This window comes from Brasilonema sp. UFV-L1 (assembly GCF_012912105.1).
Classification (GTDB): Bacteria; Cyanobacteriota; Cyanobacteriia; order Cyanobacteriales; family Nostocaceae; genus Brasilonema.
In genome coordinates this window covers 1-57,671 of sequence record NZ_QMEA01000003.1, presented here as the reverse complement: position 1 = coordinate 57,671, position 57,671 = coordinate 1, and the positions used below count along the sequence as shown (strand labels likewise).

The window sequence follows — 57,671 nt, the reverse complement described above, 5'->3', positions numbered from 1 at the left end:
ACGCATCATTTAGAACTCCTCCACCAAAATACGGTTATTTGATTTAAAAATCGTATTTTCTTGATTAATACAATTCCATAGATGAATGAAAAAATCAAGTCTCTGTGCTACTTCATATTCATCTGATCAACTGATTTGTTCAGATTAAGTGTGGTAAAGCCATTACTGTCATCAGATGTTCTGACTTGAGACAGTTAGGAACATCCCCAAGCTTCTACAAAATTGAAGAGCGAATTTTTGTAGAATGAAACATTAGTACCAGATCAATTGAGCAATTCTGGATTATCTTGAACCCAGCCATTAGTCTAAAATTCAGAGTTTCAACATCCATGTGCCAACTGCTGGGAATGAATTGCAATGTACCAACTGATATTTGCTTTTCCTTTGAAGGCTTTTCAACGCGGGGAGGCAAAACTGATGACCATTGTGATGGTTGGGGGATTGCTTTTTTTGAGGGAAGAGGATGCAGATTTTTTTTAGATGCCAAACCCTCTGTTTTCTCTCCCGTCGCTGAGTTTGTGCGAAACTATCCTATCCACTCCACTCATGTGATTGCTCATATCCGCAAAGCCACTCAAGGCAAAATAGCTTTAGAAAACTGCCATCCCTTTCGACGTGAATTGTGGGGAAGGTACTGGGTTTTTGCTCACAATGGAGATTTGAAAGATTTTCATCCCAAGGACTTTAGTTTTTATCAACCTGTAGGCAACACGGATAGTGAAAAAGCTTTTTGTCTCATACTAGATAGATTGCGAGAATATTTCCCTCAAAGCAAGCCTCCTTTGGAGAAACTTTACTCAGTACTTGCGGAAATCACTCAAACACTAGCTGAGCATGGTACTTTTAACTACTTGCTTTCGGATGGAGAACACTTCTTTGCTCACTGCTCAACAAACCTTTGCTACATCGTACGTCAAGCACCTTTCGCAGCGGCTCATTTAATTGACCAAGACTTAACTGTTGATTTTAGTGAATTGACGACTCCGAGCGATCGCGTTGCTGTCATCGCCACCACTCCTCTAACTGACAACGAAGTTTGGACGCAAATCCAACCTGGAGAACTGCTAATCTTTCAAGATGGCTTACCTCATAGGTTTATATAACTAGTTCCTCAAACAACTCCTACAACAACAATAGCATCCAAAATCGGATTCAAAAATCTTCACTTTTTCTCTCAAGAAAGTGATGAATTTCTCTTGCATTTTCGGCGAAATCTATGTATTATCTCTCACAATGAGATAGAAATACGGTTTACTTACCAATATGCCGTAAAATGTTAGGGAAAGATAACATGAGTTTTTGGCAGCTTATCTTGGAATCAGGGCAAATATTTATAAGAATTGCTAAGAAATTTAGGTTGAATTCTGTCAAAAGCTTTCTATCACTCTTTTTGGTGGGAGTGAGTTTGAGTCTGGCGATCGCAGCTTGTTCTGGTGGTGCAGGTGATACCTCTGGTAGCACTGATGCAGGTGGTTCTGCTGCAAGCCCTGTGGCTGCGAATAAGCAGGATGTTAAACTAACTCTTGTTTCTTTTGCTGTCACAAAAGTAGCTCACGACGCGATTATTCCAAAATTTGTGGAACAGTGGAAGAAAGAGCGTAACCAGAATGTGACCGTTGAGCAAAGCTATGGAGGATCTGGTTCTCAAACTCGTGCTGTCATCGATGGTTTGGAAGCAGATATTGTTCACTTAGCACTTGGCTTAGATGTAGGCAATATTCAGAAGGCTGGCTTAATTGAATCAGGATGGGAGAAGGAATTCCCCAACAATAGCATTGTCTCAAAATCTGTTGCTGCATTAATCACTCGTCCAGGTAATCCAAAAGGACTCAAAACTTGGGCAGATTTGGGAAAAGACGGTGTACAACTGATTACCGCTGACCCCAAAACTTCTGGAATCGCTCGTTGGAATTTCCTAGCGCTTTGGAATTCCGTGATTAAAACTGGTGGAGGAGAAGACAAAGCGCTGGACTTTGTAACCAAAGTTTACAGAAATGTCCCTGTCTTGACAAAAGATGCTCGTGAAGCAACTGATATCTTCGCCAAGCGAAATCAAGGAGATGCACTAATCAACTACGAGAACGAGGTTGTTCTAGCACAACAGAAAGGCGAAAAATTAGATTACGTTATTCCTGATATAAACATCTCCATCGACAACCCAATCGCAATTGTAGATAAGAACGTCGATAAACACGGTACTCGAGAAGTTGCTGAAGCTTTTGTCAAGTTCCTCTACACACCAGAAGCACAGCAGGAGTTTGCCAAAGTCGGATTCCGACCAGTAGAGGAAACTCCACGGACCAAGGAACTTGCAAGCAAATATCCCAAGGTCAAAAATCTAGGTACAGTTCAAGATTACGGTGGCTGGGATTCTGTTCAGAAGAAATTTTTTGAGGATGGGGCTATTTTTGACAAAATTCAAACAAAAAGATAAATCTTCTTGACTCACTCGTACAACAAGTCAAAAGTCAAAAGTGAGCCAGTGTTCGACTAGGTTACCTTTCTCAAGAACTGCTCCCCTTTCTCCCTCTGCTCGTTTTCACCCCGCAATTTTGGGTTGGTCGAGTACTAGTTATCTTACTTCCTCACTAACTGCTTATGACTATATCTTCACCTCGATCATCTTCTCAAAGAGAACTCGCTCGTCGAGAACCTCCGGCTTGGAAGACGTACCTACTTCGTTTGTCTAAGGTTCCCTGGACATGGCGCATCATGTTCGCATACCTAACCGTGATGTTGTTTGTCCCAATACTTGCTATGTTCCTGAAAGCAAGTACTGAACCTCCTGCTCGGTTTTGGGAAATCGCGACTAGTTCAATCGCACTAGCTACTTACGAAGTGACTTTTGTGACAGCACTGGTGGCTTCCCTGATCAACGGTGTCTTTGGAACTCTGATTGCTTGGGTTTTTGTCCGCTATGAATTTCCCTTTAAAAAGGTGCTTGATGCCACGATAGATCTACCATTTTCGTTACCAACAGCGGTAGCAGGATTAACCCTCGCAACAGTTTACAGCGATAACGGTTGGATTGGCTCACTATTAGCACCATTTGGCATTAAGATATCTTTCACCCGCTTGGGCGTAGGGGTGGCGATGATATTCATCTCATTATCTTTCGTCGTGCGGACGGTGCAACCAGTTCTTCTGGAAATGGAAAAGGAAACAGAAGAGGCTGCTTGGAGTTTAGGTGCATCTCAATGGCAAACCTTCACGAAAGTCATTTTACCGCCTTTGTTTCCCTCTATTTTGACTGGTGTTGCCTTAGGTTTTGCACGTGCAGTTGGCGAGTATGGCTCAACTGTAATTATCGCTTCCAATACTCCTTTCAATGATTTGATCGCACCTGTGCTCATCTTTCAAAGATTGGAACAGTATGACTATTCCGGTGCTACCGTCATTGGCATAGTGCTACTGATAATTTCTCTGGTGATACTGCTGGGAATCAATCTGTTACAAGCTTGGGGAAGAAGATATGACGCGAAGTGACGATTTTCCACAACCACATTTTCATTCAACGACAGCACAGCAAGGCAATCAAAAGCCAGTTAAGCCTAAGAGTTGGGTTCCCACTCTTCTCATTGGGATAGCAGTGTTGTATCTCACTTTAGTGCTGTACCTTCCCACGCTTAATGTCTTTGTCCAAGCTTTCAGTAAAGGATTTGGTGTGTTTTTCTCTAATCTGACACGCCCAGAATTTACTCATGCCGCTTGGTTAACACTGATACTAGCTATTATTACCGTACCAATAAATATGGTATTTGGCTTATGTGCAGCTTTGGCGATCGCCCGCAATAACTTCCCTGGGCGCGCTTTATTGCTAAGTATTATTGACCTACCGTTTTCAATATCGCCCGTGGTTGCGGGGTTAATGATTGTCCTACTCTACGGACGCAATGGGTGGTTTGGTGGTTTGTTACAGGCGCTTGATATCAAAGTCGTCTTCGCTTTTCCCGGTATGGTACTGGCTACAGCATTCGTCAGTATGCCATTTATTGCCCGCGAAGTGATTCCCGTTCTTGAGGAATTAGGCGCTGATCAAGAAGAAGCTGCGAAAACACTGGGCGCGAATCAACGACAGATATTCTGGCGCGTGACTTTACCCAGTATTCGTTGGGGGTTACTCTACGGTTTAATTTTGACCAATGCGAGATCTATGGGTGAATTTGGTGCGATCGCAGTCGTCTCTGGAAACATTGCCCGAAAAACTCAAAGCTTACCACTATACGTGGAAGACGCTTACAAACAGTATGAAACTGAAGCCGCCTTCTCAGTTGCTGTTCTATTAACCTTGCTTGCAGTGGTAACTTTGGTGCTGAAGGAGATTTTGGAACAAAAAACAGGTACAAAAACAAAGATGAAACATTAAATCAGTAAACAGTAAACAGTACACAGTAAAGGAGTCAGGAGTCAGGAGTCGCAATTCTTTATTTATTTCTTCTGAATCAAGAATTGCACCAATTGCTGAATTCTTCTTCAAACTGATAATTGATAACTGTTAAAGCAGATGGTTAGTCAAAGGGTAAATTCAGCTATGGTTTCAGACAATCAGCTCACCCACAAACGAATTCGGCTTAGGATTCCAAAAGACTATCACCAAGAACCTGTCATTTCTCGCTTGGTGTCAGACTACGGTCTCACTGTGAATATCACCGCTGCGATATTGGGTTCCAATGGTATTGGAGATGGTTGGTTTGACCTAGATTTACAAGGAACTTCTGCACAAATTGATAGTGCTTTAACTTATATCAATGACTTGAATCTAGAAATTTGGCATGACATTGACACAGGAAGTTGGTGATAATTCTTTCGTAATTTGTCGTCATGAAGACGTCAAAAACGAACTAAAAATTATCAATTACGAATCATTACTAACTATGATTGCACCAACCTTTAGAAGTAGTAATACCACACAAATTCGTCTACGCCTACATATTTCCAATCACTACAGCACCGAACCTGTGATTTCTCGACTTATGGCAATTCATGGCTTAGTCATTAATATTACGGGGGCAATGCTAGGAAAACATACTGGTGGAGAGGGACGTTTTGATTTAGAAATTTGTGGTACTGTTCCAGAAATTAGGCGTGGTTTGGCTTACTTGGAATCTTTAAATTTAAAAATTGTAGGTAAGCCAAACACTGACGGTGATAGCTGGTATTGCTGACACATCTACAGCTAGATTTCATAGTGCCAAACTTCTTCTTCTTTCAAGACAATTCGATGCAGGGGGAGACGATGAATCAACCCCTGTTCCTCTAATTGAGTCAAGACGCGAGTGATTGTCACCCGAGTTGAATTAAGCATATCAGCAATGTCTTGATGAGTGAGGCGTAAGTCAATGAGATGTCCCGTTTTTACCTCTCGACCAAATTTTTTGACTAACCAACCTAAGAGTTTGATGAGCATGATTTCCACTGTTTTATAGCTACGAATAACCATCAATTCTTCTGCCTGTTGAATGTGGGCAAGCATAACATCTGTTAATGGAAACCACCCTTCTAAAGGTAAGATTGTTACCTCTACTTTAGTAAGACACTCAATTTGATATGGTTCAATCTTAGAAAATGCTTGACCAACAATATCTCCAGGTCCCCAGATTCCCAAAGTCACAAGTGTACCATCTTCGTGCCAAGTCACAACCCGCACAACTCCTGTTTCAATTTTCCACAAACTATTGTGCTTCAGCGGCAAGAATGAGCGGGCCTTAAAGCTATGTTTGGTGTTTTGCTCAGGAGGATTTTGAAAACGTGATGAAATAGACATTGTTCTTCAAAATACTATTGTCTGATGGACAAGCCGTACTTTTTTACAATATCAGTTTCTTGAAGGATATTACTATGGGCATAGTCGTTGAGAATGTAACTAAGCAGTATGGTTCTTTTCTTGCTGTTGATAACGTCAATTTAGAAGTTCCAACAGGTTCTCTTGTGGCATTGTTAGGACCGTCTGGATCTGGAAAATCAACTTTGTTACGAATGATTGCGGGGTTAGATATGCCTAATTCTGGTCATATCTGGCTAATTGGTGAAGATGCGACATACAAGTCGGTGCAAGAACGTCAAATAGGTTTTGTGTTTCAGCATTACGCCTTATTTAAGCACTTGACCGTGCGGCAGAATATAGCTTTTCCACTAGAAATCCGCAAGTTTCCCAAAAGTAGGGTTAAGCCGCGAGTTGAAGAACTACTGGAGTTAGTTAGGTTGCAGGGATTTGGCGATCGCTATCCCTCCCAACTTTCTGGAGGTCAACGCCAACGGGTAGCGCTAGCAAGGGCATTAGCGGTTCAGCCGAGAATATTGCTGTTGGATGAACCCTTTGGAGCGTTAGATGCTAAAGTCCGGAAGGAATTAAGAGCAGGATTACGAAAACTGCATGAAGAAGTTCATGTCACAACCGTACTAGTCACTCACGACCAAGAAGAAGCAATGGAAGTTGCAGACCAGATTGTGGTAATGAATAATGGTCGGGTGGAACAAGTTGGTACTTCTGCTGAGATTTATGACCACCCCGCAACACCTTTTGTCATGAGCTTTATTGGTCCAGTGAATGTTCTTCCACCTACTTCTGGTGTTTTACCAGATAGGGATTTGAATGGTCAAACAAATGAGCAAGTCTTTTTGCGCCCTCATGACGTTTTGATTCAAACCAATCCTACTGAGGATGCTACACCAGCCAAAGTCTTGCGCATTCTTAACTTAGGATGGGAAATTCGGGTTGAGTTGCTTCTCAAGTCTGGAGAAACAGTAAACGCTTTCCTCACTCGTGAGCAGTTTACTCAGATCAACATTCAGGAAGAGCAACGTGTCTATGTGACATCGAGGCAGGCAAAAGTTTTTCCTGCTCCTGCTTATGCAGTAAGATGAGAAGATGAACTACCCCGCCGCATGGGCGGACGGGGTATAAGGCGAGGGCGGCTTGGTCAGTGAATACGGTTCGGATAAGTACTTGGACAGAAACCATTTCCCAGAAGTTACCAGGTTTGTGTGAGCAACAATTACGTTAACCGAACCGTATTAAATAAGTCTCTATTTAAGCCGCACTGTACTAGCAACTTGGGTTAGTGTCAGTTTAACTTCTATCCTCATAAACTATTCCTATGGAAATCGACAAATCAACTAGTGATAGCGAGTATAAATATTTTAATAATAGACTTCTTGACACTATCGACAAAAATTACAACAGTGAGTTCAATTATTTTTCTCCTGTATGGAATGAAGTTTTAAAAACTATTAAGATTCATAATTTATTAGATGTTGGTTGTGGTACAGGTAAATTTTCTGGGAATTTAAAATCTAAAATCTCTGGTAAGTTAATTGGTGTTGATGGCAGCAGTTATGCTTTAGAAAAAGCAAAAGAGAAAGGATTTGATGATGTTTATAAACTGGAAGACTTATGCACTCAGCCGCTTCCTTTAGAAAACGAGAGTGTAGATTTTGCGTTCTGTAAAGATGTTTTTGAGCATCTTTTAGATCCTCTTTATTTATTATTAGAAATTCAACGGGTTTTAGTACCAGGAGGATATCTGTTAACACTTGTCCCTAATCATTTTCCCCTTGCTGGTCGTCTGAAATTTTTGTTTACTAACAACTTAGACACTTTTAATTATTTTCCCGGCTCAAAAGCTTGGAATTTTCCTCACATAAGATTTTTTAATTATGAAAATTTTGTAGATTTTTTGGGACAAGCTAACTTAGTGGTTGTTGAAAATTATAGTGGATTTTTGCCAAAGCTTCCTATATTCGATAGAGCATTGCGCATTCTAGCAAAATCTTTAGTAAGAAAGTTGGCAACTAGTAATCCGACCCAGTTTGCTGAAGGCTTAACGATACTTGTGAGAAAAGAGTGAGTCACAGACATTATTCAAAAGTAATTAGAAGGCTAAAGAGAAACCGCAGAAATGAATCACGTTAATTTAGTATTAGTTGACACTAGATGCATGAAAACAAAAATAGGGATGGTGTAAACCATCTCTATTTAGTAAAGTTAGTAAAGTTAGTAAAGTAGGGCTATGCCCTACCAAAATTAAGATTAAAGACTGGGCATGTACTGCGGCTTTTCAGGTACGCTAGTATACTCAGCCACAATTTGACGGAATTCTTCACCGTCAATAGTTTCTTTCTCAATCAGCAAGTCCACTAACCGATCCATAACGGTGCGATTTTCCAGTATAAACCGCTTTGCTGTTTGGTAACATTCTTCAACAATGGCACGGACTTGTGCATCAACACGAGATGCGATCGCTTCTGAATATTCCGAACGGGTCATCCAGTCACGACCCAAGAACACTTCTCCCTGCTGGCTTTCCAAGGATATTGGTCCTAAATCAGACATTCCAAACCTTGTCACCATTTGTCGTGCCATACCACTGACTTGCTGTAAGTCACCTCCAGCACCAGTAGTGACTTCCGCAGAACCAAAAATCACCTCTTCTGCTGCACGACCACCTAAAGCACCAGTAATTCTGGCTTTAAGTTGAGCGCGAGTGATTAATCCTTGCTCCTCATTAGGAGTAAACCAAGTTAACCCCTGTGCCTGTCCCCGTGGAATCAAGGTGACTTTTTGCACTGGATCATGGTCTTTAAGTAATGTACCTGCTATGGCGTGTCCAATTTCGTGGTAAGCAATCAAACGCTTGCTCTTGCTATCAACCAGAGGCGTGCCTTCCATACCAGCAACAACCCGATCCACAGCATCATCAATTTCTATATTGGTGATGGCTTCTTTACGCCGTCTAGCTGTAAGAATGGCAGCTTCATTGAGCAAGTTTGCTAAGTCTGCTCCTGTAAAACCAGGGGTGCGGCGAGCAATAACTTCCAAAGAAACACCAGCGTCTAGTTTCTTGTTACGAGCGTGGACTTTTAAAACTTCCAAACGTCCTTTAACGTCGGGTGCATCGACGATGATTTGTCGGTCAAAACGTCCAGGACGCAACAGTGCTGCATCCAAAACGTCAGGACGGTTGGTAGCAGCTATGATAATAATACCAGTGTTACCTTCAAAACCGTCCATTTCGGTGAGTAGTTGGTTGAGGGTTTGTTCGCGCTCATCGTTTCCACCACCGATACCTGCACCTCTTTGTCGTCCTACGGCGTCGATTTCATCAATAAAGATGATACAGGGGGCGTTATCTTTTGCTTTCTTAAAGAGGTCGCGGACGCGGGATGCACCCACACCTACGAACATTTCTACAAATTCTGAACCAGAAATGCTGAAGAATGGTACGCCTGCTTCACCGGCGATCGCCTTTGCAAGAAGTGTTTTACCTGTTCCAGGAGGTCCAACTAAGAGCACTCCTTTAGGAATACGTGCGCCTACAGCAGTGAATTTTTCTGGTTGTTTGAGGAAGGTCACAACTTCTTGCAGTTCTTCTTTCGCTTCTTCAATACCTGCAACGTCGTCAAATTTCACTCCGGTTTTTGCTTCCATCTGAAAGCGAGCTTTTGATTTCCCGAAGTTCATGGCTTGACCTGGACCACCAGGCAAATTGCTAGAACGACGGAACAAGAAAAACAGTCCGGTAATCAATAAAATAGGAAAAATAAGATTACCCAGCAGTCCCCAAATGGCTCCATCATTCCGCATAGGATGGGCGTCAAAACTGACTCCTTTTTCCTTTAGCTTACTAATCAGTTCAGGAGCATTAGTAGGTAAGTCTACCCGTACTCGTTGTACACGGTTGTCCAGATCTGGATCGACAGCTTCCACAATCGCCGTTCTGCCGCCTTCATACAAATCAACATTGGTTACTCGATTAGCGTCCAAGTATTCTAGAAAGCGACCATAGGTCATGCGGGTAGTGGCTGTATTCTTACTCATGTCTGTCGGAGCACCAGAAAATGCTCCTTGCCAAAAGAAAAAGCCAATCACCAATGCAGGCAATGTCCAGAGTACTAGGACTCTCCAGGAGAATTTCATCTTAATTTTTCCTCTAGATTCATGTAAAAATTTCCGAGAGTGTGGAAACCTTGTGTCTTTAGACCAAGGAGGAAACACGATTCGGCTAATAAATTAGCCGTCAAATACCTTTAGATACCATTACCGCCTTGGGGTTACTCAATACCGTGTACTCTTGCGTTGTACTTTCATTCGGGCAATTACGAACTGATATTTTTCGTCCTGTACGCATAATGGTTTTGCTCCGTAGAGCCTCCCTTTCGGGGTTAAGTTAGCTTCGACGATGTTAACGGTCGGTACTTTCCAAAAGACACTGACTTAACCCTATAAATCTGTTTAATCTTTTGGTTCTAGAGCAAGGAACTAGCTACGCATTCCTTGGTAGGAACTTCAACGCTTGCCGTTAACGTAGTACAAGGGAGTACTTAGTCTGGTCAACTAATCCTAAAAGTTCGAGGCTAGAAGCCCCGAGCCGCAAGAAAGGGGTGTTGACATACTACAAATCAGCAGCCCACAGATAGAGCTTTTCAAACCGATGTCTATAACTGCGTTTTTTATCCAATGTTATGACACATGATGAGTTCGTCGTTAGCTTTTAGAGCTTACGTAACGAGGACATCATTAAGAATCTTAATTAAATTTAACTTAATTTTCTTTCATTTTACAATCTTGGGAGCAGAAAGACCAATGCCTACGGCACGCGCAGGTAACGGCGCGTCTTTCCGTGGGACGGGCAGTCACTACAAGTTGGCAAAGGACATCGCTCATCTTACACGCAGTTAGGGGAGTAGTTCAGCAACGCCGCTTTCTAAACTTGAGTCACGCTCAATCAATTAGTCGTTCGTCACAAGACGTGCTGCATGCATAACTACAGCAGAACTCACAACGGGCTGCGCCCCACTACGCGCTCTAGAACACAGAACTCAGGAGTAAAATAGCCTTCATACCTGGCGCGTGAAGTTTAGTACACAGGGCGCGTAAATAAACCAACCATTCCAAATCAACGAAAAGCTTACATCATAAGCTTTTTGAATTTTGACTTACTCAGCAGCGGTACTAGGTTCTGTACCTCACTTACTTGCAAACTGCTGTATGTACTGATTTAATCTTTCGCGTGTCTCCATGTTTTCTTTATTTGTCTTTTCATACAAAGACTTTAAAATATCAAACAAACTTGATGTTTATGAAAGACAAAAAGGAAAAAAGCTGACGAAAGATTAAAATTTCCAGGAAGACAGTAAAAGAAATTTGCCTAATAAGAAAAAATTTTTTCACTTTTTTGTTAAAAATCGTAAAATTGAGGCATGAAGGACTAGAAACATGATAATAACCTAGCTAAACTAACAGAAAGAGCATTTGTACTGTTATTTCTTAAAAAAAAGTGTGGTGCTTAATCTTCAATGATTCCAATCCAACTCACCCTCAAAAACTTCCTCAGTTACTGTGACACAACTTTAGATTTTCGTGGCTTACATACGGCTTGTATTTGTGGTTCTAATGGTGCTGGAAAATCTTCTCTACTCGAAGCTATAACCTGGGCAATTTGGGGTGAAAGCAGAGCCTCTTCGGAAGATGATGTTATTCATACAGGTGCAAAAGAAGTTAGAGTTGATTTCATCTTTGAAGCAAACCAGCAAACATATAAAGTGATTCGCACCCGAGTGCGAGGTGGGAGTGGTGCTTTGGAATTTCAAATACAAACACCCACTGGGTTTCGCCCACTGACTGGCAAAGGGATAAGAGCAACGCAAGATTTGATTTTAGAACACATTAAGCTGGATTACGAAACTTTTATTAATTCAGCATACCTGCGTCAAGGTCGTGCTGATGAGTTCATGCTGAAGCGACCAAGTGAGCGTAAGGAAATATTAGCAGAGTTATTAAAGCTGAATCAGTATGATCAGTTAGAAGAACGGGCAAAAGAACTCTCACGTCAGTTTAAAGCAAGAGCAGAAGAATTAGAGCGCTTTTTGGATTCCTTGAAATCTCAGCTGCAACAGCGTGAAGCAACTGCTCAAAAACAAGCTGACTTGGAAACCGAAATCAATCAACTTCAACAAGTACAAGCTTTTGAGACTATTCAATTACAAAGTTTGCAAGTTGTCCAGCACCAGCGACAAAACTGGGAGCAACAGCACAATTTTGTTAGACAGCAGTATCAAAATCTTAGCCAAGATTGCGATCGCCTGCAACAAGAGCGTTCAGCAATTGATAGCCAGCTATCAGATTTAGAAAAACTTTTAAGTCAAGAAGCTGAAATTAAAGCTGGGTACAACCAGTACCAAATTCTCCAATCTCAAGAAGAAGCGATGGGCGCTCAATTTGAAGAATACACTCGCGCTCAACAAATACGGCAACAAAAGCAACAGCAGCTGAGTAAACAAATTAACGAAATTGAACGGCAATTACAACACGCTGAAGCACAACTTTTGGCTGTACAGCAACAAGAGCAAGAACTTCAGCAAACTCTGAGTAAGTCAGATGAAGTCGAAGCTGCTTTAGCACAACTCGCAGCTGCACGTAACCGTCTTGCTCAATTGGATCAGCTGCAACTACAGGTTGCTCCTCTTTTGCAACAACGAGTCACATTGCAAAGTCAACTGGATCGTAGCCATGCTAGTTTAATAGCTCGATTTGAACAACTCCAAGCAACAGAGAACCAACTGCAACGTCAGCACAGACGCCAGCCGCAACTGCAACAAGCTGTCATGGAAGTGGCGATACAGATTGAGGAACTGGAAAAAAAGCGAGTTTATCTACAACGAGTTCAAGAAAAAGGACAGGAAAGGCGTCACCTGATCGAACGTTTGCAGGCTCATCAACGGGACTTTGAAAAACTGCTAGCAGAATTACAGCAAAAGCTACAAATGCTCCAGAACCCTAATGCAATTTGTCCTTTATGCGAACGTCCTCTAGACGAACATCACTGGAATCGTGTAGTAGACAAAACTAAACTAGAGTACAAAGATGCAGAAGATGAGTTGTGGATAGTCCGAGAACGCATGGCTGTTTCAGACAGAGAAATTCAGGTTCTGAGGCAAGAGTATAGAGAGATATCCCAACAATTATCTCCTTATGATACCTTACGTGAACAAAGAGGGCAATTGGCAGCACAGTTAGAAGTGACAAGTGATGTTGAGCAACAGCTACAACAAATTACCATTCAAAAGCAGCACTTGGAGCGATCGCTACAAATAGGTGACTACGCCCATGACGCACAAGCCGAGCTCCAGCAACTCGAACAATATCTGCAACAACTCAATTACAATGAACAAGACCACGCTCTCGCTCGTAACGAAGTCGAGCGTTGGCGATGGGCAGAGATTAGACTTAGCCAGATGAAAGACGCAGCTAAGCGTCAAGCGCAATTAGAAGCACGAAAACCAGAGATTGAAGCACAAATTGCTCAATTACAAACCAGAATTCAGCAAGAAGCCACAGAATCTGAATGTGCTAAACAAATTGCTGCTCTTGAGCGCCACATTGCTGATATGGGTTATGTATCAGAACAGCATAACAATCTCCGCATGGATGTACGCAAAGCTCAAGCTTGGCAATTACGCTATCAACAGCTTGTCGGGACGCAGCAACAGTATCCCCAACTCAAAACAAGATTGCAAGAGTTAGAGGTTTCTTTGCAGGCAAGATTGACAGAACGGCAAAAATTTGCTGCGCAAATTGAAAGCATCGTTCAACAGCTAGAAGAATCAGCAAACCCCTCTGCTCAAATTCAAGCATTAGAGCAGCAGATAACATCACGCAGACGACAACTCGATGAACAAATTGCCCAGTTAGGACGTTTCCAGGAACAATCTCACCAACTGGAAACACTGCAAATTCAGTACGAGCAACAGCAGCAGCTACTTCAAGAAGCAAAACAACAACACCGTATTTATCAGGAATTATCACAAGCTTTTGGTAAAAATGGTATCCAAGCATTGATGATTGAGAATGTCTTGCCTCAATTGGAAGCAGAGACAAATCAACTACTTTCACGGTTGAGTGCCAATCAGTTACACGTTCAATTTGTGACACAAAGAGCAGGAAAGAGTGGTAAGGCAAGCAAGAAAAATACCAAGCTGATAGATACGTTGGATATTTTGATTGCAGATGCTAGGGGGACGCGGGCTTATGAGACTTACTCTGGTGGGGAAGCGTTTAGAATTAACTTTGCAATTCGTTTAGCCTTAGCGAAATTATTAGCGCAGCGGGCGGGGGCGGCGTTGCAATTGTTGATTGTGGATGAAGGATTTGGGACACAAGATGCAGAAGGATGCGATCGCCTGATTGCAGCGATTAATGCGATCGCATCTGATTTCGCCTGCATCCTCACCGTAACTCATATGCCTCACCTTAAAGAAGCCTTTCAAGCCCGAATTGAAGTGAATAAAACACAGAGTGGTTCGCAGGTGCGATTGTTGATTTAATCAACAATTACTATGCATCTGGTAGTACTTGCTGAGTACCGTTTTCCATCTCAACGAAAAAGCTTTTGGGTACGATAGCATTAAATTAAGTGCAAATTCAGTGCATAATCAACCCAATGATAAACATCAGCCGAGATATACATTCACTCTCCAGCTTTAAACGCAATACGCTGGAATTCCTAGAACAGATGAAGCAGACGGGAAAACCTGTAGTGCTGACAGTTAATGGTAAAGCCGAACTTGTCGTCCAAGATGCTGAATCTTACCAGAAGCTGCTTGATGCTTTGGAGAAGTTGGAAGCTATTGCTGGAATCAAAAAGGGATTGGAAGATGTCGAAGCAGGTAGAACCACTACTTTGAGCGAATTTGAACAAGAAATGCAACAAAAGTATGGCATTTCTAGTTAGAACGACTCGAACGGCAAATGCAGAAATTGAGGCTGCTTATTTTTGGTTGAGAGAGCGAAATCCTGTTTATGCCGATAAGTGGTTTCGGGAATTAATGGATACTATAGCAATCCTATTTGATTTGTGAAAAAGATTTTGATTTAATGAACCGCAGAGACGCAGCGGAAAGTCTGAGCGGAGGTTTCCTCCGATCAGAGCTTTCCAAGACAGAGGGCGCAGAGGAGAATAAAAGAGAGTTTCACGAATGATTTAGGACTGCTATATATTTGATGATATAAGGTACTAGACAGCAAAAAAAATTACTTAATCGGAAGGTAAGAATCAATTACCTGTTTTAATCTATTAATATTTTTATCACTAATGTGGAAGGTATTTAGATTTTCTCTGAAAGATAACCAATAAGGCTGTACACTATTCTTATTAAGAACTATAGATTGATTGAAGAGAGATTCAAAAATTCCAGGACAACGAGATGAACCGTATATCTGATTATTTTCGCAGAACGCTTTTAGAATAGATTCCCATTGTGCAGGATTTAAAGAATCGGCTATCTCAAGTAATATATTAGCATTGAAAGCGGCATCATAATCTGAGTATGATAATCTAAAATTACTTACTATTTTAGGAAGATTTTCTATCAAGATAGGTTTTAATAAGTCATCGAGGAATTCGTTACTATAATTTGATTTCATGAGTATTAATTTATCAAATACTACTTGTTGAGAAAGTTTTATAATTGAAGTCTTCAGTAATTCAATCGCACTTTCTAGATTGCTGCCAGATAATTCATAGACATAATATTTACTCACTTCAAGTAACTCTTCTAGACAAGCATTCTCTAGTAAATAGAGCAGCCGTTGTTCAGTTATTTTTAGTAACTTTTCTTCTTGTGTGATTTCTGATAAGTTGCGTAAAATTCCTTTGAGAGAGGCTTCTTTAATTTTTTCCATTAAATACAAATAAATTTTCTCATTCCAAGAATTATTGTCCTTTGATATCATTGAAACTAATTCATGAAAACTAGCTTGGGGAATAGCTTTTTCTAGTAGAGATTCCATAACTTCTTCATTGATTGAGCTATTTTGTAGTTTTTCTTGGCAAAATTCCTTGAGAGAGAGTAGTTGTTTCAGAGTAAGCAGTTGAAGCTTAACGTATATAGCTTCTTTTAAAAAACTTATTTGAGCAGCTTTAAAGAATATATAAACATTTTGCTCGCATAGATAATTATATCTTGATGTGTCAAACATGTTAAGCCTTTCGATAAAGGCTAGCGCTTTTAATTGGCATGGCTCAGTAAGAGTGTCCCAATTTTTAACATCTGCTAAGTAGATAATTACTTTATCCCAATTGGTATCAACGACTTTGTTGAGAATAATATCAGACAATTTCTCATTCAAGATTTCTCTTGTTTGTTCAAGAAACATACTTGAGACTGCATGTATTGCAGAAAATTGACGTTCTCTTTCGTCTTCCGGAAGATTTTCTGTTAACAAGCTTATTGTTAATCCAAGAACAACATCTTTAATAAGAGCCAAGCGAGCGCGAGCTAACGGACTTTTTTGAAAATACTTTATTGCCAGTTCTGGATTTGTTGGGAAATACTCAGACTTAATATCTTGGAAAATTCTTTCACGGGCTGCACGACCTTGAACTGGTGGTCTTTCTAAAAGGTGTGTAATAGCACTTCTTAAGTGATAGCGTGCTAATTCCGCTGTCGCCTCAAATGGTTCCTCCAGAGATGTCATTGAGGGATGAGCGCATCGGCTTCTATCTTCAAATAATCTTTCAATATCTGACATCTCAACAATCGAGATTAATTCAAATGGGTTAAGCGCTTTTTTGGGAATATCTGACTCAAACTGCCAAAGCTCTTTGAACTTTTTTTCGGAACTCAGCTTTTCAAATTCTTCCAATAGCTTTAATGCTTCTTTATCTCCTAAAAGCTCTAATTCTCTCAGTTTATGAAGAAAATCAAATACTACTGCATTCCATATTGCCACAATACAAGAACGGTATGCTCCTGCTCTATAACAAGCTACTGCTTCTTTGATAAACTTCCTTGCTTGCTTATCTCTACAACGTACTATTAATTCATCTAAATCAATGAAAGCTTCGTACATAATCTAAGAACGACTAATTTTTTACCATTTGTCAGTATGGTAACCTAGGTGTACGCTCACCTGCGGAAGTTCCTAGCGATCTGCCGTTAGCGTAGCGTGCGCTTTGCGCGTAAGGCAAGCGAAGCGATCGCCACAGCTTTAACAATATCTTGCGATCTCCGGGATGCAGGCTTATGAAACTTATTCTGGTGGAGAAGCATATTGTGCATGGGTTAGAATATTCAAATATAGTCTTTTTAGGTTCGTAGTAATGCTATGACGCTACAAAAGTTGGAACCAGAACTACTTGCCTTAACACCAAATGAAAAAGCACAGGCGATTCAGATATTAGCCCAAAGTTTAGGAAATCCTTGGCGTGGAATCGAGAAAACCCCAGGTGTATGTGGTGGAGATGCTTGTATTAGTGGAACCCGCATTCCTGTTTGGATGTTAGTTAATGCTCGTAATTTAGGTATTAGCGAAGCTCAACTTTTGAAAGACTATCCAACTTTATCTGCGACAGATTTAGCCAACGCTTGGGTTTATGCCACAGTATATCCAGAGGAAATAACAACAGCCATTCGCGAGAATGAAGAATAATGGCTCGTTTATATGCAGATGAACAGTTTCCCTATGAAGTTGTGGAGCATTTACGCGATTTGGGGCATGATGTTGTTACCGTCCAAGAAGCAGGAAAGGCTAATTTAAAAATACCTGATGATGAAGTTCTCGCATTTGCAAGTAGTAACGAGCGTGTTATTTTAACTCTAAACCGCAGAGACTTCAAACGTTTGCATCGCTATGTACCTAGTCATGCTGGTATTATTATTTGTACGGATGATGGAGATAGAAGTGGATTAGCAAAACGAATTAATGCAGCTATTTTGGCAGGGGAACCTCTGGCTGGTAAGTTGGTTAGTGTGGTGCGTCCTGCGAGATGAACAAGATTGTGTGTAGACGATGCGCTTGCTTGTCATAAACATCAAAATTGCTTATTTTTCCAAATGCATTGCGGCGAAGTGACTGAAGAGCGATATCAAAGGCTAACTATTAAACATAACCATACAAGCTTGGTATCAAATGTTGATAAGGGGAACCAAAGACCAAAAATGGTAACCTAACTGTATACCTATCTGCGGAAGTTAAGAGCGATCTGCCGAAGGCAGCAGCGAAGCTATCGCCACGGTTTTAACAATGTCTTGCTATCTCCGGGACGCAGGCTTATGAGACTTATTCTGGTGGGGAAGCGTTTAGAATAAACTTTGCCATTCGTTTAGCTTTGGCGAAATTATTAGCACAGCGGGCGGGGGCGGCGTTGCAATTGTTGATTGTGGATGAAGGATTTGGGACACAAGATACAGAAGGATGCGATCGCCTGATTGCAGCGATTAATGCGATTGCGCAAAGCAAGAGACGCCCTTGGCGTATCGCATCTGATTTTGCCTGCATCTTAACTGTAACTCATATGCCTCACCTCAAAGAAGCATTAATAGGAATTTCAGAATTTTGGCGTTTTAATGGAAGTATGCTGAGAGTTTATATACTTTTGGGTGGTCAATATTCAGAAGTTCAAGCTAGTCCTATCTTTGCCTGTGTACCAGTCAGAGAGATTCCCCGGTTTATTCAAGAAAGCCGAAAAATTGGACAAATAGCCGCAACTCGTATTTTCCGTGCTTGGGTTAGGCAGTATATTTCTCACTCAGGGGAGTAGAAGATAAATATTTACACAAATTTCTTAACAAAGAAACCATGTCTTTAGGAGCACAGGATTGCTGCGCTCCTTGACAATTCATCAACCCAAACTATAAACGAGAGTAAAATTATTGGCTGGCATATCAATAATTTCCTTTAGCTTTAGCCCATATTTTTGAGCAGTATTTGTGATATCTGCAATATCTTTTAAACCCCATTCTGGTACTTTATAAGATAGAAGAGTTCTATCAAATTCTTCATTCGAAGGTGTTGTATACTTGCCATCCACTTTAAATGGACCATAGATGAATAAAGAACCGTTAGCACTGAGATAGTTGACTGTACAATTCATCATGCCATCCGCAACAGAGATTGGTGCAACTTGAAAAATATTAATACAGAAAATGGCATCAAATTTTTTTCCAGTTAAAACTGACCAAGTTTGTGGTTGAGTTAAGTCCAGTTTGATTGGTGGTTGGACGTTTTGGGCTTGAGTCTGTTGAGTTAATTGCCTAATATTTTCAAACACTTCTTCATTCATGTCTGAGGGTTGAAAACTTAGATGCTGGAAATGGGAAGCGAAGTAGTTGATGTGCATACCACTACCAGAGGCAAACTCAAGAATTTGACCTTCGCTGTTGGGTAGCCTTTGTTTGAATACTTCTAGAATAGCATCACGGTTGCGATCGCCTGCCCAAGCAACATAAGAACTAAGTGGATGCGGATCCAGTGCAGGTTTTTCTAATGCTGACATTTATCGCTTCTGTATTTTGTTGGGTTGTATTATTTGGAGTCTATCGAATAAAAGGGAGAATTCATACCAATGCTGGCTTCTTGAGTGATCTCACCATCAAAAAGTTTCACAGTCAGATTTCCATTCACCTGTTTTGCAAATGGAATTAGCAAGCTATCAATATATTTTTGTGCGTTCTCTAACGAATCAAATTCATAAAAACCACCAACAGTATTGGTGTTGATACCACTTAGCCAGGTTTTAGATTGCAGTCCTGAGAATTTTTTCATTTCTACATTGATGGAAACCCAATCAATTTGAGTGAAAGGTATAGATACTTGATACTCGGCGTAGAGAAATAGTTTACTCATGGGTATTTGTGACTTGATGCTGAGTTCTGCTTCTATTATTTTCTTCTATTAAATTAAAATTAGCTCAATTAAACGGAGATGTCTTCTAGCTCATGGTGACTGGCGACACAATTAAACCATCCTTAACATGAATAGTTCTCTGGGTTTGAGCAGCAATCTCAGCTTCATGAGTAACAATAACAATCGTAATACCTTGACTATTCAAATCAGTCAGCAAATCCATCACTTCCTGGGAAGTCTGACTATCCAATGCACCTGTTGGTTCATCCGCCAACACTAAAGCAGGGCGATTGACTAAAGCGCGAGCAATTGCAACCCGTTGCTGTTGTCCACCAGAAAGTTGATTGGGACGGTTGTACAGTCGTTCTGCTAGTCCGACTCGCGTCAGGGCTTCAATTGCTCGTTGGCGTCGCCGATGTCTGGGAATACCAGCATAAACCATCGGTAGCATAACGTTTTCAACAGCAGTAGCGCGAGGCAATAAATTGAATTGCTGAAAGACAAAGCCAATACGCTGATTGCGAATGTATGCTAGTGCATCATCATTCAAAGTCGTGAGGTTTCGCCCCTCCAAAACATAATGTCCACTAGTTGGACGATCCAGACAGCCGATGATATTCATGAGGGTAGACTTACCAGAACCAGACACTCCCATAATGGCAACATACTCACCCTCCTCAATCGTCAGGTTAATACCTTTAAGAATCGGTACCTCTGTATTCCCCAAGCGGTAGGTTTTGGTAATGCCTTCCATCCAAATCATGGTAACCATCTTACTCCCTTCCTCTTCCTCTGCGTCCTCTGTGTTGAAAAGATCTGAGCCTCGCTCCTTTGAGGAGCTTACGCGCTTCGGAGGAAACCTTCGCTCAGACTTTTCGCTGCGTCCTCTGCGGTTCGTTAATAGGTATTTTTTGAGCGGGACAAATCAATTCAAAATGTACTGCGTTCTTGCACTCTACGAAAATTCGGCGTTGCATAAAATAGGGATGAATTATTGAACCACAAAGACGCGAAGTGCGCGAAGAAGTTAGGTTTTTTAGTTTACAAAAGTTCAAAAACATCCCGCAATTATGCAACACCGAAAATTCAAAGTTCAAAATTAGAAGTTACTCCCAGCCTACGGCTCGCTACGCTAACACTCAGTCACTCCGTAAAGCAGCGATTGGATCAAGTCGGGCGGCGTTGCGGGCTGGAATCACCCCTGCGACTAACCCGGTTACTAACGAAAATCCAAATCCAGCAAGAATTGACCACAAAGAAACTACAAACGGAAATTTAAACACGTTAGCTGCTACAAGGGCAAGGCTAATACCAAATCCAATACCAATCGCTCCCCCTACAATCGCAACCGCGACTGCTTCAGTTAAAAACTGGCTCAAAATCGCGCTGTAGGTAGCTCCTACGGCTTTACGAATGCCAATTTCTCGGGTTCTCTCTACAACGGAAACCAACATAATGTTTGCAATACCAATACCCCCAACAATTAGGGAAATTCCTGCGATCGCCCCTACTAAAATAGTAAACAATCCCACAACATTGCTAAAAGTATTAATAATATCAACTTGATTAATAATGCGAAAGTCGTCTGCTTGAGGCGGGTATATATTATGCTTAATACGAAGCAAGTTTGTCACCTGAAACTGAGCCGCATCAAGCTGCGCCTCGTCTTCAGCCTTTAACCACAAACCATTAATAGCAGTACCGTTAAGAGCATTATTGCCCACAATTCGGGCAGACATATTTGTTAGGGGAATATACATTTGGTCATCGACATTCTGTGCGCCTGATGCTCCTTTCGACTCCATTACCCCAATCACCTTATAGCGTCCGCCTTGAATGCGGATATCATAACCAATGGCAGATGAGCCAGTACCAAATAAATCATCGCGCACTTTACTACCCAGAACAGCAACAGGATGAGCGCTATCTAAGTCTTCCTGAGTAAAGTACTGCCCTTGTTGGGGATGAATGTTTTTCACTTCTGGGTAATTCAAATCTGTTCCAATCACCGTTGTGGAAATATTTTGTCCCGCATAAACCACCTGTACTGTGCGCTGTAGAAAGGCGGTGACAGATTGGGCGGCTGGAACCTGTTGGGCGATCGCCTGTGCATCTTCCCATGTTAAAGTTGATGCAGAACCAACACCTTGGCTAATTCCTCCAGAGCGTGCTGCTCCCGCAAGCACCAGCATGACATTCGAGCCTAAAGCTTGAATCTGCTGTTCGGTTGCTTTCTGAATTCCTTGACCTACCGAAGTCACAGCAATCACAGAAGATATCCCAATAATCACTCCTAACATTGTCAGCCCTGTGCGGAGACGATGACTCCACATGGCTTCTAATGCCATTGATAAAATTTCAAGTAGCGAGACTTTAATTGGACGAATAGACTTAACCACTTAAAGCACCCTTCTAACGATAACGCCTTGGAGGTCCCCCGAAGGGCATCATTGGAGATGAATTAAATTGAGGACGCGCCCCTGGTGGGAAACTAAGCATCACTTGCTCTCCCTCACGCAGTCCAGAACGAACCACTGTTTTTTGACCGACACTGACTCCAGTTGCGATCGCTCGAAATTCAGGTCGTTTCCTCTTTCCATTCTCGGTGAAGACCATGACTCCACTGGTGTTGTCTTGACGTACAATAGCAACTGTGGGAATTACCAGGGCGTTGTCTAATTTCCCAACGTTAAAGTCCACATTCACATTCATCCCCGCTCGCAGAAGATTTTCTGGATCAAAAAGAGACATTTTGACTTCAAAATTTGTAACATTTTGCTCTACAGTGGATTGAGCAGCAACTTGGGTAACTTTTCCTGGAAATTTTTTATCTGGATAAGCATCTGCCTGGATAGTCACGGTCTGTCCCACTTTAATTTGCGAGATATTGGTTTCAGCCACTTTTGCCGTCACTAGATTTTTAGATCCCAATGCCAGGATAGAAGAAGAGGTTGCTGAAGAAACAGAGCTACCTGCTGTAGTAGGAGTTACAAATGCACCGGGGTCAGCAAACTTACGCGTGACAACGCCAGTGAAGGGAGCACGAATAATTGTATCATTGATTTGCGTCTGAATTGTCTGTAAACTCCCCTGAGATGTCATCACTTTAGCGCGTGCTTGGTCAATTTCTTCTGGTCGGGAGCCATTTTTGAGCTTGGCAAGTGCTTGTTGTGCTGCGATCAGACTAGCTTTTACCTGTTCAAGATTATCTTTGGCGTTGCGCTGTTCGGTTAAAGCTTCGTCTAGAGTATCGCGAGAAACTGCACCTTCCTCTGTAGCAGTACGTAGCCGCCTGACGCGTAAGTTTGATAAATCTAGCCGAGATAGGGCTTGGACAATCTGTGCTTGATTACTTTTGACATCGGCTTGTCCTTTAGCAATGTCTTCTATACGACTACCCGCTAGTACTAAGCGTAGATTGGCTTGGGCATTTTCCAATTCTCCTTTTGCTTGAGTGAGTTGTCCTCGCAAGTTCAAGTCATCCATATATGCTAGGATTTGTCCTTCTTGAACGCGATCGCCTTCTTTCACCAGCAATTTTTTCAACACACCAGACGTTTTCGGACTGACGTTAGTTGAACGTTCAGGTTGTACTGTACCATTTGCCGAAATTGTCACAGGAAGATTTGTTCGCTCGACAACAGCCGTTTGTATCCGACGTTGGAGTTCTTGACGCTGTGTGATCATGAACTGCCGTACCCCATAGTAGCCTCCTCCAAGCAAAAAACCCAAAACGAGGAATCCTACGAGCCACTTTGGTAATCTGAGTGGTCTTAAACCTTTCACAGAATCGGGTTTTTTCCAGGACTGCGAATTGTTGACTAGATCAGATCTTTCCTCGACTTTTGCCATATGCTTTGAAAATCTCCTGTGATCTATCGTCTTTTAAAGATTTATCATGTTATACATTTAAAATAAAAATTAAGGAAACCCCCAATTCTTTATTTTGAAGGAACTGGGGGGAACTTGGAGCATGAATACTTAGCAATTGATTATTCGCAATTTTGACCAAAAACTCTATAATGCATATCAATTGCTTTTAATACTGGTAAATCTCTTCCGATTTCTTTGGTGCTAGAAAACTCTGCATTAGTTTTAAAATTTTATTTCCCAATTTTTGCTTTCGCTAGTTGCATGGTTTCTAGCTTAAGTGCTTCCCCTGATAGATTACATGAAGCGAAAGTCCCAAACAGATTAGGACAAAAGTAACTATCAATTTGTGACTTTTGTCATACTCTTGACCTGATTGACATTTTCCCACGGCTAGAAATGGTGAGCCAGCGCGGTCTGATAAGGAACAATAATTGCTACCCAAGCGTTTGCGTAGCGCCCCAGAGGGGCTAGATGTGCTGATAACTGATAACTGATAACTGTTAATAATGGTTACCAGACTTACGGTGATGCACAGCGGTAACCCCCTCACCATCTAGCACTTTGCCATTATCCACAGTTGCATAAACAAGCCAATGGTCGCCTACTTCCATCCGGTTTTTTACGGAGCATTCTAAGTAAGCTAAGGCATCATTAAGAATAGGAGAACCGTTTCCAGCTTCTTGAGTTGCGACACCATCAAAGCGGTTTTGTCCTGGACCAAAGGGTTTGAGGAAGTCCTTCATTAAGCCGATATGATTTCCCTCTTTCAAGACATTTAGGACGAAATTATTACCTGAATGTGTCAGTGATTCTACTGCTCTATCTTTCGCGACAGCAATGGTTAAACCTGGTGGATTAAAGCTTGCTTGAGAAACCCAAGAGGCTAACATTGCGCTGGAGATATCGCCTTGCTTTGCTGTGAGGATACACAGTGAACCGACAACGCGCCCGACTGCTTGTTCAGTTGTCGTGGCGGGCTGGCTGGGAGTGCGCACTTTTTTCGCTTTCTTCAGCGCTTGAGCAAAGTCAGTTCCTGCTTCTTCACACATTTGCAGAGTAGCATCATTGGGTTTAAACTTCACTCTGATAGTTTCAAAACCAAATCGATAGCCAGCGTCTTTGAGTTTACCCTCGATAATATCGACTGCTTCCCCACTCCAACCGAAAGAACCAAAGACACCAGCAAGTTTATTGTTAGTCGCAGTGGAAAGTACAATACCTAAAGCGACTTGTACAGGAGTAGGTGCATGACCACCAAGGGTAGGAGAACCAATGATAAAGCCAGATGCTTTTTCGACTGCAGCGCGGATTTCTTCTGGCTCAGCAAACTCGCAGTTTATTGATTCTACAGCAACACCGGCTTTTGTCATACCACGAGCGATCGCCTGGGCAAGAGTCGCTGTGTTTCCATACGCCGAAGCATAAATCAACGCGACAGATGTTTCTTGCGATGCTTGCTCCTGACACCATTGGCGGTAAAATTCTGTTAGTTCAATTAAGCTGTAGCGTACTAAAGGTCCATGCCCAGTCGCATACATTCTCACAGGTAAGTCACCAAGTTTATCGAGTGTAGTTTCGACTTGACGAGCATGAGGAGCCATGAGGCAATCAAAATAATAGCGTCTATCTTCGTTGATGATTTCCCAGCCTTCATCAAAAACCTGATCGCCACAAATATGTGCTCCAAAAAGCTTATCTGTGTAGAGAATTTCTGTTTGCGGATCGTAGGTGCAAAGTAAGTCTGGATAGCGAGGATTGGGAGTAGGAATAAATTGTAGATGATGTCCTTTACCCAAATCTAAAGTTTCTTCCCCACGCATCACCATCACTGGTAAATCTGGGTTTTCCAATGCGCCACGCAAATTTTTTGCTCCTGGGTTAGAACAAACAAAGGTGATTTGCGGTGCAAGTTCCAATAAAGCTTTGAGAGTTGCGGCACGGTTGGGATTGATGTGACCGAGAATGACGTAATCAATGTTTTTTAAATCGAAGCGTTTGTGCAAAGCTTCCAGGAAAATTTCTGTAAATGTTTCTCCTGGAGGATCAATGAGGGCAATTTTATCTCCTTTAATGAGATAACAATTTGCTGTTGTCCCCTTTGCTAGAGCATATTCTATTTCAAATCTCAGGCGTGTCCAACTGCGGGAACGAAGCACAGTTGTGTCAGTAGCGATGGGGTAAACCTGAACGTCACGGGATTTAGTTTCTGGCATGAGTTTTATGTAATAAAATTTTATATTGAACTATGTACTTTATGTAAGGTAGTAATGTAGGGTGTGTTAACGCAGAGCGTAACGCACCTTAGACTGTTTTGTTTTGCTCAAATTGGGAAATCCACTGCTACCGTCTGATGACCACGCGCTTGTATTTCTTGAGTGAGTAGATCCCAACACCACGCGCCCAGGAAAGCACCGTGAACTAAACAGAAAAGACTCATAAGCGGTTATCAGTTATCAGTAGAGTGGACTGGTGTTGTTAATAATGATTACCAACTTTACGATGGTGGACTGCTGTCAGCGCCTCTGGTTTGGAAACTCGTCCTGCGTATACGTTGCTGTACACAATCCAGTGGTCACCACCATCCATCCGACTGATGACTTCGCACTCCATGTATGATAAAGCATCTGCAAGGATGGGTGTACCATTTTCGGCTGGCTGGGTTCTCACTCCTTCAAAACGATCAGCACCAGGAGCAAAACGTTTGAGGAAGTGCTTCATCAATTTTTGGTAGTTACCTTCTTCTAAGACGTTGAGCACGAATTTATCGCCCACTTGCATGAGTGATTCAATTGCCCTATCTTTAGCGACTGCTATCGATATTCCTAAGGGTTTGAAGCTGGCTTGAGAAACCCAAGAAGCTAACATGGCGCTGGATACATCACCTTTTTTGGCAGTGATGATGTATAATCCACCGCTAATTCTACCTAATGCTTTATCAACGTCAGCACCCAGAGATTTCATTTGCTTGATGCTGCGATCGCGTGTCACCCACTGTCCGATATCTGTCCCTGCTTCTTCACACTGCTTGTAGGTGTTTTCTGTAGGTGTTTGTTTAATCCGAATTGCTGGAAACGCTGTTATCAAACCCAAATTCCGAAATTTACTCAGCAACGGATCGATTGGTTCGTCATCTCCACCGCCTGATTCAAAAATTCCTACTCCTTGTTTTTCATTCACTGAGCCTAAAATGGTACTGATGGCAGCTTGGATACTAGCTGCACCAGAAGCTGGAGGCATTCCAACAACAATACCAGCACAACGACTTACAAGTTCCCGCAATTCTTGTAAGTCAACGCCTGCACGCAAGTCTACCATTTCTGTGGCGACGCCAGTTTTGGTGATACCGCTGGCAATTGCTTGGGCTAGGCGATCGCCATAACCGTAATCTGAAACGTAAAAGACTCCTACGCTTGTTTCTGCTTTGGCTTGGGTTTTACTCCAATTGCGATAACGCCCGGTGAGTTCGTCAACGTTATGTTGTAGTAATGGTCCATGACCTGTGGCTATTATGTTGATTTTTTCCAGTTCATCCATCCGCTTGAGGGCAGATAAAACTGAACGGGCGTTAGGAGCCATCAGACATTCGTAATAGTATTGAAAATCAGCTTCTATTGTTTTTAAATCTTCGTCAAACGTGCTATCTGAGCAATAGTGCATCCCAAACGCATCACAGGTAAATAGAGTTTGAGTTTTGTGATCGAAGGTGAAGATGGTGTCGGGCCAGTGTAAATTTGGTGCAATGACAAATTCTAGTTCGTGTCCGTTGCCTAAATCCAGGCGATCGCCATTTTTCACAATTTGGCGTTTAAATGGACGATGCACCAAATTTTCCAAGAATTGGATGGCGACTTTAGAACCGACAACTGTTACATCCGGCGCAAGTTGTAAAACATCTTTGACTAAACCGCTGTGGTCTGGCTCTGTGTGACTGATAATAAGATATTGAATATCTGCTGGATTAATTAGACCTTTGAGCGTATCTAAGTAAAGTTGGCGAAACTTTTCGTGAGAGGTGTCAACCAGAGCTATTTGCTCACCGCGTATCAGGAATGAATTGTAGGTAGTACCATTTTGCAAACCAAACTCGATATCAAAGCGATCGCGATCCCAATCCAAAGAGCGAATTGCTGTCGTCTCGGGAGCAATCTCGCCTGTTTCCATGGTTAGCTTTTTCTTGGTTTTTTCGGTGAGCGCTACCATAACTTGTCTCCTTAGCAATTGAGTATTTATTACTCTGTCCCTATTGTGACACGACTTTTTTATAAATTTTTATTAATTTTTCTATAGATAAGTTAAAAAAAACTAAAAGTATTAATATGGTGGTGAGTATCTCGTTACTCACAAGCCGCCAGACAAAGACTATGCAAAAAAGCCTGCTTAGGCAGGCTAAGCCTGTAACTAGCACAGGTAGGTAGTTTGAACAAAGAAAGTAACATTCCTCTTGCTATCCCTGCTTTGGTGCATAGCGTCCGTTGCTTAAAGCATTCGCCTGATTCATACTCGAATTCAGCAATGTCCCTATGACTCGTACCAGAATTTCAGGTGCAAAAAGCGTCCTTGGAGACTTGACTAGATGTGACACTTGTGCAAAACTGCGGTATATCTTGGGATTAGTAACGCATAGCAGCATGACTTGATCCATATATCGATGCATTAATTGAGTCATTTTGCTAAGATGACCGCCAGAGGTAGTTGCCCAACGGAAATCTTCACCTGTTGCCATCAACCAAGGAGTTTGCAAAACTTTAGAGAGTTGCTTTTGAAAGTGCTTAGTTAAACCTGTGAGGTTGGGCTCTCGATACCGGAATTGCTCTTGTAAGCACTGGTTAAGGGTTAAAGCACCCAATGCAGCAGCGGTCATACCCTGACCGTAAATAGGATTGAAGGCGATCGCGCTCTACCACAGTGACATGCTCAAAGTGTTCTACTAAAATTCTTGCTGCCAGTAATCCAGCCATGCTACCGCCAATCACTACGGCATGACTTCCATTATGAATTTTCTGTTGTGTCTCTACGTGGGTAGACATTGTTCGTTTACTAAATTAATCTTTTTAAAGTTTAAGTCTAAATATTTTCTATCAAAGCATAGCGGGAGGGTGAGAACCCCTACCTTTTAAGGAGGGGATGAAACCCGACACGCCCCGACTTTAGTCCGCAGTGTCTCTTAACCATCGTTCTACATATTCACTCACACTTAATCCTTCTGTCTGTGCCATATCTTTTAATTTGTTCCAAGAAGAATCAGTAAGTGATATGCCGTGGACTTTCTTTAACTCGTTATATAAAACGGGTTGATTTTTCACTCTTTTTTTACCTTTACCTGTTGACATCTCTTAGAATTGTCGAGTATTCTAAATGCATACTAACAAGGCAGCAGGAGGTGAGTCAACTGTACAGAACAATTCCGGTTAGGGCAAGATTTACAGACGAAGAAAAAGTCTTTTGGGTTAATCAATGCGAACACGCTAACAGCCTGATAAACGAGAGCGTTTATCACACTAGGCAAACTCATTACAGCAAGCTTGAACAGTTAGATGATGCTTTTACAACTTACTGGCGTAGTGATGAATTACTTACGGGGTGGAAAACGTATAAGTGCAGCACGACTTACCCCGAATTAGATAAAGTTCTCAAAGACAGTCCACATTACAAAGCAATGGCTGCACAGTCAGCACAGCAAACGCTAAAGACTGTAGGCGAGTCAATCACTAGTTATAACGGGTTGGTAAACGCTTATTACAAAGGTGAAGTTGATAAACCGTCACTACCAAAATACAGAAAACGTGGTGGGCTTGCATCTGTAACATTTCCGCGTCAAGCACTCAACTATAAAGGTGGTTGTTTTTATCCATCAATTAGTCGTGAAACTAAACCGCATTTACTAATAGAAATAGCCTTGCAATTGCCTGAATTCATTGATTCAGATTGGGTTAAGGAAGTAACGGTACGTCCTTATTTGGGTGAGTTGTGGATTGATTGGGTAATTGATGATGGCAAAGAGCCAATCAACAGCAATCCCAACCTTGATTACACTCAAGCTTGGAGTTTTGACCACGGAGGAACCAACTGGTTAACAGGTGTTTCAACTCATGGGAAAAGTTTGATTATTGATGGTCGCAAACTGAAAGCGATGAATCAAGGTTATTGTCGTCTAGTTGCCAAGTACAAGCAAGGGAAGTCTGATTTTTATTGGGCGGGGGTCTTACACGAAGAAAATGAACCAGCCTTACTACAACGAGTACCCGACTACGCCGACAGATCAACGAAACAAAGGCTGGTTCATTTTCTAGGGGACAATGCGTCGGATTCCAATCTTGATAGAGTACAACGCAAACGTAATAACCAGATGCGTGATGCTGTGAATAAAGCAGCGCGATTTATCATCAACCAATGTCTTAATGACCGTGTGGGGAACCTTGTCATTGGTTGGAATGATGGTCAAAACAGTGGCTCTAATATGGGCAAACGCAACAATCAGAACTTTGTTGTTATTCCCACAGGACGATTGATTGAACGTCTCAAACAACTTTGTCCAGAATACGGAATTGTACTCACAATCACCGAGGAAGCATACACAAGTAAAGCGTCTTACCTGGATGGCGATAGCCTCTACAAGCATGGTGAAAAACCCGCAGGATGGAAACCGTCAGGTCTAAGAGTAAAACGCGGATTGTACAAAAGTCGTGATGGTCACGTTATCAATGCAGATTGCAATGGCGCGGCTAATATTGCGAGAAAAGTCGCCACACAGCTAGGTTTGAATCTAGTCGAGGTGGGTAGGGCATCTTTGACAGTGCCACAACGGATTGATTTGTTTAATCGCTTAAGTAAATCATATCGTAAACGTTGCGCAGATGAGCCAGTGCTGCGGGAGGGGAGCCACTGCGTTGGACGGGTTTCCCGGCTTGAAGCATGTGGCGTTTTCCCTCCGCAGGCATCTGGCGGTGGGCTTTTAGCCCTCGGAGCAACATCAGTTTAGAATCCCCTTACTTCTAGTGAGGGGAGATGTCAATCTGAAGTTTTATATCGGAATTTAATAGTTACCTTGTTAAAGTTATATCAAAATAAAAAAGTCTAGAGTCATCTGAGAAAGATGACAGCTAATAATTAATGCGTAATAGCTCTTTCTGGCTAGCTTTAATGATTGGAAATTCCCGGCTGCATTGGGCGCACTTTATAGGTGAAACGCTCATTCGTACTTGGGATACAAATTATATGCCAGCTAACATTGTGCAGAAATTATCTCAATCAAAAACACTGAACGACCTACCACCAGAGATTTTACCACCTAATGAAGGGATAAACGGACAAGGCGATACGGGAGACCATAGGAGCGAGGAAACTATGGAGGGAAGGACAGAGGGAGAATTTTCTCTGACTCTCTCACTCTCTGACTCTCTGAATCCCTTATCTCCCCACCTCCCCATTCCCCTCCTCTTAGCCTCGGTTGTTCCCAATCAAACAGCACTATGGCAAACTTATCCTAACGTTTGTATTATTACCTTAGAACAAGTTCCCATAAAGGGGATCTATTCCACACTGGGAATCGACCGTGCATTAGCTTTATTGGGTGCTGGACAAGTTTGGGGTTTTCCTGTGCTGGTGATTGATGCGGGAACAGCACTTACCTTCACTGGTGCAGATACTAACCATTGTTTGGTTGGAGGCGCAATTCTTCCAGGGCTTGGGTTACAGCTTGCGACTCTTGCTGAAAGAACAGGACAATTACCAACAGTTGAGTCACCCCAGCAATTACCTCAGCGTTATGCTTTGAATACTCAACAAGCAATGCAAAGTGGGGTTATTTACACTCTAGTTGCTGGAATCAAAGATTTTATAGAAGCGTGGTGGCGGGATTTTCCGCAAGGGAAGATTGTGATGACTGGAGGCGATCGCACTTTGCTGGTAAAGTATCTACAATCTCAGGAAACTGAGATTGCAGCGCATGTGATTGTGGAGACGAATTTGATTTTTTGGGGAATGCAAAAATGCAATGAACGATGCTGTTTTCATCCCCGATGCGATCGCCTGAAGAAAAAAGATTACCTACTCGGTGAAATAGAAAAGACAGAAGGCTAGTGACTTGGAACTCTCACAAACAGAAGCGAGAAGTCAAAGCGCATTCAACAGAATTACGCACAGAGCAACTTAAGGACGGATTATCTGCACTGGATGTACAAGAACGCCAAGAACTAGGATTGACCGATAAGGACAATGAACGCACTAAGGCATTGCACCGAGATGGCTGTCAAAACCTGCAAGATGTCTCGCAAAGGCTTGATTTGTCGTTGTTAATCAGGTCTTTTCTACCGATGATGTAGCAAATTATCAAATCTATACACAACAAGGATTTTCAGACCAGATTGCCGGAAAAAACACGGTTCTCGGCTCAATGCCTATTTAACCAAAAATCAACCCTTAATAAAGTCGCGGATATCCCCAGCCACAACTGGCGCACAAGACTCTGGTAAATTATCCTCTCCGTGGGCAATTGTTTTCAACTTTGCATGAAGAATATATTGAGCGTAAGCGCGACTCATGGCTATAGCTTCTTGGTTGTCTTTTTCACCTTGTAGAATTAAAACCGGGACTGTTATAAATGACAATTCGTCGTGTAGCAATTCTGCTTGAATTTCTGGATGCTGGCGTTGGAAAAGGAGTTCGCAAGCTGTAGGATAATGCTGCATCACTTGATGAAATCGCCAATCCTGTTCAATTTTTTCATTCAAACCAAATATTTTAGTTATGGGACGAAATAGTCGCAATAAGTGAAAAACCAGTGATGGACGCTTTAATATCCGTTGCATCCTTTGCCAACGTTTCTTTTGCCCTTGTATTTCTACACCCTCAGGCGCTAGTAACACCAAACCATTAATTTGTTCTGGATACTTCAAAGCATAGCTAGCAGCAATCCAAGCCCCAAGGGAATCTCCAACTAAATAGACTCTGTCTTGCTTTAAAGCGCGCTTTAAAGTGTGTAGCAATTGTGCTATGCATTCCACTTGCAAATCAATTGAATAGTGGACATTAGGAAACTCTGATTCGCCAAATCCCAGTAAATCTGGGGCAAAGCAATGGAAATCTTGTGCTATCATCTCCATGATAGATATCCACTGGCTGCTATCACTCCAACTACCATGTAAAAAAATTATGGCAGTTCCTTCTCCAATCTCACGCCAGAAAAGCGTCCCTTGAGAAAGCTTTATGCGGGAGCTACGAAATATAGAATTCATATTTAATGATTTAATATAAGCGTTATCTTTAGTAGATTTTTCATTTGAAATTGTGAGTTAGTAGGTAGCTGCTCATTATTCGTTAATTTTTTTACTAACTACTAACCACTAACTAGGGCTGAAATAGCATTACGCTAGTGTTGTTAAGCCATCTAGATAATCTTGTAGCTGCCGACTATGGTCATGAGACATCTGTCCTGGAGGTAGAGAATTGAGTGGAAAAGCTTGGATTTCCATCACTTCCAAAGTATCTTGAATTTCCATGTTTCCCTGCACATTTGCTTCAACTACAATACAAATTGAATGAATTCTAGGATCGCGGTCTGGTGCGGAGTACACACCAACTAAACGCCGAATTGTTACCAGTTCTAGTCCGGTTTCTTCCATTAACTCGCGTTGGATAGCATTAGGAACATCTTCTCCCCAGTCCACCATTCCTCCAGGTAAAGCCCACAGACCGTTATCGCGCCGTCGGATCAGCACAATTCGACCATCTGGTAAAATTGGAATAATACTTGTGCCTGGAATGGGATGACGAAAGATAATGCCCAGCACGGTTTGTCCAATGCGCCATAAATTACGTGTGGACTGAACAGCCACTGCAAAAAAAGCAAGAATGTTCAATTTTCAATCGTTTGCCTTGTAGTGTAGAGTTGCCCCGCCACTCCCACTTTTTCAAGTGTGATGTTGAGTTGCTTGTTATACAACAATTTTTGTGGTTTGGGGTTTTATTTTAACGATTAACGTAGAATCTATGTTAATTCTACCATTTGCTTAAATTAAAGATATTGTATGTCTGAAGACACAAATTTCTCAATCAAGCAAACTCTGAGATTATAGCAAAAGCATGGTACTTGCTATGAGTAGAACTTTGTTCTCATTGATCTTAATAAAAATTATCAGGTAAATGAGAAAACCGAGCCAGTTTAATTTATAACTCAAATGACGACTGAAATGACGACTTAAAGTAAATTTGCATTTTTAGTTTATATACAATTTTTTTATCAAAACTTTTTTTATACGAAGAGTCAATTTCCTGATAACTACTATACTGAGGTAGCGTGAGAGTCGATCTAAAAAATTTGGTCTGAATTGGTGAAAAGTCTCTAATATTATAATTTTCGTACTATTAGATTTTACTTTTTAAACTTCTTATTCAAGATTGTACTTAATTTTTTTGATTCCCTGCCTCGGTAGGCAAAGACTTCTGCAAGATGGTAAGCTCTACTAACCTTTTGTATGCACAGCGATATATTCTAAACGACTCTTCTATAGATTTGTTGACATTTTTTTTATAGAATGGTACTATAGTCTACCGTCTGAAATATGTCAGTCGCAAAACTAGGCTTAAGTTATATAAGTAATACCAATAACTGTTATTGCCTACATTCAGCCTAGAAGTAGCTTATTTAGTTGTTTATTTTATGAGGTGAACATGGCTAAGCGCCGCAATCCGAAGAAAGAAAAGGCGCTACGGAACCAGGCATATGCCCGAAAGTTTCGTAAACGGACGACAACAGGACGTTTCCAAAGAAGGTTCCAACAACGACCTCCGAAGAGCGAAGAAGATGAGGGCGCAGCAGTTATGGATGCTGAGTAAGTTCTCTATTCAAATACTTTTTGCCCTATAGCTCTTTGAGGGTCGGGGCGTACATTATGTACGCCCTTGTTGATTATTTAGTTGTCATTTGAGCACGGGCGCTAAGGAGTGCTTGCTTAACTTGGGCAAACCCTGTACCACCATAGCTATTACGAGCAGCAACCACTTGCCGAGGTGATATTGCCTCGTAAATATCTTCTGCAAATGCTGGATGAAGTTGTTGCCACTCTTTTAGGCTCAAATCTTTGAGGAGTTTCCCGGCAGCGATACTGGTTTTTACCACTTTGCCCACAAGATTGTATGCTTCCCGGAAGGGTACGCCCCGTGCTGCAAGATAATCTGCGACATCGGTTGCATTAGAAAAGTCTTGTGTGACTGCTTCTTGCAAGCGCTGAGTCTGAAATTCTAAACCTTCTTGGAGTAGAATTGTCATTGCTTCTAAACAAGCTTTGACTGTGTTAACGCTGTCAAATAAACCTTCTTTGTCTTCTTGCAAGTCTTTGTTGTATGCCAAGGGAAGCCCTTTCATCATCACTAACATTGCCTGAAGATGACCAAATACGCGTCCAGTTTTCCCGCGCACCAGTTCTGGTACGTCGGGGTTCTTTTTTTGAGGCATAATGCTTGAACCCGTCGCGCAGCTATCTTTGAGAGTCACAAAGCCAAATTCCTCTGATGCCCAAAGAATGACTTCTTCTGAAAGACGACTGAGGTGAACCATAATCAGACTGGTAGCACAAAGAAATTCGATCGCAAAATCGCGATCGCTCACTCCATCAAGGCTATTAGCATAAACTCCCTCAAAATTCAAGAGTTTTGCTGTATAGTGGCGGTCTATAGGGAAAGTTGTTCCTGCTAAAGCACCGCACCCCAAAGGTGAGATATTGACTCGGCGAGAAACATCTCCTAAACGTTCCCAGTCGCGTTGCGCCATATGAAAGTACGCCAGCAAGTGGTGAGCTAAACTTAGAGGTTGGGCGCGTTGCAAGTGAGTGTAACCAGGAATCAGCGTTTCAACGTGTTTTTCAGCGGTATCTAGTAAGACTTGTTGAAAATCTCGCAATTGGTTGCGGATTTGTTGAATTTGGTCGCGGAGATAGAGTCTAGTATCAGTACCTACTTGGTCATTACGGGAGCGAGCGGTGTGTAATTTCTTCCCTAAATCACCCACAATTTCCACAAGACGTCGCTCAACAGCAAAATGCACGTCTTCCGCTTCAACACCAGGGTGAAATTTGTCTTGACGATATTCCTGGCGAATTTGCTCTAAACCAGTAACGAGTTGCTCTCCTTCTTCCTGAGAAATAATGCCCGTGTGAGCCAACATTTTGGCATGAGCTTGAGAGCCAGTGAGGTCATACTCTATGAGTAGAATATCAAAATTAATACTGGCATTAAACCGAGCGATTGCAGGATGTAGTGCCGATTCAAACCGTTGACTCCAAGTTTGTTGTTCTTTCATGAGTGTGGGAAAATTATGAGCTATGAAACTTTTTAGCTAAAACCAAAAGAAGCCTCACATCTCACCCGAAGGGGAGTGTGAGATGAATTTTGGGGCAATGACGAATTGACCCCCAACCTATGTTGGGCGTCGGTCAACGCGGGAGCGGGGTCGATGTTAGCGGAGCGGCACGAAGTGCGGAATTGCCAATTTCTGGGCTGTCTTGTGATTCAATATACTGTTTTAAGGTTGAGATAGTCACGCCGCCGCAACTAGCAATAAAATAAGATCCGTTCCAGAAAACATCTTTTGTGTAGAAACGACTCAGATGCTCTGCAAATTCTTGTCTGAGTCTACGGGAAGTTGTTGATTTGATGTTTCCAACTAACGTGCTTAATTGTAAATCTGGATGATATTGAAACAGCGCGTGTACATGGTCAGATTCACCATTAAACTCAACCAGTTTACAGTCCCACTTAACCAACAAGTCTTCAAGGATAATGTGCAATCGCTTTAACATCTCACCATTGATAGCTTTGCGACGATATTTTGTTGTCAGTACAAGATGAGCTTTCAGGTCACTGACTGACCGACCTTTTGAGACAAAATCATTTTTCACAACTTTTTCAGGAGCTATGTTACAATCACTGTAGTCTATAATAACAACATTGACTTGAGTTTAAGGAGGTGAGTCCCTTTGTTGCTTAACTATCAGTATCGTGCTTATCCAAATACCAATCAAAAACAAGACTTAAACGAATGGTTGCGAATTTGTCAATACTGGTACAACAAGCAACTAGGAGATAGATTTGATTGGTGGGAGAATAACCGCAGTCGCATCGATGCTTGTTCAATAATCAGTTGTCCGTTGCCTGAACTACGAGACAATCCAGATTTTTCTTCTCAAAAGAAACAACTTCCTACTCTAAAAAAAGACTTGTTTAAAGTGGGTCATTCTGGAGAGTTGCTAGATTTTTCTCGCGTTCCATCTCAAACATTGCAAGATGTCTCCAAGCGAGTAGATAAAGCTTTTTCTCGTTTTCTTCAAGGAGATTGCAACGGAAAACGTAGTGGGAAGCCACGTTTTAAAAATGCGGCACGCTATCGCACCATGAGGATTGAGGGACAAGCCATAACGATTGAACGAATCGAAAAAGACTGGTTATTCTTGTCAATTTCAAAGCTTGATGGTTGGATAAAAGTACGTTTACATCGACCTTTACCCAATGGTTTTGTGCTGAAAAATGCTTTGCTAACAAAAAAAGCAGATGGCTGGTATATCACAATTTGTCTAGAAGACCCGAATGTACCTGTTTTTACTTCTGATGAGATAACGCCCACTTGGGATAACACTCTAGGTTTGGATGCAGTGTTGCATGAAGAAGATTATTTGGCAACTTCAGAGAATACCAAATTACCTTCTTTAAAGTCTTTCAGAAAATCCGAAAAACGTCTGGCTAGGGTTTCTAATCGTAAATCTGCCAAGAAAAAAGGTAGCAAGGCACGCCGTAAACTAGCTAAAAGGGAAGCGCGAAAACATCAACGCATTGCCAGGGCAAGAAAAGACCATGCATTTAAGACGGCTCATGCAGTAGTTCGGACAAATAAAAAAGTTTTTGTACATGAAGATTTAAATCTTAAGGCTTTGTCAAAGCGAAACAAAGCTAAACTCGACGTTAACGGAACCTATCTTCCAAATGGTCAAAGTGCTAAATCGGGTTTAAACAAATCCTGGAACGATGCTGCCTTTGGACAGTTTTTTACCATCCTAGAATACATAGCTTCAAAAGCATCGGGTGTGGGTCATAGCAGTAAAACCTGCTTACACGTCTCAATTACTCGCATATCGTGACGAATTCATCTTCACTGATTGTGATATCCGCGAGTACTGGGATGAATTTGAATTGCTTTGGGTTGACCGCGACGTGAATGCCGCTATCAACTTAAAGCGTGTTGGGCTGGGACTGTTCCCAACAATAAAACGCCGTAGAGGGAATCCAGTAGTAGCTGATTCTACTACTAATAGTACCTCGAAGGAAGTTCTAGTAGTTCTTAGGAATGCTAGAAGCCTACACTCACAGCTTGCTGTGAGTGTAGGTAGTTCACCATTCATAATTCATAATTCATAATTTATATTTGGCAAAATAGGTGAGCTAACGACAGACATGAAGCTTATACCATTTCTTTGTGAGGCTGCGCCAAATTTTCTTGACTTTTTCATTTCTTTCTTTGTGTCCTTTAGGTCCAAAGACTGCGGGAAGCCACTGCGCGTCTATGTGGTTCGTTCCTCATATAATTTGGCGCATCTTTATACAGAATTGGTATTAGGAACAAAAGCACTTTCGGTTAAGTCTCAAGCGTTATATAGTCTAATCAACTACTCATGTCCTCAAAGCGTAATCACAATATTCAGCAGTCAAACCCCAATAATTTCTTAATTGAAGGTATAAAAACTATTGGGTTGAGCTTATTTCTGGCATTTGGAATTCGCACTTTTGCAGCAGCAGGCTATTTTATTCCTTCGGGTTCAATGGAGCCAACGCTACAAATTAATGACCGCTTGATGGTAGACAAAGTGAGCTATCACTTTAAAAACCCACAACGAGGTGACATTGTACTATTTTGGCCACCTGAAGAGACTACTGCTGCGTGTGGGTTAGCACAGAAATCCCAGGATCCTTTTATTAAGCGAGTGATTGGACTACCTGGGGAGAAGATAGAGATCAAGGAAAGGCGCGTATACGTTAATTCTCGCCCTTTAAATGAGAACTACATTGCAGATAAACCTGAGTATTTATGGGGACCTGAAATTGTGCCAGCAAATTCTTATTTGGTTTTGGGAGACAATCGTAACAACAGCTGCGACGGTCGCTACTGGGGTTTTGTTCCTCGCGATCATATTATTGGTCGAGCAACTGTTCGCTACTGGCCATCGAACCGTATAGGTATATTAAGCGAAGAACAAAAGCCGTAGTTTAAATGAGAACCTACCAGAGGTAGTACAAATACAAAACCTTCCTCTTTGAATACACAAACTTTATGTTGCTAAAAAAGTATAACACTAGAATGAGAACTGATTTGCGATTTATTGATGACCAAGCCTCATGAACCCCATCTTTAATTAAGACTTTTGTCAATTACCACATCTAGAAAGTTATACGCTGTATTTTTTGGTAACGAACTATCTACTGCTTTGTTTATAGACGCAGTATTGCTGATAACACAAATTGAACTTGCGTAGAAATTTTTAGTATGAGAAAGAACAACAACTGCAGTTAGAGTTATAGATGCAGTCGTCAAATACACAAATTGTTTGTTCAAACCTTTGGAAAACATCAGGAATGCCTTTTGAAGCGAAGAGTGTATGTCGGGAAAATTTTATTTCAGTTAATGTTACTAGAGGTTCTCTCCACAATTCTAAGATAAATAGTGCTCAGCTATTTAGTAAAATAGCTAATTCCGTTGACTAAAGCTATGGATAAAAGTCATAAATTTGGCATGACTTTAGTCATATTTTGATAATGGGGTAATATTATAGTATGTTCGTTAAATAAAAAAAGCGAGCTGAAATACTTAAAGACAACAAAAACATGATTCCAATTTCAACTCTTTTTATCGGGCTGAATGGTCTGATTGCTCTTGCACTCACCTACATTGTGGTGATGGAACGAACAAGCACAAGAGTTTGGCATGGTGAATCCAAAGAAGATGTAGCGATACAACCCGATCCACTTGTAAATCCAAATGTCGTGACAGTTACAGTTGAGAAGCTTGCTACAAAAATTATTCCTGATAAAGTCGAAGACTACGGTGCTTTACAGCGTAAGGTTCGTGCTCATGGAAATTTTGCGGAATATGTGCCGCTAGCATTACTTTTTGTCATTGCTCTTGAGTTAATGAATTCGCCTGATTGGCTCATTTGGTTAGAGGGTGGCATTCTCATAATAGCTAGAATTGCTCATGCATGGGGTTTAATAAAGACTTATGGTCCTTCTCCTGGTCGGGCTATTGGCTTTTTTCTCACCTTGTTTGTCTATATAGTTGGTAGCTTAGCTTGTGTTTATTACGGTTTTCAAGGTGTTATTTCATATAATATATGTTTAGGGATTCCAGTCGTATTCAATATTGGCTTGCCCGTTAATTTTGTTGATTGCTAGCTGACCAGCTTTGAAGCCATGCTTCTCGTAAAATCGGCAAGATTGTGTATTTTGTTGCAAAGTTTGAAGTGTTAATCCTTGTGGACAAATCTCTTTTGCTTTATTGAGTAAGGCTGAACCGATACCGCAGTTTTGATATTGGGAATTAACAAAAATCTGTGATAAATACTGTTCTTGTTTTATCACTACAACAAATCCTACAATGTCATGTTCAACTTCGGCAACCCAAACTTCTCCTGTAGAAGCAAGTTCATCACTAAAGCGAGATTTCCATGCAGAATATGGTTGTGGATGTTGAATATTGGGAAATGTTTGGTGCCAAGTTTGGTACCAAAGCTGAACAATATTTTCTAAATCCTTTGAGTCATACAGTCGAATTTTCACCACAGTACAAGAGGTTTGTTCTCGTTTGTTCTCGTTCCCAAGTTCTGTTTGGGAATGCACGACCTTGGGCTGCTGCCTCACTTTTATCATAATCACTAGGCAGAGCCTCTGTAAAAACGTTACTAGGCAGAGCCTAGTAACGAGAAATCAGGATACTCTCTTCTTGTCAACAGAGAAAGAGGTTAGGAAGATAGGTTACTGCTGGTCTATACGTAGCACTGCCATAAAAGCTTCCTGTGGTACATCCACTGTACCCACAGATTTCATCCGCTTTTTCCCTTTTGCCTGCTTCTGTAGGAGTTTCTTCTTCCGGCTAATGTCACCACCGTAGCATTTGGCAAGCACGTCTTTGCGCAATGCCGGAATATGTTCACTGGCTATAATTTTACTGCCAATAGCTGCCTGAATTGGTACTTTGAATTGATGGCGAGGTATCAATTCTTTGAGTTTTTCTGCCATTGACCGTCCAACGTTATATGCTTTATCTCTGTGGACAATCATCGCTAGAGAATCTACTGGATCGCCATTAATTAAAATATCGAGTTTGACGAGGGGGTTTTCCCGATAACCAATCAGATGATATTCCATGCTGGCATATCCGCGTGAGCGAGACTTCATTTGGTCAAAAAAGTCAGTCACAACTTCTGCCAAGGGCAATTCGTAAGTGAGTGTGGTGCGTCCTTGGGTGAGATATTTCATATCTTTGAAAACACCACGCCGATTTTGCGCCAACTCCATCAAAGTACCAACGTAAGTTTCTGGTGTAATCATATCCACTTGAACGTAGGGTTCTTCGATTTTTTCCCGTTCGTTGGGAGAGGGTAGGTGGCTGGGGTTATCGATGTATTCTTCCTCGCCTTTGATGGTATGTACCTTGTAAACTACAGAAGGAGCAGTTATGATTAAGTCTAGGTTATACTCTCGCTCTAGGCGTTCTTGCACAATTTCCATATGCAACAAACCTAAAAAGCCGCAGCGGAAACCAAAACCCATTGCGCTTGAGGTTTCTGGTTCAAAATGCAATGCAGCATCATTAAGTTTCAGCTTATCCAAAGCTTCGCGCAAGTCTTCAAATTGGTCGGCATCAATGGGGAACATTCCACAAAAAACCATTGGGTTGGCTTCTGTGTAACCAGGTAATGGTTCAGCGGCTTTGCCATTGGTCAAAGTCATTGTATCTCCTACCCGTGCATCAGCCACAGCTTTAATTGCTGCTGCTAAATAACCGACTTCCCCAGCGTGTAGTTCTTCAACTGGCTTTTGGGTAGGAGACAGCACTCCTAACTCATCAATTTCGTATTCCTTGCCAGAAGCCATGAGGTAAATGCGATCGCCTTTCTTGAGTGTGCCATCCATCACCCGAAAATAAACAATGACTCCCCGGTAACTATCGTAGTAGCTATCAAAAATCAATGCTCGTAAGCGGTCATTTACCGTGTTCTGTGGTGGTGGTATACGCTCGACAACTGCCTCTAAAATTTCATCAACGCCAATTCCTTCTTTGGCTGAGGCGAGAATTGCACCACTGCAATCTAAACCGATAATTTCTTCAATTTCCTTGATCACCCGCTCTGGTTCTGCTCCAGGCAAGTCTATTTTATTCAAAACCGGGATAATTTCTAAGTTATGCTCTAAGGCTAAGTAAACATTTGCTAAGGTCTGAGCTTCTACTCCCTGAGAAGCATCTACTACCAACAGCGCACCTTCGCAAGCAGCAAGACTGCGAGACACTTCGTACGAAAAATCCACGTGACCAGGAGTATCTATTAAGTTCAGTACATAACCCTGACCATCCTTTGCCTTGTAGTTCATTCGGGCAGCTTGCAGCTTAATTGTAATGCCGCGCTCGCGTTCCAGATCCATGTTGTCGAGAAACTGTTCTTTCATCTCTCGCTGATCTACAGTGCCTGTCACTTGCAGCAAGCGATCTGCCAAAGTTGATTTTCCGTGGTCAATGTGAGCAATAATACAAAAATTACGAATGCGATCTGCGGGAACGTCAGTCATAGACTTCTTTGCTTTATCAGCAACAAGGGATAAAACAGCAATATACATACTTCACGTATTTTAATGCTTTCTTGGCTCAGACGGTGGTATGGAGAGGTGAGAAGATAGAGATAAAAGGGACAAGAGGATAGACAAGAGGAATAACTAATGACTAATGGCTATGGACTAAGGACTATTGACTAATGACTACTAACAAATGAATATTGACTTGTAGACTTTCAAAAGAAGATATGAAGGTCTATCCATAGCTTCTCGTATTTACCAGTCAGGGGCGTACAATAAACAACATGAAGTACAAAACATGGACTTCATGGGCAAGTGCTAACCGCAAGAGCCAGACTGGTGTGAATCGAACGACTTTACAAAGCCTTGGAAAAACAAATCAGAGAGTATATCTTCCTATGAATATGAAAGAAAAAGCTATCGATGCGGAACAAATACTAACCGATAAGGTAGAGATTGCTATTCGCTTAGATTCCGAGTTACTCGAACAAATTCATCATCTCACCAATGACCCAAGCAAAGTCATTGAGGTGGCGCTCCGTCAATGGCTTAGAGGTGAAACTCCAAGAGATGATGAACTAACGCGCACACCTGTGCGTAAACCTTTACCACCTCGAGGAGAATGGAACGATTAAACTCAAAAAACTAAACAACTAAAAAAAGTAGAAAGTAAGATACATGTGGAAGATAAAAAAATGTAAAATTTTCGAGAAGAGTTCCTATAACACCAAAAATCGCCGCTCAAGTGTGCTAGAGCTGTAAAATGTTATTCCCAACTGTAGCAGCGAATCGCAAGCCTATTTTTGGGTTGGCTTCTATAGTTATCCAACTCGAGTCATGAGTATTACTGCTAACTCCTAAAGGTCGAACATCTTGTCAGAAAATCTAGAAGATATTACCAGTAAAACTAATGGCTCATGGGCACATTTAGGAGCCGAGTTGGTGTACATGCAAGATAGTACAGGACGCTACCTGACTTTTTGGTGTCAACACAGTGAATCTTTAGGGTTTGATCCTAAGCAAATTGTTGAAGACCAAAGCAGCAAAGAATATGCCTTCACCCCAGTGGATAAGGGTGCATATATGGAAAAGTTGCAGCGGATTTTCACAACTTTGATACCCCAAAAGTATCAGTGCTGGTTTTGCTACGGTCAGCAATTATTTGAGTTAGAGTTGGTGATCAGTCCAATCATGCCGCCCAAGGCATACACTCCAACAACAGTTTTCGTTATGGGACGATTGCTGCAAGCAGCAGTTAGTAAAGAAGAAAACTTGACATCTCAAATATCTGTAGAGCTAGATTCAGCAATAAGTTCACAGCGCCACCACAAACTGATAAACCAAATTACCAGAAATATTCGGCGGACATTGGATCTGGATATTATTTGGCAACAAACGGTGGATAGTTTAGGGGAAGCGCTACAGTTGAAACGCTGCATCATTTGTCCGTATCAATCATCTCACACGAAAGTGCAGGTGATAGCAGAGTATCGCCAACCATCTGTGAGTTCAATGCTTGGCTTAGAAATAGACATCGCTTCTGAGCCGGGCTTCGCCCAAGCATTGGCAACTCTACAACCTATTTTGGCAAAAAACCCACAACATCCTCAGTTCGACCAGCAGAGAATGTTAGTAGTTGCAACTTGCCATCAAGACCAACCAAATGGATTGATTGCTCTAAGTTTGGGCAAAAAATGCTGTGCAATCAGCGCAGAGGAACTTGCAATCGCAAAAGATGTGGCAGATCAGCTAGGAACAGCGATCGCCCACGCAACTTTATACAAGGAACTGGAACAAGCACGTCAACAAGCCGAACAAGCCACTCGCCGCATCAGAGAGTTTCTCGCCAACGTCACTCATGAACTGAGAACACCACTCAATGGCATTATCGGATTTTTAAAGTTGATTTTGGAAGGCATGGCAGATGATCCAGAGGAACAAAGGCAATTTCTTGAAGAAGCTCATAAATCATCACTATACTTGCTTGATATTATCAACGACATGTTAGACATTGCCAGAATTGAAGCAGGCAAAATGGAGCTGGAATTGCGATCAGTCATGTTAGATGAGCTATTCAGTGATATAGAAAGTTTTATGCGCCCTCAGGCAGAGGGCAGAAATCTTAGCTTCCAAATGAATATGCCTGTGACCTCTGATGAAATTATCGTCTATGGCGATTACCAACGTCTCAAGCAAGTTATGCTAAACTTACTTAGTAATGCTATCAAATTCACTCATGAAGGTGGTATAACTGTCACTACCGATGTGGTTCGCAAAAAAGTGACATTTCAAGACCAGCAATTTCCTGGTATGGTGAGAGTGCGTGTAGCAGACACTGGGATTGGTGTCTCTCTCGACAAACAGGACAAACTATTTCAATTATTTAGTCAAGTAGATAGCTCCCGCACTCGCCAGTACGGAGGTACAGGTTTAGGACTAGCAATATCCCAAAAGCTAGTAGAGGCGATGGGAGGTGAAGTCAATTTTTATAGTTTGGGCGAAGGGCTAGGATCAACAGTCACATTCACCGTACCACTCTATCAACAACCAGTGATGGTTTCATCATCAGATAGCGACTCACAAGCATAGTTCATTTTGAAAAGAATACTGAATTCAGAATCCAGAATTTAGAAGAAACACCTCTTAACTCGGTGAGTTTTTGGTTGATCAACAGATTTATCTACTCAGTAGATTAAACTGAAAAAGAAGGTGAAGTCAAAGTGGTTATATGACACATCCAACAACAGCCCGTCAGATATTCCAAACCGCTTACGAAAGTCGTTACACTTGGGATGAAAACTTTCCTGGCTACAGTGCAGATGTGCAACTGGTTCAAGCAGATGAAGTTCATACAGGAAAGATTCGCATCAACTGCGATTTAAGCGTAGAAGTTACGGGTGTTGCAGATGAGCAAGTAGAAGAAGGAATTTATACTCAATTGCGAGATATAGTCACCCACCGTAAACGTACAAGCTTTGAGGAGTCTCATGAAAAGCATGAGTTTAGCTTTGGTCAACAAGATCCAGATGGTGCAATAGAAATCTTGGTACATGGCGATTCGATGGGTTCAAATTATAAAGTCCGGGGGAAAGAAATTTGTCAAGTCAGTAGGGTTTTGGGTCGCATGGCTTTTATTATTGATACCTACGAAAATTTAGACACAGGTTCTGGTTACCTTGCGACTCGCTATGATGCAATTTTTCGTAATTCGAGAACCAATGAAGTCACTAGTGTCCTAAAATTTGAAGATTCTTATGAGAAGATAGGTGACTACTATGTGATGAGTAAGCAAGTCGTGCAAGAATATAAAGATGGCGATCGCACGATTACTGAGTTCGGTTATTTTAATATTAAGTTACAAAGAACCAGCAGCTGTTTAGCTTAACTCGACACAAGTAGAACAAAAGATAAGAACCCACAGCCTTAACAATTCAAAATTCGTTCATTCAAAACTTACGCATTGCGTAAGCGCAAGCGCAAGCCCAGAGGGCGTTGGCGTTGCAGAAGCGTTGCGTCCCGCAGCGCGTTTCCCCTTGAGACGAGCGCAATCTCAGTTTCAGTTGGGGAATTGAAACCCTTACGCCTACGCTGATGGTTATCGTCAAGGACGTGCCTAGTGTCCAAAAAGGAGAGGTGTATAAACCACGTACTGCAGGTGGTGAATTTGGTCGTGGTTTTGATGATGGTTACTTTGGTAACGAATTTACTAGTCAGAAAGATAGCGTTCCTGACGGTGTTAAGTATGAAACCACAACCCAATGTTCTACAGGCACTGTCGAGTATTCTAACTAAAGAATAGATTCTTCAACATTTCCTTGGTAAGCACAAGACCTTCAATTGTACGCAACACCAGAAGCGCTATATTCAGATGCCAGATTATTCTTTATATATGCGATATATATTTTTTGTGAAGCTTGTCAAATTTGATTCATTTATATCCTATTATACTCTGTAGATTGTTTGTGAAGCTTGTCAAACTAAATTCATGTATATACCGTTATAGTTTCTACAACTGACACAAAAAATTATTTTTCCAATTCATTGGTTCGCTGTTGAAGAACGCATCATTGCAGCATATTCCAGTTCTCAAGAAGAACGCTTGATTCAGATGCTGGGAGGTTTTGTGCTGTGCGGGGGGATTGAGATTGATACTACGGTTTTCTGGTAAAGGCTCAACAGGCAACCTGAACCGTAGTGGTCCTTTATTGTACGCTGACTAGATTGTTTAAGGAAAAGTTAAGTATGTCATATTTATCCACATTCACCGCCGATAGTCTTGTCAAATCACAAGAAATAGTATTCATTGATAAAAACCTAGAAGACTACCACTTACTCGTCAATGGCGTCACTCCTGGTATCGAGGTGATTGTACTCGATGGACAAGCAGATGGCGTAGCGCAAATCACCACAGCGTTGCAAGCAAGACCGCAGATGAGCAGCATTCACATTGTCGCTCACGGAACACCTGGATGCTTGTATCTGGGTAATAGCCAACTCAGCTTAGATACCCTCGACCAGTACAGCGCCCAGCTACAAACTTGGTTTTCCCTTTGTTCAAACCCGCAACTGCACCTCTACGGCTGTCAGGTTGCTGCTGGGGATGCGGGTGCAGAATTTCTCAGCCAACTGCACGAATTGACAGGGGCGAGTATAGCCGCTTCACAGAAGCGAGTCGGGAATGCAGCAAGAGGAGGAAGTTGGCAATTACAACAGCACATCGGAGAGGGTGAGGTGACAAGTGCGTTTACACCCGAACTGATGCAGAGCTACAGTGGGGTATTCTCTGTTACTTTTAGCACTGCGAGCAACTATGCGGTGGGGTCATTTTCCGTTAACGTGACCACAGGAGACTTGAATGGTGATGGCAAACCTGACTTGGCTGTGGTGAACTTTAACGATAACACCGTTTCGGTGCTGTTGAACAACGGTAATGGCACCTTTGGCACTGCGAGCAACTTTGCGGTGGGGTCAAATCCCGTTTCCGTAACCACAGGGGACTTCGACGGTGATGGCAAACTCGACTTGGCTGTGGCGAACAATAACTCCAACAACGTTTCGGTGCTGTTGAACAACGGTAGTGGCACCTTTGGCACTCCCAGCAACTTTGCAGTGGGGTCAGGTCCGTTTTCCGTAACCACAGGGGACTTCAATGGTGATGGCAAACCCGACTTGGCTGTGGCGAACATTAGCTCCAACAACGTTTCGGTGCTGTTGAACAACGGTAATGACACCTTTGGCACTGCGAGCAACTTTGCGGTGGGGTCAGGTCCGTTTTCCGTAACCACAGGGGACTTCAATGGTGATGGCAAACCCGACTTGGCTGTGGCGAACATTAGCTCCAACAACGTTTCGGTGCTGTTGAACAACGGTAATGACACCTTTGGCACTGCGAGTAACTTTGCAGTGGAGTCAAGTCCCGTTTCCGTGACCACAGGGGACTTGAATGGTGATGGCAAACCCGACTTGGCTGTGGCGAACTTTAGATCCAACAACGTTTCGGTGCTGTTGAACAACGGTAGTGGTGGCTTTGGCACTGCGAGCAACTTTGAGGTGGGGCCAGGTTCCGAATCCGTGACCACAGGGGACTTCAACGGTGATGGCAAACTCGATTTGGCTGTGGCGAAGAATAACTCCAACAACGTTTCGGTGCTGTTGGGCAACGGTAGTGGTGACTTTGGCAGTGCGACCAACTTTGCGGTGGGGTCAACTCCCTATAGCGTGACCACAGGGGACTTCGACGGTGATGGCAAACTCGACTTGGCTGTGGCGAACTCTGGCTCGAACAACGTTTCCGTGTTGTTGAATACCACCAATCGACCCCCAGTCGCGGTTGACGACACTGCTACCACTCGCCAAAACACTGCTGTTACTCTTTCTGTCACCACCCTGCTTGCTAACGACACCGACCCGGATGGCAACCCTTTAAGCATTACTGCTGTCGGCAATGCAACTAACGGCACTGTGACCTTAAATGACAACAGCACTCCTGGTAACACCAGTGATGACTTGATCACCTTTTCGCCTACTGCTGATTTCAGCGGCGATGCCAGTTTTGAGTATACCCTCAGCGATGGTAATGGCGGCACTGACACTGGTTTAGTCAAGGTGATTGTCGGTACAGTCCAATTCGGTAGCGGTGACAATGACAATTTGATTGGTAATGATGGTAACGACATTCTCTACGGTAACGGCGGCGTTGATACCTTGATTGGTAACGCCGGAGATGACCTGATTTACGGAGGTTCCCAAGCAGATACCATTTTTGCTGGTCTGGGTAATGACACCATTTACGCCAATGGTGGTAATGACCGAATCAATAGTGGTTCTGGTTTAGACACCGTGTGGTTAGGTTCTGGGGAAGCTACGGTGGTGCTGTCTCTTGGCGACGGCTACGACACTATCAATAATTTCCAGTTAGGGCTGAGTCAGTTGTCCGTAGGTAACTTAGCAAATCAGTTGAGCTTTGCTGACAGTGAACAAGGCGTGCGCATCTCTGCTGGTGATGACTTGCTGGCGGTTGTCTCTAACCAGACTGCTAGTAGCTTCAGCTCTAATGTGAACAGTATTTTTGTGTAATAAAACACCAGGAAACTCTTAATATCCACACTTGAGGACTCAATACGGTTTGGATAAGCAGGGGAGGCTGGGGAGGAAACAGAGTTATTGAGCAATAATTCTTTCCCCCGACTCGCCGAAACTGATAACTTTCTTAACCGAACCGTATTGCTTGAGGACTTACGCACGAGCAACGTAATCATAGTCCGCAGCGGCTTTTGGGAAGCGATCTGCCTTTGGCAGCAGCGTTAGCGCAGGCCCCCTAAGGGGCTAGCTATCGCAACCCGTTATTTTAGTAGCGCGTGCATAAGTCCTTTGGTTTTATTCGTGGCGATCGCATGGACAAATGGAGAATAGGGAATTCGAATCCCTGACCTCTGCGGTGCGATCGCAGCGCTCTACCAGCTGAGCTAATTCCCCGTTTAAAGATAACCAATTTCTAATAATATCATTCGCCAGTAGTACCTTGCAACTCTTTTTGAGAATAAACTTCTTGTACCCGTTCCAATTCCAGGTCGGTGAGAGAATCTACCGTCCAGTTGCAGCAACGCTGAAGCATATGGAATGGGTAAGTATTCGCCACACCAACCACTTGCATACCTGCTCGTTTCGCCGCTTGGATACCCGCAAAAGTATCTTCTATCACTAGACACTCCTGTGGTTGAAGATTTAAATCAGGATATTCCTGGTTCAGGCGTTTCACAGCCAACACATAACCATCTGGTTCTGGTTTACTGGTGGTAATGTCATCACCTGCTACAACGACTTGAAAATGTTCAGCCAGTTTACTACGCTTAAGTACTTGTTCTATTTCTTGGCGGACAGCACCACTGACTAGCCCAAGTTTGAGATTGCGAGAACACACCTGAGATATGAAATCATCTAAACCAGGATATAAAGGCAGTTCTTCTATTTTTTCTAGTTCCAAAGCATAGCTTTGTGCTTTGCGATAGAGCAACTGAGTTAACTCAGTATCATTCAGTACACGACCACGACTAGCAAGTAAATCTTGCAAACAAGGGCGATCGCTACGTCCTAAGCAAACTTTTCGATACTCACCTGGCTTAAGAATGAGGTTTTCTTCTAGTAGAATTTGCTCTGTCAGTCGCTCGTGAATTGACTGATCATGAATGATGACACCGTTAAACTCAAATAAAACTGCCTTTAAACTCATGGAATTATGGAGTTGTATCGAAAGCTGGAGATGGAAAACCTTGCAAATCTTTATTATCCACTGTGTGGTCCCCCTGTACAGAAGTGTAACGTCCTACATTTGTTTGCGCAGTCGCATTTTGAGATGAAATTGGTTTCACCCCACTGGTTACTTGATTGATCCACCACACATCCTGAGTTTGCACAGCTTCAAATCCTGCTGTTCCCATCCACGCATCCACACTCCCAGCAGCATATTCACGAATATACGGCTCTTCAAACACATCATTGAGCCAGTCTAATTGACGCAAAGTTTTTTGATTTCCATCTAAAATTAACACTTGTCCACCAGCCACTAGCAACCGGAAGCATTCTTGCAAAATTGCTACAGATACTGCTGTTGGTGTTTCATGGAATAACAAAGAAGCTGTCACTAAGTCAAAAGAATCATTACTGAAATTTGTTTTCTCTGCATTCCCGTGTCGCCAATGAATATCTAAACCAGCACTTTCAGATTTGTGAGAAGCGCGCACTAACATATATGGCGATAAGTCCAAACCGATAACTTCTGCTTGAGGGAAAGCCTGCTTTAACATCAAAGTTGTAGAACCTGTTCCACAGCCCAAGTCAAGAATACGTCGCGGCTGTACTTTGATGGAATCTATTAAAGCCTGACGTACCACAGTTTCATTAGGTTGGAGAACATATTGAGTAATGGGATCGTAACTCACCGCTGCACCAGGCTTGCAATATCCATTCTCAATCCCGTGAAAGTTTTGGCTGCTGTAGTATTGCGGAACTGTCACATCAGCGCGTCGGAAGCGGCTGCTTTCTTTTTCCCAATCAACGCTATCAAAGTAACGCTGCAACCCTTCCTCATCAATGAGCAAGCGTACTACAGGGGATAGAAAACGTTCCCAGAGTGTATCTTGACGAACTGCCATAAGATTATGCCCAAGTTTATCGAGTTTTTGATTAGTATGATCTTATTTACAAATATTAATACATCTCTACAAAAGTATTACATCTCGCCGCTTCATTTTTCCTGGACAAAATTGGACAACCGGGCGCGAAAAAGGCAGTTTTTGATGTCAACAAGTAAAAACAATTGAGAATGACCGCCTTTTTCGCCCCCTCCACGAGTACTCGTGGGGGAAGGTTGTCCAATTTTGTCTAAGTTTCCCCAAGCCCTAGTAAGAGAGTTGACATTAATTGATTCAATGTATTATAACTGTAGTATAAGTGCTATCTGCTGGGAGTAGCAGTTAGGTAATGCCCACCGTTGTCTGGTTCTGGTGGGTTTTACTTATCTGATAGATATAGGTCTATTACTATAGAAGTAGGAATAAAATATTATGAAAATTACTGTAACGAAGTTTTAGAAAAGGGTGAAACTGCCACTGTAGTCTCAAATCTAAAGTTCAAATCTAAAGTTCAAAATAATAAAGGAATTATGCCCTACGAAGAGTTAAAACTTTCAACACCATCGCCTGTTCTGTCTTGGGCAAATCACGCTTTGGGGTCAGAAGAAACCAAGATGGCAAAGAATATGGCATCACTGCCATTTGTATATAAGCACATTGCATTAATGCCAGATGTTCATTTGGGAAAAGGTGCTTTAGTTGGTTCTGTCATTGCGACAAAAGAAGCAATTATTCCTGCTGCTGTCGGTGTGGACATTGGTTGCGGGATGTGCGCCATAAAAACGCCATTTAATAGCGACCAATTGGAAGGTAAGCTAAAGAAGATCCGCTTGGATATTGAAGCAACAATTCCTACAGGTTTCAACGAAAATAAAGACGTTGAAAAAAGTGTCACCAACTGGCAGAACTGGCGTGATTTTACTGACTTGCATCGAGGGGTGCAAGATTTACAAGGAAAAGCTATGAAACAATTAGGTTCTTTGGGAGGGGGTAAAGAATTGCCCCGTACTGTAGTAATACAGTAATGAAAACTCGTCCAAATCGGTGAAGGCTGAGAAATGGTAAATCTTTTATATACTTCAGTATTGCTTTTTGGTAAAATAAAAACACAGAAACGATACAACTATAAGTATATAAACAGATGATGAGTTCAGACAATTTTTGCAACAGTATCTTATAAAGATTTACCAGCTAATACCGAGGGAAGTGGTCAAACACCCCGTAGAGAGCAGAGGGACTTGAGCATCCTAACTCATTAGGATGAAGGTGTGCTCCGAACTATACTAAATAGGAAGGTATAGAACTAAGCAGAAATGACTTAGTCGATTGCAACTTTCAGATGAATTCATGCCATTCGGTTGAGTGTTTGATGAAAGTGTTAAGCAGAAGTCGAAATAGTGTTGAACTTAGACTATGGAGATTTCGCAAGCTTAACAAGCAATTAGTAACAAATTGAATCATTTTATTGAAGTTTGCCTCGATACAGAGAACCAAGTTTGGCTGATGTTGCATTCTGGTTCCCGCAACATCGGTAATAATCTTGCCCAGTGCCACATTAACACTGCTAAAGAATTAGCAAAAATGACCGGTAACACATTACCTGACCCCGATTTAGCTCATTTTGTCGCTGGTACGCCAGAATTTCAAGCATACTGGCATGATTTGCAATGGGCGCAGAATTATGCGCGTTTCAATCGTGAAGTGATGATGGCGCGTTTCAAGCGCATTGTCGAAAAGCATCTAGCAGGTGGTAAGGCGACTAAGCCTTTATTAGAGGTGAATTGCCATCACAACTACGCTGAAAAAGAAGTGCATTTTGGTGAGGATGTCTACGTCACTCGCAAAGGTGCAGTTCGTGCAACAGAAGAAGACTATGGCATTATCCCCGGTTCGATGGGGACAAAATCCTACATCGTTAAAGGTAAGGGTTGTGCCAACAGTTTTTGCAGTTGTTCTCACGGTGCAGGACGTTTGCTATCTAGAAATAAGGCGAAAAATACTTACACATTAGATGATTTGATTGAGCAAACAAAAGGTGTAGAGTGCCGTAAAGATAAGGGCGTTTTGGATGAAATTCCAAGCGCTTATAAATCGATAGATGAGGTGATGGATAGTCAAGCGGATTTGGTTGAAGTTGTCGCAACGCTCAAGCAAGTTGTTTGTGTAAAGGGGTGAATTCGGGATTACACGTGTTCACTTAAGATTTAAACCCTGAATTCAAACCCTTACTATTTGGTTATTTCTCGTTCCCTGGTTCTGCCAGGGAATGGATAACTTGAGACTCTTTTTAAGTCTAATTACTGAAAAACAGAGCTTTTTGGCCAACGTATGACTCTGATGCTACCGGATTTGATATTATTGTTCAATATCAATACCTAATTCTTGAGCCACACGAATTCCATAGTCTGGATCTGCTTTGTAAAAGTGAGGAATCTGTCGCCGCTGAATCTCTGGTTTTACTGACTTCATTTGGTCAACGATGTTATCTACCAGCCGTGCTTTTTGTTCTTCACTCAACACACGATACAGTTCCCCTGCTTGGAAAAAGTCATCATCGGTTTTGGGAAAAGGCGTACGATCTACTGTACCAGAAACCTCGAATGGCGGCTCTTTATACTCTGGTGCTTCTTTTAGTCCACCAAAGCTATTAGGTTCGTAGTTGGGTGCTGCACCGCCGTTGTTATCAAACCGCATAAAGCCGTCACGCTGATAGTTATTCGCTTTAGCAGCATGAGGACAATTCACTGGTAAAGCAGCGTAGTTAGCACCAAGACGGTAACGCTGAGCATCAGGATAGGAAAAAATTCGAGCTTGTAGCATTTTGTCTGGTGAAAAAGTAATACCAGGGACTACATTGGAAGGTGAAAAAGCAGCTTGTTCAACTTCGGTAAAGTAATTCTCTGGGTTGCGGTTTAGTACTAACCGACCAACAGTTATTAAAGGATAATCTTTGTGTGACCAGACTTTTGTGAGGTCAAAGGGGTTGAAACGGTAAGTTTTTGTGTCTTCTAAAGGCATGATTTGGACTTTGAGCGTCCAAGAAGGAAAGTTATTGGAGGCGATCGCCTCAAACAAATCCTGAGTTGCATAATCTGGATTTTCCCCTGCTATCTGCGCCGCCTCTTCACGGGTAAAATTCTGGATACCCTGGTCTGTTTTGAAGTGGTATTTCACCCAAAATGCTTCTCCTTGAGCATTAATCCACTTGTAAGTATGACTACCAAAGCCATCCATATATCGGTAAGATTTGGGAGTACCGCGATCAGAGTAAAGAATGGTTACTTGATGAATTGTTTCAGGAGACAAAGAAAAGAAATCCCAAACGATATTGGCGTCTTTGCAGTTGGTTTGAGGATTGCGCTTTTGGCTGTGAATCAAATCAGGGAACTTTTGGGGGTCACGCACGAAGAACACAGGCGTGTTATTTCCCACCAAATCATAATTTCCCTCTTCGGTGTAGAATTTAACAGCAAAACCACGGGGATCACGGGCAGTATCAGCAGAACCTTTTTCACCACCCACTGTGGAAAAGCGAGCAAAAACGGGTGTTTGCTGACCGACTTTGCTTAAGAATTTTGCTTTTGTCCATTGTGTCACATCTGCCGTGACTTCAAAATAACCGTGTGCCCCTGCACCTTTAGCATGAACGACTCGTTCCGGAATACGTTCTCGGTTAAACTGAGCTAGCTTTTCAACCAGTTGAAAGTCTTGCATTAACACCGGACCATCGCTGCCAGCTGTGAGAGAATTCTGGTTATCGCTCACAGGGATACCAAAGCTTGTCGTCAGATGATTACTTTCCGTCATACATTACTCCACTGTGTTCTCAATTTAGAACTTTAACTTGCTTATGATTCTGTTATTCAATCAGATGACACAAATCAAAACCTTGTCCCACCGTTGGCGACAATGCGTTGTCCAGTAATCCACCGTGACTCCTCGCTGACAAGGACTGCAACTTTCCCATTCACAGATGCCATAAATATAATTTCTGCCTTAATATTGAAAATTAAAGTTTTTCTAGCAATTCCTAAACTGGACCAAATAGAGATTACATGACTCTATAGCTCGCTGTCTTGCCTGATATTGCTAAAAATATTCTAATTTTGCAAAATTTTGTCGGGTTTTCTGTACAAACAACAAGTTGCCAAATTTTCACCAAACGTTGTACATTTTATTTAGCTGGCTAAATAAAACTTGTGTATGCCTGAAAAACCCATGCAAGAAACTATGTGCTGTTTGATAGTGCAAGTGTGTAAGGCACACCGCCATCAAACTGCTACAGTTTTGACTCAACTGGGATTGCATCCTGGGCAGGAGATTTTACTCGTGCATCTGTGGGAAAACGATGGGTTAATTCAATCAGAACTGGCTTCTCTTATCCAAGTGGAAGCCCCTACTCTCACAAGAATGATACACCGAATGGAAAAAGCTGGGTTATTGGAGCGACGCAAAGATGAAGAAGATGCGCGAATTTGCCGGATTTACTTGACTGATAGAGGGCGATCGCTCCAAGAACCAGTCACCAGTGCTTGGAATCTCTTAGAAAAACGCGTGTTAGCTAACCTGACACTCGAAGAACGATTACTGTTTCGTCGCTTGCTTTTGCAGGTTCTCAATAATTTAAGCTAAAGCTTTTTTTCGCTATTTCTTTAGCTAGCTAATAACTACATAAAAATCACTAGTGCTGCGTTAGGGCTAATCCAAAACGCGCTCTGTTTATCCAAAATCTCAAAAATCCAAAATTGGAGAACTTCTGTATGGATTTGTTGACGTTGGAGAGTTTGCCAGTTGAGTTACAGAATTTAATTGTACATCGCGACTTAGCAGCAGGAGAAACTCTCTTTAGGCAAGGAGACTTAGCATTATCTTTTTTTATAGTAGAAACCGGACGAGTGAAACTTGTTCGCTACACGAGTGGCGACAAAGAGGTGACTTTACAAATTGCTGGAGATGGGGATGGTGTGGCTGAAATTGCCTTGTTTTCAGAGACTTACCTCTGTACCGCAGTTGCACAAGTCAATTCGCGGGTGATTGTCTATCCCAAAGAACTTCTTTTGTCAGCAATCCGTAAAAATCCAGACTTAGCAGAAGATTTTATGGCAATGCTGGTGCGAAAAATCCAGGATTTGAAGATACGCGTAGAATTACGAGACATTCGAGCAGCGCACGAGCGACTACTACGATATCTACGTTACCAAACACAGTCTGGTGAGCAAACCGTTGTTAACTTTGATCGCCCCCTCAAAGATATTGCTGCTGACTTAGGTTTGACGCCCGAAACCCTCTCCCGAGCATTGACGAGATTAGAGCGTGATGGGATGATTACGCGAACACGTTTACAGATAACGCTTCAAAATTCACCTGCAGCTTGATTTGAATCAATGCAATTTTGCTATCTAACTCAGTATAGTAACGAATTGGTTTGAATTTTGAATAAAGTCTGGAAATCTGACAAATTCCAGAATTAACCACATAGGGCTTGCTTTTATTCTCTTGAGCTTACCCAAAAAAGATGAGCAACGATGAGCAACTCCCATCAGTTCAATCAGGAAAAACCTTTGCTCGTTGATTTTAAACAGCAAGGAGCTTCACTTGCACTCTTTCCTAACCCACCTCTGCTAACTAGTCTGCAAGCAGGATGGGATGGTATTCATTTTGAATATCATCATCAGCCGGCTCATGATACCTCAAAGCATTGCTTGACAATGCACACCATTAGTATTGCTTTAGACGCTATATCTTCGCAAAGATGGTTTAACGGACATCAAGAAAGCGAATACCAAACAAAAGGAACCACAGCGATTATTCCTGCTGGAACACTCCATCGTTGCTTATGGGAACAAGATGTTCAATTTATGTTTGTAGCAATTAACCCTATGCTTTTGGTACACTTAGGCGTAGAGGTGACTGCACCTGAAGATATTGAACTGATTCCTCACTTTGCCACATTCCAAGATCCGCTTATTTTGGGTATCATGTCGTCTCTTAAAGATGAACTAGAGTCAACGAATCAAGGGGATAATTTGTATGTTGAGCAATTAAAAACGACATTAGTAATTCATTTATTGAAAAAATATTGCGTTAGAAAACCTCACATTTCAACCTATCCTGATGGACTTTCTAAGTTTAAGTTAAGACAGATACTTGAGTATATCCACACTCATGTTGACTCTGAAATAAAATTGACTACATTAGCGCAAGTGGCAGGAATCAGCCAGTACTACTTCTGTCAACTCTTTAAGCAGTCACTCGGTATCACTCCATATCAATATGTACTTCAGTTGCGGGTAGAACGAGCAAAGCAGTTATTAAAGAACCAAAAAATAACAATTTGTGATGTTGCTTTAGCGTGTGGTTTTGCAAATCAAAGTCACTTCACCAAGCACTTTCGCAAGCTGACGGGGATGACACCTAAAGCATATTGGAAACACTCGTCAGTCTTAAGTGTTGAGTAGTCAAACAACAGTTGAATTCGTACTCCAGAGTCAAAATATTTGCAAACTTGCTGGTAACAAACAAAATTGATAGCGCAAGAACCAAACCAAGACCATTTTCAACAAGTAACATTGTATGGTTGCTAATTTGACTCACCTGTTCTGTTAAAAATGACTTGTCTAAAGTAATCAGCTGTGAAACATTCACAACAGAATCCTGTGGTAATCTGGTTTCATCTGTTTTTATTAGAACATTACCGAAAAAGTGGGTCTAAAGCCCCG

General features: G+C 42.0%; 52 protein-coding genes, 1 tRNA gene and 3 pseudogenes (1 of these 56 running past the window's edge). 31 read left to right on the top strand and 25 right to left on the bottom strand.

Annotation, left to right across the window (positions count from 1 at the left end; genetic code table 11):
- Positions 1-9, bottom strand: the 5' portion of a protein-coding gene (locus DP117_RS01805; protein ID WP_248277485.1) for a sulfate ABC transporter substrate-binding protein. 1,104 nt of this gene lie to the left of the window's left edge; only the first 9 of its 1,113 coding nucleotides appear in the window; the start codon lies at positions 7-9; its stop codon lies off the left edge, out of view.
- A 320-nt stretch (positions 10-329) separates the two neighbouring features.
- Between DP117_RS01805 and DP117_RS01800 the strand changes: the two genes are divergently transcribed.
- The 6 genes from DP117_RS01800 to DP117_RS01775 all read left to right on the top strand — a co-directional run bounded on the left by DP117_RS01800 (position 330) and on the right by DP117_RS01775 (position 5,165).
- A complete protein-coding gene (locus DP117_RS01800) occupies positions 330-1,103 on the top strand; it encodes a class II glutamine amidotransferase (protein ID WP_169216626.1) in 774 nt (257 codons plus the stop codon).
- 188 nt (positions 1,104-1,291) lie between these two features.
- Positions 1,292-2,434, top strand: coding sequence for a sulfate ABC transporter substrate-binding protein (locus tag DP117_RS01795; RefSeq protein WP_169216625.1), 1,143 nt, complete (start codon positions 1,292-1,294; stop codon positions 2,432-2,434).
- 164 nt (positions 2,435-2,598) lie between these two features.
- A complete protein-coding gene (gene cysT, locus DP117_RS01790) occupies positions 2,599-3,486 on the top strand; it encodes a sulfate ABC transporter permease subunit CysT (protein ID WP_169216624.1) in 888 nt (295 codons plus the stop codon).
- A complete protein-coding gene (gene cysW, locus DP117_RS01785) occupies positions 3,473-4,366 on the top strand; it encodes a sulfate ABC transporter permease subunit CysW (RefSeq protein ID WP_169216623.1) in 894 nt (297 codons plus the stop codon). The genes cysT and cysW overlap by 14 nt, the downstream gene beginning before the upstream one ends.
- Positions 4,367-4,531: 165 nt before the next feature.
- Positions 4,532-4,798, top strand: a complete 267-nt coding sequence (locus tag DP117_RS01780; protein WP_169216622.1) for an NIL domain-containing protein — start codon at positions 4,532-4,534, stop codon at positions 4,796-4,798.
- Positions 4,773-5,165: an NIL domain-containing protein gene (locus DP117_RS01775; RefSeq protein ID WP_339381231.1), complete on the top strand. Its 393-nt coding sequence runs from the start codon at positions 4,773-4,775 to the stop codon at positions 5,163-5,165. Before DP117_RS01780 ends, DP117_RS01775 begins: the two co-directional genes overlap by 26 nt.
- A gap of 11 nt (positions 5,166-5,176) precedes the next feature.
- On the opposite strand, the gene DP117_RS01770 is transcribed toward DP117_RS01775, so the two are convergent.
- Positions 5,177-5,764, bottom strand: a complete 588-nt coding sequence (locus DP117_RS01770) for a Crp/Fnr family transcriptional regulator (RefSeq protein ID WP_169216621.1) — start codon at positions 5,762-5,764, stop codon at positions 5,177-5,179.
- A 74-nt stretch (positions 5,765-5,838) separates the two neighbouring features.
- On the opposite strand from DP117_RS01770, the gene DP117_RS01765 reads away from it, so the two are divergent.
- Positions 5,839-6,864: a TOBE-like domain-containing protein gene (locus tag DP117_RS01765; RefSeq protein ID WP_169216620.1), complete on the top strand. Its 1,026-nt coding sequence runs from the start codon at positions 5,839-5,841 to the stop codon at positions 6,862-6,864.
- Between the two features lie 233 nt (positions 6,865-7,097).
- Positions 7,098-7,847, top strand: coding sequence for a class I SAM-dependent methyltransferase (locus tag DP117_RS01760; RefSeq protein WP_169216619.1), 750 nt, complete (start codon positions 7,098-7,100; stop codon positions 7,845-7,847).
- A 182-nt stretch (positions 7,848-8,029) separates the two neighbouring features.
- On the opposite strand, the gene ftsH2 is transcribed toward DP117_RS01760, so the two are convergent.
- Positions 8,030-9,916 (bottom strand): ATP-dependent zinc metalloprotease FtsH2, encoded by a 1,887-nt coding sequence (gene ftsH2 / locus DP117_RS01755; RefSeq protein WP_169216618.1) that lies wholly within the window; start codon positions 9,914-9,916, stop codon positions 8,030-8,032.
- Between the two features lie 1,379 nt (positions 9,917-11,295).
- Here ftsH2 and DP117_RS01750 point away from each other — a divergent pair.
- From DP117_RS01750 to DP117_RS01740, 3 genes are all read left to right on the top strand, one after another.
- Positions 11,296-14,322 (top strand): SMC family ATPase, encoded by a 3,027-nt coding sequence (locus DP117_RS01750; RefSeq protein ID WP_169216617.1) that lies wholly within the window; start codon positions 11,296-11,298, stop codon positions 14,320-14,322.
- A 116-nt stretch (positions 14,323-14,438) separates the two neighbouring features.
- Positions 14,439-14,729 (top strand): type II toxin-antitoxin system Phd/YefM family antitoxin, encoded by a 291-nt coding sequence (locus DP117_RS01745; protein WP_169216615.1) that lies wholly within the window; start codon positions 14,439-14,441, stop codon positions 14,727-14,729.
- The gene (locus DP117_RS01740) at positions 14,713-14,856 is read left to right on the top strand and encodes a hypothetical protein (protein WP_169216614.1); all 144 of its coding nucleotides are present in this window, start codon (positions 14,713-14,715) and stop codon (positions 14,854-14,856) included. The genes DP117_RS01745 and DP117_RS01740 overlap by 17 nt, the downstream gene beginning before the upstream one ends.
- Positions 14,857-15,028: 172 nt before the next feature.
- Here the strand turns inward: DP117_RS01740 and DP117_RS01735 are convergent, their stop codons facing one another.
- Positions 15,029-16,849: a hypothetical protein gene (locus tag DP117_RS01735; protein ID WP_169216613.1), complete on the bottom strand. Its 1,821-nt coding sequence runs from the start codon at positions 16,847-16,849 to the stop codon at positions 15,029-15,031.
- A gap of 255 nt (positions 16,850-17,104) precedes the next feature.
- On the opposite strand from DP117_RS01735, the gene DP117_RS01730 reads away from it, so the two are divergent.
- The 3 genes and pseudogenes from DP117_RS01730 to DP117_RS01720 all read left to right on the top strand — a co-directional run.
- A complete protein-coding gene (locus tag DP117_RS01730; RefSeq protein ID WP_169216611.1) occupies positions 17,105-17,428 on the top strand; it encodes a DUF433 domain-containing protein in 324 nt (107 codons plus the stop codon).
- Positions 17,428-17,769: a DUF5615 family PIN-like protein gene (locus tag DP117_RS01725; RefSeq protein ID WP_169216609.1), complete on the top strand. Its 342-nt coding sequence runs from the start codon at positions 17,428-17,430 to the stop codon at positions 17,767-17,769. Before DP117_RS01730 ends, DP117_RS01725 begins: the two co-directional genes overlap by 1 nt.
- A gap of 269 nt (positions 17,770-18,038) precedes the next feature.
- A pseudogene (locus tag DP117_RS01720) lies at positions 18,039-18,314 on the top strand (SbcC/MukB-like Walker B domain-containing protein); the annotation flags it as partial.
- Positions 18,315-18,620: 306 nt separating this feature from the next.
- Here the strand turns inward: DP117_RS01720 and DP117_RS01715 are convergent.
- From DP117_RS01715 to DP117_RS01670, 10 genes are all read right to left on the bottom strand, one after another.
- Positions 18,621-19,274, bottom strand: coding sequence for a DUF938 domain-containing protein (locus DP117_RS01715; protein WP_169216608.1), 654 nt, complete (start codon positions 19,272-19,274; stop codon positions 18,621-18,623).
- A 29-nt stretch (positions 19,275-19,303) separates the two neighbouring features.
- Positions 19,304-19,624 (bottom strand): YdhR family protein, encoded by a 321-nt coding sequence (locus DP117_RS01710; RefSeq protein WP_169216606.1) that lies wholly within the window; start codon positions 19,622-19,624, stop codon positions 19,304-19,306.
- Positions 19,625-19,709: 85 nt separating this feature from the next.
- Positions 19,710-20,396, bottom strand: a complete 687-nt coding sequence (locus DP117_RS01705; RefSeq protein WP_282440235.1) for an ABC transporter ATP-binding protein — start codon at positions 20,394-20,396, stop codon at positions 19,710-19,712.
- A 367-nt stretch (positions 20,397-20,763) separates the two neighbouring features.
- The gene (locus DP117_RS01700; protein WP_169216680.1) at positions 20,764-21,972 is read right to left on the bottom strand and encodes an ABC transporter permease; all 1,209 of its coding nucleotides are present in this window, start codon (positions 21,970-21,972) and stop codon (positions 20,764-20,766) included.
- Positions 21,973-22,036: 64 nt separating this feature from the next.
- Positions 22,037-23,476 carry an efflux RND transporter periplasmic adaptor subunit gene (locus tag DP117_RS01695; RefSeq protein ID WP_169216605.1) on the bottom strand — a complete coding sequence of 480 codons (1,440 nt, stop codon included), beginning with the start codon at positions 23,474-23,476 and terminating at the stop codon, positions 22,037-22,039.
- Between the two features lie 521 nt (positions 23,477-23,997).
- The gene (locus DP117_RS01690) at positions 23,998-25,710 is read right to left on the bottom strand and encodes a diflavin flavoprotein (RefSeq protein WP_169216603.1); all 1,713 of its coding nucleotides are present in this window, start codon (positions 25,708-25,710) and stop codon (positions 23,998-24,000) included.
- 262 nt (positions 25,711-25,972) lie between these two features.
- Positions 25,973-27,697 (bottom strand): diflavin flavoprotein, encoded by a 1,725-nt coding sequence (locus DP117_RS01685; RefSeq protein ID WP_169216602.1) that lies wholly within the window; start codon positions 27,695-27,697, stop codon positions 25,973-25,975.
- A gap of 244 nt (positions 27,698-27,941) precedes the next feature.
- Complete coding sequence (locus tag DP117_RS01680; RefSeq protein WP_169216601.1) at positions 27,942-28,358, bottom strand: hypothetical protein; 417 nt, start codon at positions 28,356-28,358, stop codon at positions 27,942-27,944.
- A complete protein-coding gene (locus DP117_RS01675; protein ID WP_211175858.1) occupies positions 28,324-28,524 on the bottom strand; it encodes a hypothetical protein in 201 nt (66 codons plus the stop codon). Before DP117_RS01675 ends, DP117_RS01680 begins: the two co-directional genes overlap by 35 nt.
- A gap of 120 nt (positions 28,525-28,644) precedes the next feature.
- Positions 28,645-28,800 carry a hypothetical protein gene (locus DP117_RS01670; protein WP_339381230.1) on the bottom strand — a complete coding sequence of 52 codons (156 nt, stop codon included), beginning with the start codon at positions 28,798-28,800 and terminating at the stop codon, positions 28,645-28,647.
- Between the two features lie 86 nt (positions 28,801-28,886).
- Here DP117_RS01670 and DP117_RS01665 point away from each other — a divergent pair, with 86 nt between their 5' ends.
- The 3 genes from DP117_RS01665 to DP117_RS01655 all read left to right on the top strand — a co-directional run bounded on the left by DP117_RS01665 (position 28,887) and on the right by DP117_RS01655 (position 31,818).
- Positions 28,887-30,476, top strand: a complete 1,590-nt coding sequence (locus DP117_RS01665; protein ID WP_248277493.1) for an IS200/IS605 family accessory protein TnpB-related protein — start codon at positions 28,887-28,889, stop codon at positions 30,474-30,476.
- Between the two features lie 131 nt (positions 30,477-30,607).
- Positions 30,608-31,576, top strand: coding sequence for a pantothenate kinase (locus DP117_RS01660; RefSeq protein WP_169216599.1), 969 nt, complete (start codon positions 30,608-30,610; stop codon positions 31,574-31,576).
- On the top strand, positions 31,576-31,818 hold the full coding sequence (locus DP117_RS01655) for a hypothetical protein (protein WP_169216598.1): 243 nt from the start codon (positions 31,576-31,578) through the stop codon (positions 31,816-31,818). The genes DP117_RS01660 and DP117_RS01655 overlap by 1 nt, the downstream gene beginning before the upstream one ends.
- A gap of 90 nt (positions 31,819-31,908) precedes the next feature.
- Here the strand turns inward: DP117_RS01655 and DP117_RS01650 are convergent, their stop codons facing one another.
- Both DP117_RS01650 and DP117_RS01645 read right to left on the bottom strand, forming a co-directional pair.
- Positions 31,909-32,730 (bottom strand): alpha/beta hydrolase, encoded by an 822-nt coding sequence (locus tag DP117_RS01650; protein WP_169216597.1) that lies wholly within the window; start codon positions 32,728-32,730, stop codon positions 31,909-31,911.
- Between the two features lie 129 nt (positions 32,731-32,859).
- Positions 32,860-33,354 carry an NUDIX hydrolase gene (locus DP117_RS01645; protein ID WP_169216595.1) on the bottom strand — a complete coding sequence of 165 codons (495 nt, stop codon included), beginning with the start codon at positions 33,352-33,354 and terminating at the stop codon, positions 32,860-32,862.
- An 811-nt stretch (positions 33,355-34,165) separates the two neighbouring features.
- Between DP117_RS01645 and DP117_RS01640 the strand changes: the two genes are divergently transcribed.
- The gene (locus DP117_RS01640; RefSeq protein ID WP_169216594.1) at positions 34,166-34,330 is read left to right on the top strand and encodes a hypothetical protein; all 165 of its coding nucleotides are present in this window, start codon (positions 34,166-34,168) and stop codon (positions 34,328-34,330) included.
- Positions 34,331-34,403: 73 nt separating this feature from the next.
- Here DP117_RS01640 and argH read toward each other — a convergent pair whose 3' ends face one another.
- Together argH and tnpA are read right to left on the bottom strand one after the other, a co-directional pair.
- Complete coding sequence (argH, locus tag DP117_RS01635) at positions 34,404-35,792, bottom strand: argininosuccinate lyase (protein ID WP_169216593.1); 1,389 nt, start codon at positions 35,790-35,792, stop codon at positions 34,404-34,406.
- Between the two features lie 133 nt (positions 35,793-35,925).
- Positions 35,926-36,390, bottom strand: a complete 465-nt coding sequence (tnpA, locus tag DP117_RS01630) for an IS200/IS605 family transposase (protein ID WP_169216592.1) — start codon at positions 36,388-36,390, stop codon at positions 35,926-35,928.
- Between the two features lie 78 nt (positions 36,391-36,468).
- Here tnpA and DP117_RS01625 point away from each other — a divergent pair, with 78 nt between their 5' ends.
- The 3 genes from DP117_RS01625 (at position 36,469) to DP117_RS01615 (ending at position 39,928) form a co-directional block, all read left to right on the top strand.
- Positions 36,469-37,623, top strand: coding sequence for a transposase (locus tag DP117_RS01625; RefSeq protein WP_248277484.1), 1,155 nt, complete (start codon positions 36,469-36,471; stop codon positions 37,621-37,623).
- 531 nt (positions 37,624-38,154) lie between these two features.
- Complete coding sequence (gene lepB, locus DP117_RS01620; RefSeq protein WP_169216591.1) at positions 38,155-38,745, top strand: signal peptidase I; 591 nt, start codon at positions 38,155-38,157, stop codon at positions 38,743-38,745.
- Between the two features lie 616 nt (positions 38,746-39,361).
- Positions 39,362-39,928 (top strand): MAPEG family protein, encoded by a 567-nt coding sequence (locus DP117_RS01615; RefSeq protein WP_169216590.1) that lies wholly within the window; start codon positions 39,362-39,364, stop codon positions 39,926-39,928.
- On the opposite strand, the gene DP117_RS01610 is transcribed toward DP117_RS01615, so the two are convergent.
- Both DP117_RS01610 and lepA read right to left on the bottom strand, forming a co-directional pair.
- Entirely contained in the window at positions 39,872-40,372 is a 501-nt protein-coding gene (locus DP117_RS01610) for a GNAT family N-acetyltransferase (protein WP_169216589.1), read from the bottom strand. The two genes, DP117_RS01615 and DP117_RS01610, sit on opposite strands and share 57 nt — an antisense overlap.
- Positions 40,373-40,507: 135 nt before the next feature.
- Positions 40,508-42,319, bottom strand: a complete 1,812-nt coding sequence (gene lepA / locus DP117_RS01605) for a translation elongation factor 4 (protein WP_169216588.1) — start codon at positions 42,317-42,319, stop codon at positions 40,508-40,510.
- Positions 42,320-42,720: 401 nt separating this feature from the next.
- On the opposite strand from lepA, the gene DP117_RS01600 reads away from it, so the two are divergent.
- The 5 genes from DP117_RS01600 to DP117_RS01580 all read left to right on the top strand — a co-directional run bounded on the left by DP117_RS01600 (position 42,721) and on the right by DP117_RS01580 (position 48,898).
- The gene (locus DP117_RS01600) at positions 42,721-42,957 is read left to right on the top strand and encodes a hypothetical protein (protein ID WP_169216679.1); all 237 of its coding nucleotides are present in this window, start codon (positions 42,721-42,723) and stop codon (positions 42,955-42,957) included.
- A 235-nt stretch (positions 42,958-43,192) separates the two neighbouring features.
- A complete protein-coding gene (locus DP117_RS01595; protein ID WP_339381238.1) occupies positions 43,193-44,911 on the top strand; it encodes an ATP-binding protein in 1,719 nt (572 codons plus the stop codon).
- Between the two features lie 139 nt (positions 44,912-45,050).
- A complete protein-coding gene (locus DP117_RS01590; RefSeq protein WP_169216587.1) occupies positions 45,051-45,707 on the top strand; it encodes a DUF3386 domain-containing protein in 657 nt (218 codons plus the stop codon).
- A gap of 248 nt (positions 45,708-45,955) precedes the next feature.
- Complete coding sequence (locus tag DP117_RS01585; RefSeq protein ID WP_169216586.1) at positions 45,956-46,114, top strand: hypothetical protein; 159 nt, start codon at positions 45,956-45,958, stop codon at positions 46,112-46,114.
- A 450-nt stretch (positions 46,115-46,564) separates the two neighbouring features.
- Entirely contained in the window at positions 46,565-48,898 is a 2,334-nt protein-coding gene (locus DP117_RS01580) for an FG-GAP-like repeat-containing protein (protein ID WP_169216585.1), read from the top strand.
- Between the two features lie 326 nt (positions 48,899-49,224).
- Here DP117_RS01580 and DP117_RS01575 read toward each other — a convergent pair.
- The 3 genes from DP117_RS01575 to DP117_RS01565 form a co-directional block, all read right to left on the bottom strand.
- Positions 49,225-49,297 (bottom strand) — tRNA-Ala (locus tag DP117_RS01575).
- Positions 49,298-49,325: 28 nt separating this feature from the next.
- Positions 49,326-50,051, bottom strand: coding sequence for an HAD family phosphatase (locus DP117_RS01570; RefSeq protein ID WP_169216584.1), 726 nt, complete (start codon positions 50,049-50,051; stop codon positions 49,326-49,328).
- A gap of 4 nt (positions 50,052-50,055) precedes the next feature.
- Positions 50,056-50,973, bottom strand: a complete 918-nt coding sequence (locus DP117_RS01565) for a class I SAM-dependent methyltransferase (RefSeq protein WP_169216583.1) — start codon at positions 50,971-50,973, stop codon at positions 50,056-50,058.
- Between the two features lie 509 nt (positions 50,974-51,482).
- Between DP117_RS01565 and DP117_RS01560 the strand changes: the two are divergent.
- Positions 51,483-51,944, top strand: a pseudogene (locus DP117_RS01560) (RtcB family protein); the annotation flags it as partial.
- Between the two features lie 463 nt (positions 51,945-52,407).
- Positions 52,408-53,127 (top strand): annotated as a pseudogene (locus DP117_RS01555) (RtcB family protein); the annotation flags it as partial.
- Between the two features lie 180 nt (positions 53,128-53,307).
- Here DP117_RS01555 and DP117_RS01550 read toward each other — a convergent pair.
- Entirely contained in the window at positions 53,308-54,759 is a 1,452-nt protein-coding gene (locus tag DP117_RS01550) for a catalase (RefSeq protein WP_169216582.1), read from the bottom strand.
- A gap of 396 nt (positions 54,760-55,155) precedes the next feature.
- Here DP117_RS01550 and DP117_RS01540 point away from each other — a divergent pair, with 396 nt between their 5' ends.
- The 3 genes from DP117_RS01540 to DP117_RS01530 all read left to right on the top strand — a co-directional run bounded on the left by DP117_RS01540 (position 55,156) and on the right by DP117_RS01530 (position 57,410).
- The gene (locus DP117_RS01540) at positions 55,156-55,584 is read left to right on the top strand and encodes a MarR family transcriptional regulator (protein ID WP_169216581.1); all 429 of its coding nucleotides are present in this window, start codon (positions 55,156-55,158) and stop codon (positions 55,582-55,584) included.
- Positions 55,585-55,712: 128 nt separating this feature from the next.
- The gene (locus tag DP117_RS01535) at positions 55,713-56,327 is read left to right on the top strand and encodes a Crp/Fnr family transcriptional regulator (RefSeq protein ID WP_169216580.1); all 615 of its coding nucleotides are present in this window, start codon (positions 55,713-55,715) and stop codon (positions 56,325-56,327) included.
- 150 nt (positions 56,328-56,477) lie between these two features.
- The gene (locus DP117_RS01530; RefSeq protein ID WP_169216579.1) at positions 56,478-57,410 is read left to right on the top strand and encodes an AraC family transcriptional regulator; all 933 of its coding nucleotides are present in this window, start codon (positions 56,478-56,480) and stop codon (positions 57,408-57,410) included.
- Here DP117_RS01530 and DP117_RS01525 read toward each other — a convergent pair.
- On the bottom strand, positions 57,367-57,636 hold the full coding sequence (locus tag DP117_RS01525; RefSeq protein WP_339381237.1) for a type II toxin-antitoxin system PemK/MazF family toxin: 270 nt from the start codon (positions 57,634-57,636) through the stop codon (positions 57,367-57,369). The two genes, DP117_RS01530 and DP117_RS01525, sit on opposite strands and share 44 nt — an antisense overlap.
- Between the last annotated feature and the right edge of the window lie 35 nt (positions 57,637-57,671).

What these genes read in the sequence shown, in the direction of transcription:
- DP117_RS01600 (WP_169216679.1), top strand. Translation starts at nt 42,721, where the DNA reads ATGAATATGAAAGAAAAAGCTATCGATGCGGAACAAATACTAACCGAT.
- DP117_RS01690 (WP_169216603.1), bottom strand. Translation starts at nt 25,710, where the DNA reads ATGCCAGAAACTAAATCCCGTGACGTTCAGGTTTACCCCATCGCTACT.
- DP117_RS01695 (WP_169216605.1), bottom strand. Translation starts at nt 23,476, where the DNA reads ATGGCAAAAGTCGAGGAAAGATCTGATCTAGTCAACAATTCGCAGTCC.
- DP117_RS01580 (WP_169216585.1), top strand. Translation starts at nt 46,565, where the DNA reads ATGTCATATTTATCCACATTCACCGCCGATAGTCTTGTCAAATCACAA.
- DP117_RS01590 (WP_169216587.1), top strand. Translation starts at nt 45,051, where the DNA reads ATGACACATCCAACAACAGCCCGTCAGATATTCCAAACCGCTTACGAA.
- cysT (WP_169216624.1), top strand. Translation starts at nt 2,599, where the DNA reads ATGACTATATCTTCACCTCGATCATCTTCTCAAAGAGAACTCGCTCGT.
- DP117_RS01760 (WP_169216619.1), top strand. Translation starts at nt 7,098, where the DNA reads ATGGAAATCGACAAATCAACTAGTGATAGCGAGTATAAATATTTTAAT.
- DP117_RS01650 (WP_169216597.1), bottom strand. Translation starts at nt 32,730, where the DNA reads ATGAATTCTATATTTCGTAGCTCCCGCATAAAGCTTTCTCAAGGGACG.
- DP117_RS01750 (WP_169216617.1), top strand. Translation starts at nt 11,296, where the DNA reads ATGATTCCAATCCAACTCACCCTCAAAAACTTCCTCAGTTACTGTGAC.
- lepA (WP_169216588.1), bottom strand. Translation starts at nt 42,319, where the DNA reads ATGACTGACGTTCCCGCAGATCGCATTCGTAATTTTTGTATTATTGCT.
- DP117_RS01770 (WP_169216621.1), bottom strand. Translation starts at nt 5,764, where the DNA reads ATGTCTATTTCATCACGTTTTCAAAATCCTCCTGAGCAAAACACCAAA.
- DP117_RS01700 (WP_169216680.1), bottom strand. Translation starts at nt 21,972, where the DNA reads ATGGCATTAGAAGCCATGTGGAGTCATCGTCTCCGCACAGGGCTGACA.
- DP117_RS01725 (WP_169216609.1), top strand. Translation starts at nt 17,428, where the DNA reads ATGGCTCGTTTATATGCAGATGAACAGTTTCCCTATGAAGTTGTGGAG.
- cysW (WP_169216623.1), top strand. Translation starts at nt 3,473, where the DNA reads ATGACGCGAAGTGACGATTTTCCACAACCACATTTTCATTCAACGACA.
- DP117_RS01535 (WP_169216580.1), top strand. Translation starts at nt 55,713, where the DNA reads ATGGATTTGTTGACGTTGGAGAGTTTGCCAGTTGAGTTACAGAATTTA.
- DP117_RS01730 (WP_169216611.1), top strand. Translation starts at nt 17,105, where the DNA reads ATGACGCTACAAAAGTTGGAACCAGAACTACTTGCCTTAACACCAAAT.
- DP117_RS01565 (WP_169216583.1), bottom strand. Translation starts at nt 50,973, where the DNA reads ATGGCAGTTCGTCAAGATACACTCTGGGAACGTTTTCTATCCCCTGTA.
- DP117_RS01800 (WP_169216626.1), top strand. Translation starts at nt 330, where the DNA reads ATGTGCCAACTGCTGGGAATGAATTGCAATGTACCAACTGATATTTGC.
- DP117_RS01680 (WP_169216601.1), bottom strand. Translation starts at nt 28,358, where the DNA reads ATGACCGCTGCTGCATTGGGTGCTTTAACCCTTAACCAGTGCTTACAA.
- DP117_RS01715 (WP_169216608.1), bottom strand. Translation starts at nt 19,274, where the DNA reads ATGTCAGCATTAGAAAAACCTGCACTGGATCCGCATCCACTTAGTTCT.
- DP117_RS01640 (WP_169216594.1), top strand. Translation starts at nt 34,166, where the DNA reads ATGGCTAAGCGCCGCAATCCGAAGAAAGAAAAGGCGCTACGGAACCAG.
- DP117_RS01540 (WP_169216581.1), top strand. Translation starts at nt 55,156, where the DNA reads ATGCCTGAAAAACCCATGCAAGAAACTATGTGCTGTTTGATAGTGCAA.
- DP117_RS01530 (WP_169216579.1), top strand. Translation starts at nt 56,478, where the DNA reads ATGAGCAACTCCCATCAGTTCAATCAGGAAAAACCTTTGCTCGTTGAT.
- DP117_RS01780 (WP_169216622.1), top strand. Translation starts at nt 4,532, where the DNA reads ATGGTTTCAGACAATCAGCTCACCCACAAACGAATTCGGCTTAGGATT.
- DP117_RS01660 (WP_169216599.1), top strand. Translation starts at nt 30,608, where the DNA reads ATGCGTAATAGCTCTTTCTGGCTAGCTTTAATGATTGGAAATTCCCGG.
- argH (WP_169216593.1), bottom strand. Translation starts at nt 35,792, where the DNA reads ATGAAAGAACAACAAACTTGGAGTCAACGGTTTGAATCGGCACTACAT.
- lepB (WP_169216591.1), top strand. Translation starts at nt 38,155, where the DNA reads ATGTCCTCAAAGCGTAATCACAATATTCAGCAGTCAAACCCCAATAAT.
- DP117_RS01745 (WP_169216615.1), top strand. Translation starts at nt 14,439, where the DNA reads ATGATAAACATCAGCCGAGATATACATTCACTCTCCAGCTTTAAACGC.
- DP117_RS01685 (WP_169216602.1), bottom strand. Translation starts at nt 27,697, where the DNA reads ATGGTAGCGCTCACCGAAAAAACCAAGAAAAAGCTAACCATGGAAACA.
- DP117_RS01775 (WP_339381231.1), top strand. Translation starts at nt 4,773, where the DNA reads ATGACATTGACACAGGAAGTTGGTGATAATTCTTTCGTAATTTGTCGT.
- DP117_RS01550 (WP_169216582.1), bottom strand. Translation starts at nt 54,759, where the DNA reads ATGACGGAAAGTAATCATCTGACGACAAGCTTTGGTATCCCTGTGAGC.
- DP117_RS01705 (WP_282440235.1), bottom strand. Translation starts at nt 20,396, where the DNA reads ATGGTTACCATGATTTGGATGGAAGGCATTACCAAAACCTACCGCTTG.
- DP117_RS01710 (WP_169216606.1), bottom strand. Translation starts at nt 19,624, where the DNA reads ATGAGTAAACTATTTCTCTACGCCGAGTATCAAGTATCTATACCTTTC.
- DP117_RS01615 (WP_169216590.1), top strand. Translation starts at nt 39,362, where the DNA reads ATGATTCCAATTTCAACTCTTTTTATCGGGCTGAATGGTCTGATTGCT.
- DP117_RS01570 (WP_169216584.1), bottom strand. Translation starts at nt 50,051, where the DNA reads ATGAGTTTAAAGGCAGTTTTATTTGAGTTTAACGGTGTCATCATTCAT.
- DP117_RS01675 (WP_211175858.1), bottom strand. Translation starts at nt 28,524, where the DNA reads ATGTCTACCCACGTAGAGACACAACAGAAAATTCATAATGGAAGTCAT.
- DP117_RS01765 (WP_169216620.1), top strand. Translation starts at nt 5,839, where the DNA reads ATGGGCATAGTCGTTGAGAATGTAACTAAGCAGTATGGTTCTTTTCTT.
- DP117_RS01795 (WP_169216625.1), top strand. Translation starts at nt 1,292, where the DNA reads ATGAGTTTTTGGCAGCTTATCTTGGAATCAGGGCAAATATTTATAAGA.
- ftsH2 (WP_169216618.1), bottom strand. Translation starts at nt 9,916, where the DNA reads ATGAAATTCTCCTGGAGAGTCCTAGTACTCTGGACATTGCCTGCATTG.
- DP117_RS01735 (WP_169216613.1), bottom strand. Translation starts at nt 16,849, where the DNA reads ATGTACGAAGCTTTCATTGATTTAGATGAATTAATAGTACGTTGTAGA.
- DP117_RS01740 (WP_169216614.1), top strand. Translation starts at nt 14,713, where the DNA reads ATGGCATTTCTAGTTAGAACGACTCGAACGGCAAATGCAGAAATTGAG.